Below are 54,529 nucleotides of genomic sequence, written 5' to 3'. Positions count from 1 at the left end.
TCGCTGCCGATCGAGGCCCCGTCGCTACTCGTCGGGGAGCTGGTCGGTGCTGGCCGGGATCTGTTCCACCTGTCCCGCGAGCGTCGCGGCGTCGCCGGCGACCGTGGAGGGCTCGACGCCCGCCTCGCTCGCGACCAGCCTGACGTGCGCGGCGAGCAGCGCGAGCGCCCGGAGGCCGGCCCCCTCGGGGTCGTCCTCGGTGCGCTGGGCGAACGTGGTGTCGACCTCGCCGTCGCGGACGACGCCGACGTGGACCGCGTCGATGTCCTCGCCGTCGAGGAGGTCGCGGGCGCTGGCGAGTTCTGCTTCGAAGTCGTCCCCCGTGGCGGTCCCGCCGTCGGAGGTGTCGCCGTCTGCGGGCGCGTCGCCGTCCGTGGAGATGTCGTCGCTCATACCACTCCCTCCGGCGAGCGGCGTGAAAAGCGCGGCGGGGACCGTCGGGGGGAAGTCGAGATGGAAAATTGAACGGAACCGCGGACGCGACGTTACTCCTCGGGACGGGGCCGCGCGATGAACAGCGCCTCTTCGAGGGTGAACGGGTCGTACACGGACTGGTGACAGACGCAGTACGTCCCGTCGGAGGCGTCGTACCGGGTGGACTCCTCTAGCACCTTGTAGCCGGGGATACAGCAGAAGTGGGTACAGACGTTGAGGTACGCCATGAACCCCTGATCGGTCGACGCCTGGAGCCACTCGTCGTTCTGGGCAGCCTCCTCGATCTCCGGCGAGCGGATGACGACCGCGTTGAGGTTGGTGTCGGCGTCCTCGGAGCGCCACGTGGTCAGCGCGGGCTTGCCAACGCCGTCGCTGCCGATCCCGTTGCCCCACTCCTCGTAGTCGTCGAAGTCGTCGACGTGGATGCGGTCGCCGCCCGAGTACGCCTCCGACTGCCAGTCGTACGGCGGGCCGCTCGCGGCGCGGAACAGGTTGTCAGACTCGAAGTCCGGCTGGACGTTCTCCTGGGACTCGACGCCGCAGTACTGGAACCACGCGCCGGAGTAGGTCTTGCCGCCGAGCTCCTGCTGGGCGACCTCGATCTCTTTTCCCTCCTGGGTGACGGTGGTCGTCTCGGGCCAGATACCCTCGATGTACCCGTCGTCGGTGACCTGAACCGGGATCTGCGGCAGGCCGCGCGGCGCGGGGCCGCCGGTGTGCGCGATGGTCGTCGCGACCGTCGACCCACCGCCGACGCCGCCGGCGGTCGTCAGGGTGTTCACGGTCGCCGACCCCATCGCGCCGACCCCGGCGAGGGCCGCGCCGCCGACGACGCCCTTCACGAAGCGTCGCCGCCCGGACTCAGACGGATACTTGTCGGACGCACTCATACTCGCTCCTGAGGTTGGATCGGTAAAAAGGGTGACGAACCCTCTACCAGGGCGGGAATCGGGTGCGTCGCCGGGTCGCGTCGGCGGTTCGGAACCGAGCGTCCACCGGACCGCCGGGCCGTGCTCGGGACCGCACCGCGAGAGCGGCGGAGACCCGGACGCGCGTAGTCGCCGAGGAACGTTCGTGAAGGAATTAATTCGGAACCGGGGCAAGCATTCGTCTAGCCCACGCATTTAACCGATCCCGTCCGAACTGTCTGTGGTATGAAGTTGCATAATCGGGACGTGCGGACAGACGTTCGAGAACTCGGGGCGCTGGTGGGAGACGTCCTGGCCGCGCAGGCGTCGACGGACGCGTACGAGACGGTCGAGACGCTTCGGAACGCGGCGATCGACTACCGGCGGGGCGACGCCGCGGACCGGGCGGCCCTCCATCAGGCGGTCGACGAACTCTCGACGACCCGCGAGGAGGTCGTCGCCCGCGCGTTCACGACGTACTTCGAACTCATCAACCTCGCCGAAGAGCGCGAGCGGGTCCGCGCCGTCCGGAATGCCGACGACGGGACCGCCCTCCACGACTCTTTCGACGCGACGATAGCCGAGTTCGCCGAAGCGGACGTCGACGCCGACGAGTTAGAGGCGCTGCTCGCCGACGTGCTCATCGAGCCGACGTTCACCGCCCACCCCACGGAGGCCCGGCGGTCGACGGTGAAGTCCAAGCTCCGCTCCATCGCGAACCACCTCGGCGAGTTGGACGAGCGCAACCTCACCGATCGCGAGCGGCGCGCGATCTGGCGTGACGTCACCGCCGAGGTCACCAGCCTGTGGGGGACCCGGCAGGTCCGCCAGCGCGCCCCCGAGCCGGAAGACGAGGCGCGCAACGTCCAGTGGTACCTCGAGAACACGCTGTTCGACGTCGTCGGCGACGCCTACGAGGAGTTCGAGGAGACCATCTCGAAGGAGTACGACGACGTCGACTGCCCCAAGCTCTTCGAGTTCCGCTCGTGGGCCGGCTCCGACCGCGACGGCAACCCCTTCGTCACCCCCGAGGTGACCGACGAGACGCTCGAACGCCAGCGCGAGGTCGCCGTCGAGAAGTACCGCGACCGGTGTAAGCGGCTCTCGGCCGTCCTGAGCCAGGACGGCGACCGGTACGCTGCCGGCGACGCGCTGGCGCGGTCCCTCGCGGCCGACGCCGAGCGGTTCCCGACCGTCGTCGAGGAGGCGCGCGAGCGCTACCCCGACGAGCCGTACCGCCAGAAGCTCCGGCTGATGCGCGAGCGACTCGACCGCGTCAACGACGTCCGCCCGGGCGAGTACCCCGACGGCGACGCCTTCCTCGACGACCTCGATGTCATCGCCGAGTCGCTGCGCGAGGACGACCAGGAGTCGGTGCTGGAGTCGTTCGTCGAGCCGTTCCGCCGGCAGGTCGACACGTTCGGCCTCACGCTGGCGTCGCTCGACCTGCGGGACCACCGCGAGAACCACACCGAGGCCGTCGCCGAGGCGGTCGCCGTCGAGGGCGTCGACTACGCCGGGATGGACGAGGACGAGCGCGTCGACTTCCTCACCGAGGCGATTCTCCAGGAAGATCCGGTCGTCGACGTCGACGAACCCGGCGACGTGTCGGAGACGACGGAGCGCGTGCTCCGCCGGTTCGCGTCGTTCGCGGGCTGGCAGGACGAGTACGGCCAGCAGGCGATAGACACCTACTGTATCTCGATGACCGAGGAGCCGAGCCACGTGCTCGAGGTGCTCTTCTTGACCGACCAGGTCGGCGTCGTCTCCTTACCCGACCACTGCGCGGTCGACGTCGTCCCGCTGCTCGAGACCGAGTCGGCGCTCAACGGGGCCGAGCGCATCCTCGGCACCCTCTTCGAGAACGAGGCCTACGCGGCCGCGCTGGAGGCCCGCGACGAGGTCCAGGAGGTCATGCTCGGCTACTCCGACTCCAACAAGGAGAACGGGTTCCTCGCCGCGAACTGGGACCTCTACGAGAACCAGCGCCGGATCGCCCGGTTCTGCCGCGAGGAGGAGGTCACGCTGCGGCTGTTCCACGGCCGCGGCGGGTCCATCTCGCGCGGCGGCGGCCCAATGAACGAGGCGCTGACCGCGCTCCCGAACGAGACCGTCACCGGACAGGTCAAGTTCACCGAGCAGGGCGAGGCGATCGCCGAGAAGTACGCCAACCCGCGGATCGCCGAGCGCGAGCTGGAACAGATGCTCGACGCGCAGATCCGCGCCCGGAAGGAGGCGAACGAGGAGCCCGTGGAGGACGTGCCCGACCGCTGGGTCGAGGCGATGGAGATCATGGCGCCCGCCGCCCGGAAGACGTACCGGGACCTGCTGAACAGCGACGGGTTTGTCTCCTACTTCGAGCAGGCGACGCCGATCAGTGTCGTCGAGGACCTCAACCTCGGCTCGCGGCCCGCCTCCCGGTCCGGCGAGCGCAGCGTCGAGGACCTACGAGCGATCCCGTGGGTGTTCTCGTGGACGCAGACGCGGCTCATCCTCCCCGGCTGGTACGCGATCGCCTCCGGCATCGACGCCTACCTCGACGAGGTCGGCGAGGAGGCGGGGATGGAGACGCTCCGCGAGATGTTCGACGAGTGGCCCTTCTTCCGGACCACGCTCGACAACGCCTCGCTGGCGCTCGCGCGCACGGAGCCCGAGATCGCCGCCGAGTACGCCGACCTCGCGGACGACGAGCTCCGCGAGCGCTTCTTCCCCGAACTCGTCGGCGAGTACGAGCGCGGCCGCGAGCTGGTCTTGTCGATCAGCGGCCGCGACCAGCTGCTCCGCCGCGAGTGGCTCGAGGAGAGCCTCGACCGGCGGAACCCCTACGTCGACCCACTGAACCTGCTCCAGGCGAACCTGCTTGGGCGCACCCATCGGACCGACGAGGAAGAGCGGACCCTGCGGCTCACAGTCAACGGCATCGCCGCCGGGATGAAGAACACCGGATAGCCCGGTCCGGTCCCCCGCTCGCGCGCCGTTCCCTCTCGGCGCCGGTCCGCGTCGCCGGCGGGCTACCAGACGATCTCGTCGCCGACCGCCACCGTCCCCGTCGCGACGATGCGGGCGTCGAGCCCGCCGCGGCCGTCGAGCGCGTCCGCCGCGTCCGACTCTCCGGCGAGATCGGCCATGTAGCCGCAGGGCTCGCAGTGGCCCGTCCCCTCGACGACGGCCTCGCCGACCCGGAACCGCTCGCCGACGAGCGCGGCGAGGTCGACCCCGCGCGTCGTGACGTTGCGGCGGTGCGCCCCCGCCTCGAGAGTCACGTCGAACTCCGCCGCCGCGGCTTCGAGCGCCTCCGCCTCGATCAGCGTGACGTCGCTCGGCTCCAAGTCCGACTGCTCGTTGTAGATCCCGTCCCCGTCGAAGTAGCGGTCGCCCCGGAGCCCGCGGTCCGCGACCGCCTCGACCGCCGTCCGCGACTCCGGGTCGCCGCCGGTCCCCGAGGCGACGTGAATCCGCTCGACCGTGCCGACGCGTGACTCCGTCATGCGCGACTCACGGCCGCATTCCGAGACGTGGGATCAAGAAGGTAGCGCCGGGTAGCGACCGGCGAGGCGAGTCCGAGGACGCGGAGGCGCCAGGTGGAGAGTCGATCGACCGGCATCCGAATTTCGTATAGCGGTATTAGATTTACGACGGACGCAACGGGGCGAAGTCGGGAGACGGAGCGGCCGCCAGCGAGACGCGTCAAGGCGGCGGAGAACGCGTCTCTACGGGGTTTAGACGGGCGAAACCGAGATAGAGCAGTCGCTGCGGGAGCGAAACGGACGAAAGCAGAGAGATCGGCTTACGCGTAGCGCTCGAGTTCCGGGCGGTCGAGGTCCTCGAAGACCTCGGTCGCGACCTCGGAGAGGAACGCCTCGCCCTCGTCGGAGAGGCGGCGGCCCTCGCCGGAAGCGGTCGTGACGAGACCTTCCTCTTCGAGTGACTGGAGCGACGAGCGGATGAGCTTACGGGAGCCGCCCTCGTGCTCGCCGGGGCGGACGACGTAGCGGTTCGAGCCGCGCTTCTTCGACCCGTACTCGGTCGCGAGCCGTTCGATGCCGATCGGCTCGTTCTGTGCGACCTTCCGCAGGAGGCTCGCGGAACGGACGTACCAAAAGTCGTCCTGCTCCGGCGGGAGCTCTTTGCCAGCGCCGGTCTTGGTGAACTCGACCCAGTCGGGCTCGTCGATCCGGTCTTCGAGTCGCGCGGCGACGGCCTCGATGAGGTCGTCGGCCGGCACGTCGTAGATGGTTACCATTAGGTCTCGATTCACGCCAGCGTCGTTTAAAACCATCGTATCGCGTACGGGCCGTGTGAGCCGTTTTCACGGGGTTGCGGGCCGCTGCGGGCGTCTCGCGGATCGAAGAACGTCGAACGGCGGGGGCGGCGTTACTCGGCGTACTCGTACTGCCGCTCGTTCATCCGGCCCCAGCCGGTGAAGACGAACTCCCCGTCGGGCTGGGTGAACTCCTCGACCTCCCGGCCGAGGTCGGCGTCGTACTCGTGGACGTCGTGGACGTCCTCGTACTCCTCCCACGAGAGGTCGTAGCGCGCGTCGAGCTGCGCGTCGATGTCTAGCGCCTCGACTTCGGCCTGCCACCCCTCGCGGACCGTCTCGGCGTGGATCTCGGCCTGCGCGCCGGAGCCGTAGGAGGCGACGAGCAGCGTCTCGTTGACGAGGTCGCGGTCGCGGGTCAGGGCGTCGCGGAGCGCGCTCACCCGGGCGATGTGGACAGAGCTGGTGTACCAGTTACCGACCTCTCGGGAGAGCCCGAGCGTCGGTTCGACGGCCGTGTCGTACCACGTCTGGTACTGCTCGGTCGTCTTCAGGTCGTCCATGTACCCGCGGATCGCCTCCTCGTACCCCTCGCGGTCGTCGTACTCGTCCTCGCGGGGCTGGCGACCGATCTCGCCGGCCAGCGACTCCTCGTGAGCCGTGTCGCGGATGACGTGCCGGTAGGCGAGGAGCGCCGCTTTCCGGACCATCCCGGGGAACGGCGTGTGGAACGGGGCGTACGCGAAGTCCTCCAGTTCGATGTCGTCGGTGACGGACTCGTAGTCCTCCAAGGCCTCCCGCATCCGGGAGAGGTACACCTGGACCGAGCGCTTCCCGTCGACGCTGGGGAACTGCTGGTTCGGCTTGAGGAAGTCCGTCTCGTCTTTCGATCCGTACCCCTGGTCGGTCGAGAGCTCGACGACCGAGGGGTTCTCGTCGATCAGCATCGCCACCGCGCCGGCCCCCTGCGTCGCCTCGCCGGGATCACCGCGGGCGTACAGCGCCGTGTCGGTGGTGATGACGATCGCGGGGCGGTCGCGGTTCCGACCCGCGCGGATCCAGTTGTACGCGTCGTCTATCGCCTGCGTGCCGGCGAGGCAGGCGAACTTGCGCTCGCCCTTGTTCGCGTGGGTGAAGTCGCCGTCGTACACCTGTTCGAGGCAGCCGGCGATGTACGTCGACACCGGCTTCGAGTGGTCGAACGCCGACTCCGTGGCGACGTCGATCCGCCCGACGTCCGCGGGTTCGAGCCCTTTCCGGTCCATCAGCCCCTTGGCGGCGTTCGCACCCATCGTGACGATGTCCTCGTACACGTCGGGGAACGAGGAGTTGTTGAGCCCGAGCCCCTTCGTGTACTTCTCGGGGTCGTCGCCCTGCTCAGGCGCGAACGTGCCCGGCAGGTCGAGTTTGAGCTTCCCGGTCCAGATCTCGATGCCGTCGATCCCGACTGCGGTCATACACGGTCGTTCACGAGACTGGCATATGGCTTTGTCGATGAGTATTACGTCGATCGTGGTAGATGTGTGGAGGACTATCCGGTACTGCCGCGAGCGGGCGTTCCGATGACATCGACGCCGTTGGGCGAGTAGTCGAACGTCGCACCGCTACCACTGCGGAGGAACTCGGCGTCCTGAACGAAGAGTTCCTCGTTGCCACCATTGAGCGAACCAGTTAGGCCACCGCCGCTGGCGACCCGGAGAGAGGCGCGGTCAAGTATCATATTGCCGTTAGATTCGAGAGTGATCGATTCACTGTTTACCTGCGTCGCATCAAGCGTGGATCCCGCGAGGTCAACGAGGCCACCATTACCCGTGATCGATATTGAACCTCCGCTGAGGAACTCCGATTCACCGACCTGAACTTCCGTTCCCGCAGTGAGAGAGATCGAGTTAGAGTTGACTCGTGTGGTATCGAAGAGAGCGTTACTTCCGCTTATTTGTCCTGATGAGCTTTCGAGCGAGATTGTTCCACCAGATTCGATCTCCGCGTCGCCGACAGAGAGGTCTGAATTCGAGACGACACTGACGCCGGCACCGTTGAGCGTAGTCGTGTCGATCACAGAGCCGTCGAGGTCGGTCTGTCCCTGTGAACTCAACTGAACGGATGCGGATGCTCTCAGCGTCCCGTCAGTGAGGTCGAGGTTACCACCATCCAAGCTGATCCCGTTCCCGTTAGTGGGAGTGGTGTCAAGCGTACCAGAGACGCGTATCTGCCCTGATGATGTGAAGCCTACTTGTCCGTTTTGCGCGGACAGCGTCACGCCGGAATCGACGGTAATCGAGTCGGCTTGTATATCGTATGACGCCTCCGAAACGTCACGAGCGACCACTAGATTCACGGATCGGTCGAAGCTCTGAAGATCCGGTCCCTCGTACGTCGTCTCACCAGTATCGTAGGCCCCGTTGTTGTTTGCATCGTCATAGGCGACTTTTCCTGCTGGAAGGCTATCAGCGCCACCCCCACCGTCTCCCCCACCGCCGGCCCCGCCGCCACCGAGCGCCCCATCGACGTTCTGCGTCGGATCTTCGGGCGCTTTCTGAACACCGACGGTATCCACGGTCAGGTTGGTAGCGGTCGTTTCGAGCGTCAGGTTATGGACGCCGTCGCCGTTCGCGTCGCCCGTGACGCCCCCGTAGGTGTCCGCTGGAATATCAGTCTCGTTCCAGTACTCATCACCACTCAGTCGGGTGGGGACAGTGACGTTGAGATCGCCTTCCGGAATCGAGCCAGTGATGCTCTCGGCCGGGCGGAGTTCGAGAGTCACTCCGCCTGTCCCACTTCGGCGGAACTCGTTTTGAAGCGCGACCACCCGGACTTCCCCGCTATCGGTAACCAGTTCCTGACCCTCGATCACTGCGATACCGCCGCCGTCGTCCCTAGCATCGAGATAGAGCGCAGAAGCATCGTACCACGTCGGCGATCGGTCGATCTCGTTGTAGCCCGGGCGATACTGGAGGAACCGCGTCGGAATCGTCACCGTGTCGCTCCCGTTGGATATCGTGATCGGATACGATTCTGTCGTGCGTATCTCCCCGGCTGGTGCTGGCGGATTGATCGTGAAGAGTCTGGTCGAGTAGCTGGTGCCCAGCCGAACCGTCTGATACTGTGTTCGGTCGATACTCCCCGCCTGTAGGATCCCCGCCCTGAGTTCGACGAGGTCGTTGCGAGCCTCCTCGAAGTGCTGGAACTCGACCTGTGCGTTCTGTTGCGGCACGATCTGTACCTGATACAGCGAGAGGGCTAGAATAAGAAATCCGAACAGGATCACCGTCCCGACCACGACCGACTGGCCCCGACGGTCGCGACTGAAGCGCATTGTCCGGTGTCGACGCCGAGCGGGTATAAAATCCTCCGTCGGTCTCTCAGTCGCGATACTTGGACGACGGCGACGGCGGAGTCCGGGGTCAGCCGCCCGTCGCCCGCCGCTCCGTGAGCCACGCCGACGCGACGGCAACGACGCCGGCGAGCCCGCCAAGTAACACCGCCTGCGTCCAGTTGAAGCCGAGCACCGTCCCCGCGGCGGTCGTGACGAGCAGGAACGCGACCACGAGCGCACCGAGCGTCGATCCGAGGTCTGCCGAGGCGTCAGCGTTAGTCATGGCCGAACGTCGCGGCCTCGGGCGATAAAACGGACCGATTCGGCGGAGCCGTCGCTCCCGTTAGACGGCGGGCCGCGTCGACTCGACCGCCGCTGTAAATCGTATGACGCGATATCAAATCCAACTCGGGACGCTACCCCGGCCCGTCGACCGGTCCGTTTTTGCGCGCGGCGGGTGTTGCCGCGCGTATGGCGAAACAGCCGCACCTGCTGGTCGAGGAGGGCGACGTACACGAGACCGCGATCATCCCCGGCGACCCCGGCCGCGTCGACCGGATCGCCGACCTGTGCGACGACAGCGAGGTCGTCGCGCAGAACCGCGAGTACAAGCTCGTCAACGCGACCTACGACGGGGTCGACCTCACCATCTGCTCGACCGGCATCGGCTGCCCGTCAGCCGCCATCGCCGTCGAGGAGCTCTCACGGGTCGGCGTCGAGACGTTCGTCCGCTGTGGCACCTGCGGGGCGCTCCAGCCGGAGATGGAGGTCGGCGACATGGTCGTCGCGACCGGCGCGGCCAAGGAGGAGGGGACGAGCAAGCGGTACGAGTCCGCCAACTACCCGGCCGTCCCTGACTACGACGTGCTGACGGGGCTCGTCGACGCGGCCGAGGCGAACGACGAAGAGATCCACGTCGGCCCGATCGTCTCGGACGACGCGTTCTACAACGAGAGCGACGAGTACGTCGAGAACTGGAACGACGCGAACCTGCTCGCGATCGAGATGGAGGCCGCGACCGTCTTCTCGCTCGCGCGGCGCAAGGGGCTCGCCGCGGGCGCGATCTGTACCGTCGACGGCAACCTCGTCGCGGGGACGCAGAAGGGCGCGGACTCCGACGACGAACTGCCGGAGAAAGCGAAAGACAACGTCGAGCGCGCGATTCGAATCACGCTGAACGCGGTCACGTCGCTGTAAGCGGCCGGTCCGTTTTCCGTCCTACTCCTCCGCGCGGAACTCGACGAGCGTCAGGTCGCGGTCGAGCGCGCACGTCTCGTGCGGGGGCTCGCCGAGCACCTGATCGATGACGCGCTCGTCGTCGAAGTCGGCTCCGTCTGGGACGCAGTAGCCGTGGCTCGGACACTCGGTGTGCGGGCAGGGGCCGGCGAGCGACGCCTTGCTCCCGGCGTAGGCGCGTTTCGACGGGACGTTCGCGGGGACCGACGCGGGCTCGACCTCGACCGCGCGGACTCCCTCGTCGTGGACGGCGCAGTCGAGCGTCTGGGCGTTCTCGCGGATCCCGGTCACCCGGTAGCGAGTGCCCTCGGAGAGGTTGAGGCACTGGCCCCGGTAGGGACACCCCTCGCAGTCGGCCGATTCCCCCTGGTAGACGAACTCGCGGCCCACGTCCGCGAGCCGCGTCCCAATGAGCGTGACCGTGGTCATGCCCGGAGCGACGCGCCGAGCGTCCGTAAGCCTCCCGCCTCCGCGGGCGTCGGCGGGTCGCCCCCGGAACGGGTGGCGGCGGCCGCGCGGAGGACAAGACACATCCCCGCGCCTCGGCAACCACGAGCGGAGATGATCGGGGGAGTCGCGCGCGAACTGCGCGTCGAGGCCGAGCGGACGAACGAGCGCCGCGTCCTCGTGCTGGCGGGCGACCGCGACCGGGGCATCGACGGCGCGTACGACGCGGTCGCAGCGCTCGGCGTCGACAACGAGTCGGTCTCGCTCGTCTCGACCCGGGAGGGGTTCCGGTTCGAGGAACTTCGCCCGCGGAGCGCCGACGAGCTGCTCGGACGCACCCGGGAAGCGGTGGTCCTCGACTGCCACGAGCGGTTCGTCCCCAACGCGCTCGGTCGAGCGGTCGGCGCGGTCGACGGCGGCGGGCTCCTGGTCCTCCTGACGCCCCCGCTCGACGACTGGCCGGCCGTCCGCGACCGCTTCGACGACTCGCTCGCCGTGCCCCCGTACGGCGTCGACGACGTGACGGGGCGCTTCCGCGAGCGCCTCGTCGAAACGCTCCGGACGCACCCCGGCGTCGCGGTGGCGACGCTCGGCAACGACCCGGAGGGCGACGCCGTGGTCCGGGACGGCCTGACGGGCGCGGCACCCGCTGACGACGGAAACCGCGCGGAGGCGGTCGACACCGTCGGTCCGCGGGGCGCGCCGCCGGGTGCGACGTTCCCCGCGGCCGCGTACGACGCCTGCCTCACGGCAGACCAGTCGCGAGCCCTGCGGGCGTTCGAAGAGCTCTCCGAGCCTGACTCCGCCGTCGTGGTCGAGTCCGACCGGGGGCGCGGGAAGTCGAGCGCGGCCGGGCTGGCGGCGGGCGCGCTCGCGCTGGGGGGCGACGACGTGCTCGTCACCGCGCCCGCGTTCCGGAACGCCGCCGAGGTGTTCACGCGCGCTCGGGAGCTGATCGCGGCGGAGGCGGGCAGCGACCCGGACGGGCGCGACCTCCGAACGCCGGCCGGTGGTCGCGTCCGGTTCCTGTCGCCCGCGGCGGCGGCAGCGGAGGCGGGCGATGCGGACGCCGTGATCGTCGACGAGGCGGCGGCGCTCCCGGTGCGCGTGCTGGAGGGGTTCCTCGACGCGCCCGCGGTCGCGTTCTGTACGACGGTCCACGGCTACGAGGGGGCGGGCCGCGGGTTCGCGGTCCGGTTCCGGGAGCGGCTGCTCGACTCGCGGTTCGCGGTTCGGGACGTGCGGCTCGACGAGCCGATCCGGTACGCGCGGAACGACCCGGTGGAGGCGTGGGCGTCGCGGGCACTCCTGCTGGACGCCCGGCCCGCGGTCGACGCCGCGGTCGCGGACGCGTCGGTCGACGACGCGTCGTACCGCGTACTCGATCCGGATGACCTGCTCGCGGACGAGACGCTGCTCGGCGAGGCGTTCGGGCTGCTCGTCGCCGCGCACTACCGGACCGAGCCGAACGACCTCGCGCGGCTGCTCGACGCACCAAACCTCGTCGCGCGGGCGCTCGTCGCGGACGACCGGGTCGTCGCGGTGGCGCTCCTCGCGCGGGAGGGCGGGCTCGACAACGAGACGCGGCGGGAGATGTATGAGGGCGAGCGCGTCCGCGGTAACATGGTGCCGGACGTGCTCACCAGCCAGCTCCGCGACGAGGACGCCGCCGCGCCGCGCGGCCTGCGCACGGTCCGGATCGCGACCCACCACGCGCTCCGGGACGCTAAGTTCGGTTCGCGACTTCTCGACGAGATACACGCGGAGTTCGGCGGGGAGATCGACTACTTCTCGGTCGGCTACGGCGCGACGCTGCGCCTGCTCCGCTTCTGGAAGCGCGCGGGATACCGGATCGTCCACCTCTCGACGAGCCGCAACGACGCCTCGGGCGAGCACTCCGCGATCATGCTGCGCCCGGAGACCGCGGCCGGGCGCGACCTGCTCGCCCGCCACGCGGTCGCGTTTCGGGACCGCGAGCGCGACGGGCTCTCCGACGCGCACCGCGACGTCGACCCGGACGTGATCCGCGGCGCGCTGGGCGCGTGTTCCGCGCCCGTCCCGGTCGATCTCGCCGAGACCGAGTGGCGCTCCGTCGTCGGGGCGTCGGTCGGCCCGGGGATGTACGACAGCGCGCCCGGCGCGTTCCGCGACCTCGCGCTCGCGGCGCTGATCGAGGGGACCGATCTCGGCGACCGGGCGGAGCGCCTGCTCGTTCGGAAGGTCCTCCAAGGCCGGCCGTGGGAGGAGGTCGCCGACGACCTCGGCTTCGTCTCGACGAGCGCGTGTATGCGCGCGCTCGGCGACGCCTACGTCCCGCTCGTGGGGCGGTACGGGACCGACTTCGCGCTCGCGGAGCGGGAGCGGTTCACCGGCGAGTGAGCCGATCGACGACGACTACTTGTTCACAGATCCGCGGTGGCGCGTGCCGCCGAACGCCCGCAGGGCGTGAGGAGCACGCGCGAGGTCGCCGGCGCGTAGCGCCGGCTGCCAGAGGGACCTCTGGTCCCTCGCTGGACGCGGTGAGCGCTCGGAGAGCGCGAACCGCGAGGCTGGGGAGGCGTGAGGTGCCGTGCCGTGTGGGGCGGGGCTCGAAGGGGCAGTCGCGAGGCCGCCGGAGGGGACGCAAGCACCACAGGGAGCGAACGCGGTGAGCGACCGAGGAGCACAGCGAGCGTCCGGCGGCCTCGCGGCTGGGGCTTCGGAGGGGTTCACAGTCGATCCAATGTGAATCAACCAGAACACGGGAACTCGGTCGACAGAGACCATACGGCCTCGAAAACGACCACGTACAGCCGATTATAACCGGTTTTCGCGCCCGGGGTCGACGTCGATCGCGTCGACCGGGCAGACGTCGACGCAGAGCATACAGTCGATACACTGGTCCTCGTCGGCGGGGTTCGCCTTCCGCTCGGACTCGGAGTGGCCGGGGGTGTCGGTCCACTCAAACACGTCGACCGGACAGTCCTCCAGACACGCGCCGTCGGCGAGACAGATGTCGAAGTCGACCGCGACGTGGGTGCCGCGGATCCCCTGCTTCTCCGGCGGCTCGACGGGACCCCAGACGGCGACGCCGTCCTCCTCGCCGACCCGCTCGCGGTTCACTTCGAAGTTCGAGTCGATGGCCATCGTTGCCCCCGCTTCGCCGGTCGCGGGTTTAAACTCCCCGACGAACGGATTCGGCCGGGCGGGCGAGGACCCGCCCACCGGACCGAGCACGGTTCGCTGAACCGACCTACGGGTGCGCGTAGTACGCCAGCAGGTCCTCGGAGCCGTTCGGGCCGTCCGCCTCGTCTGTCGCCGCCGGGTCGAACCCGTCGATGCGGGCGAAGCCGACGCGCACGAACTGGACGACCGCGTCGGGGTCGACGTCGGCGAGCGCGGGCTCGGCGACCCCTCGCACGTCGCCGTCGACGGTCCGGAGGAGCGTGTCGAGCCCCTCCGCGGCCGGGACCCAGTGGACCACGTCCACGTCGCCCTCGCGCACGACATCGATGTCGGCGTCGACGAAGGCCAGCTCGTCGCCCTCGTACCGGACGCAGCCGTACCCCTTGAGCCAGACGCGCTCGCCCTCGCTCGGGAGGTCGGGGGACTCGACGAGGACCCGCCCGGCGGGGACCTCACGGTCGCCGCGGTCCTCGTGGTCAGGGTGGAGCGGCGGGTGGCCGGCCTCGGGCGCGGGCGCGTCGCCGTCGACGACCGGGAGCTCCACGGCGGGCGCGTCGTCGCGGTCGCGCACGAGGAAGTAGCGGTTCGCCGCGTCGTCGACGAGGTCGCGGTTGTTCGCGTAGACGGCGGACATCGCGAGGTCGACGTCGGAGGTGGACATCCCCAGCTCCGTCATCGAGTCGACGAGCGCCCGTCCTTGAATGCCGCGGCGGCGCATCGACTGGATGGTCGGCGCGCGCGGGTCGTCCCAGCCCGTCAGCTCGCCGGCCTCGATGAGTCCCTTGATCGTTGAGGTGGACAGTTTCACGTCGTACTCGTCGACCTGGACGTGACCCCAGTGGAGCACTTCGGGATACTCCCAGTCGAAGTAGTCGTAGACGAACCGCTGGCGCTTCGCGGAGTCCTGGAGGTCGATGCCGCGGATGATGTGGGTGACGCCCGTGAGGTGGTCGTCGACGCCGGACTGGAAGTCGAGCATGGGCCAGCAGCGGTAGTCGGCCGCCGCCTCGCGCGGGTGGGGCGTGTCGATCATCCGGAAGGCGACCCAGTCGCGCAGCGCGGGGTTCTTGTACCCGATGTCGGTGCGGACGCGGAGGACCATCTCGCCGGCCGAGTAGTCGCCCTCGACCATCGCCGCGAACTCCTCGCGGACCGTCTCGACCTCCTTGTCGCGGTGCGGGCACGGCTCGCCCGCGTTCTTCAGCTCGGAGAACTCGTCGCCGGAACACGAGCAGGTGTACGCGCCGCCGGCGTCGATCAGCTCGCGGGCGTGGTCGTAGTACGTCTCCAGCCGGTCCGACGCGCGGAGCACGCGGTCGGGCTCGAAGCCGAGGTACTCGATGTCCTCGAGGATGGCGTCGTACGCGTCCAGGTCGGGTCGTTTCGTCTCCGGGTCGGTGTCGTCGAACCGGCAGACGAACTCGCCGTCGTAGCGCTCCTTGTACGTCCCGATGACGGCGGGCATCCGCGCGTGGCCGACGTGCCACGGGCCGTTGGGGTTCGGCGCGGCGCGCATCACGACCTCCCCGTCCTCGGCGTTCGGGAGGTCGGGGAGGACGTGCTCGTCCGCCTCGTCGTCGGCTTCCAGCTCCGCGAGCTTGTCGGGGGCGAGCTCGCCGAGCCGCTCCCGGCGGGCCGCCTCGTCCATCTCGCCGACCTCCTCGACGACCGGCGCGAGGACGCCCGGAATCTCGTCGCCGTGCGGGCGGAACTCTGGGTTCTCGCCCATGATCGGGCCCATGATCGCGCCCACGTCCGGGTCGCTACCGTGCTTGAGCGCGTTGAACAGCGCCGCGACCTCGCCGGCCGCCGCGACGCGCTCGCGGAGTTCGTCGTCCATACCGCTGGCTTGTCGGGGTCGGGTCAAAAACGCCGCGAAACGGCGGGGAGGGGCGGATCCCGGAGGCGTCGGACCGGCGACGCGCCGCGACGACCCAGAAGAGCGGGTAGGGGCACCTAACACCAGCGGTCGGACGGGCTTAAACGGCCCAGACCGTTCACGGCGATATCGGCCCGAGACGGCCGTGAACGGTCGAGACGCTTTTTAACTCCCGGGTCGGAATTGTTGGATCTATCGTCACAGCGCCGCGTTATCGCTCCCGAGCGAACGAGTTCGGTTCGTCGCCTTGATGGTCGCCGGGGGCGTGGAGCGGGTATGAGCGACGCGTCGGTGGTCGTCGAGAGGAAGTCGGGGGGATCGCGGTGGTAGGACCCATCTCCGAGAGGGAGCGGGACGCCGGGAACCGGAAGGTCAAGCTCGTCCTGCTCGCCATCGTCACGGCCTCGCCGCCGCTTATCGCCCTCCAGTTGGACCCGTCGCCGGTCGAGCTGCTGGCCGCGGCCGGGGTCGGGTTCTGTCTCGGCCTCGTGGTCGTGTGGTACCTCGGCCGGCTCGCGGGGGAGTTCGCCGGCAGCCAGGTGCGATCCCGTCGCCGCTGAGTCGATCGGTCGGTCCCCTGCGAAGAACCGCTAGTCGGCCCCGGTCTCCGCGCCCCGGACCGACTCGACGAGCTCGCCCGCCCGGTCGCCCGCGACGGCGCGGGAGCTCGACAGCGGCGAGATGCTCACTTCGCCCTCGACCGCGGCGCGTCGGTCCGAGCCCGGATCGTCCTGGACGTCGCCGCGGAGGAACTCCCGCCAGAAGCGGTCGCGGAGCTCCATCCCCATCTCGCCGCGGCGCTCGCCGAACTCCCATCCCTCGGGGACGTTCTCGTCGTCCGGTCCCTCCTCGCCCGGCCGGAACTCGATGACGTCGAAGCCGCGGGCCGGCTCGGTCAGCCGGTAGGTGGGGTCCGCCGCCGCCTCGTCGTCCGCGGCCGGGACGTTGACGTTGAGCACGTCCGCGCCGAACGGGAGCCGTCCGTCGTCCGTCCGACCGAGGAGGTCGGCGACGACCTCCCCGGCGACCGCGAAGTCGCCGTTGTCGAGCGTCGGCGGCACGGGGAGGTTCCCGCGGTCGTACAGAGAGACGGCGATGGCGGGCGTCCCGAGGAACGACGCCTCCATGGCGGCCCCGACCGTGCCGGACTGCCCGAGGATGTGCGCGCCGATGTTCGGCCCGTGGTTACAGCCGGAGACGACCACGTCGGGGTCGAGCCCGAGCGCCACGTCCGCGACCGCGACGCAGTCCGCGGGGGTCCCCTCCACCGCGTAGCCGCGGTCCGTCTCGGTGTAGTCGACCGTCGTCTCCCACCACGAGCGCGCGCCGCCCACGCCGGACTGGTTCGTCGCGGGCGCGACGACGGTCACGTCGTGGTCGCGGGAGAGAGCGTCCGCGAGGGCCCGGAGCCCGACGGCGTCGATCCCGTCGTCGTTGGTGAGCAGGATCTCGGTTGTCATGCCTCACGGTGCGAGGTGACAGGAGAAAACGTCGCCGGTACGGATCGACGGGGGAAGTCCGGACGGGGAGAGAGAAGCGAGCGGGAGCCGAGCGTCACAGACGCCGGCCGGGTGGTACTCCGAGTGGTCAGTTGGAGGGAGCGGCGGTGCGGGGACCGCGGGACGCCGGGTCAGTCGGCCGCCACTCGACGCGACGAGGTCGCCAGGTCGAGCACCTCGTCGAAGAAGCCGAGCGAGTCGTGCGGGCCGGGGTTCGCCTCGGGGTGGTACTGGCGGGTGATCACGTCCAGCTCCTCGCTGTCGAGCCCCTCGACGGTGTCGTCGTTGACGTTCACCTGCGTCACCTCGAGCGGGCCGGTGTCGTCGACCGTGTAGCCGTGGTTCTGGGTTGTCATCACGACCTTGTCGGTGCGGAGGTCCTTCACCGGCTGGTTGACGCCGCGGTGGCCGAACGCCATCTTCTCGGTCGAGCCGCCGAGCGCGCTGGTGATCACCTGCTGGCCGAGGCAGATGCCGGCCATCGGCAGCTCGCCGGCGAACTCGTCGACGACCGCCTGGGCCGCGACGAAGTTCTCCGGGTCGCCCGGGCCGTTCGAGACGAAGAGCACGTCCGGGTCGACGGCGGCCACGTCCTCGGCGGTCGCGTCGTACGGGAGGACGTGGACGTCCGCGCCGCGGTCGGTGAGCGAGGAGATGATCGAGCCCTTCGCGCCGCAGTCGAGCAGGGCCACGTCGACGTCGCCGCCGCCGCCCTCGTGGACGGTCGGCTCGGTCACGGACACCTGCGCGCCGATGTCGACGTGGTCGCTCATCGGCTTACACGCCTCCATCTCTTCGACCGCGTCCTCGGGGGTCGCGTCCGGCCCGGCGGCGATCCCGCAGGCCATCGCGCCCTCCTCGCGGACGGTAGTGACGATCTCGCGGGTGTCGACGTGGTCGACGGCCGGGACGCCTCCCTCGGCGAGCCAGTCGGCGACGTCGTCGGTCAGCTCGCGGGCGACCGCCGCGCGGGGCTGGACCGACTCGGACTCGAATCGCTCGGTTCGGACGCCGTAGTTCCCGATGAGGGGGTACGAGAAGGTGAGGATCTGCTCGGCGTAGGAGGGGTCGGTGAGCGACTCCTCATAGCCGGTGTACGCGGTCGTGAACACCAGTTCGCCGCGGGTCCGCCCCGGCGCACGAGCGCGCGCTTCGAGCACGCGACCGTCGGCCAGCGCGATGTAGGCGTCCGACATTACGAGAAACGTACGCGCAAAGGTTAATAAATGCGTCGTTCGAAGGTTCGTTACGATATTCGTAACGGGTAAGGCGACGGACCGAGACGGATCGGTATGGACGACCTCGACCGACGCATCCTCTCGATCCTGCGACGGGACGCGCGGACCCCGTACACGGAGATCGCGGACCGGGTGGGGACCTCCGAGGGGACCGTGCGCAACCGCGTCGACCGGATGACAGACGAGGGCGTGATCGAGCGGTTCACCGTCACGACCCGCACCGGCAACGTGAAGGCGATGATCGAGATCTCGGTGGAGATGAACGTCAACACCGACGCGGTCGGCCAGCGGATGGTAGAGTGGGAGGAGGTCGACTTCGTCTGGCAGGTATCGGGCGAGGAGGACGTCGTCCTCGTCGTCGACGCGGTCGACACGCGCGCGGTCAACGAACTGATCACGCAGGCCCGCGAGATGGACGAGGTCAAGTCGACGAAGACGCGGCTCATCCTCGACGAGCGGCTGGGGTGAGCCGGAGGAAACGGCCGGCCGCGACCGATTCTCGGGCGTTGTCCGAGCGGTTCCGGGCGCGCGGTCGGCCGCGGCGATCGACCCGGTTACCGATCGATCAGAAGGCCCTTTACTAACTAGTTAGTAAGTCCAGAGAAGTAATGGGATCGGAGACGAAGTCAGCGATCATCGACGCGACGAACTCGGTGCTCTGTGAACACGGGTACGCCGGCCTCACCGTACAGAAGATCGCCGACGAGGCGTCGATGACGACCGCGGCGATCCACTACCACTTCGACACGAAGGCGGAGCTGCTGGACGCGTTCCTCGACGACCTGATCGAGCGGTTCGAGTCGAAGCTCACGTTCGAGCCGACAGATCCGCGGGACCGGCTCGCGGCGTTCCTCGATCAGGTGTTCACGCCGTCGAACCCCGACGCCGACGGCTTCCCCGTGGCGATGATGGAGCTGAAGGCCCAGGCGCCGTTCCAAGAGCTCTTCCGGAAGCGGTTCCGCGAACTCGACGGCGTCGTGCGCGAGGTCGTCGGGGAGATCGTCGCCGACGGCATCGACGACGGACACTTCGCCGAGACTGATCCGGACGAAGTCGCCAGGCACGTCGCGACGACGATCAACGGCGCACACGCGCGGCACGTGGCGCTCGGCGAGCCGCTCGACGAGACGCGTCGGGTGCTTGAGAACGCGCTGGAACGACAGCTCGGCTGGCGGCCGGAGTCGGGGGTAGCCGCGTGAGCTTCTTCAAGGGCCAAGAGGAGCTCAACCTGACGGAGGGCGGCATCGTCAAGCCGCTCCTGTACCTCTCGCTCCCGATCGTCGTGACGAACCTGATGCAGACCGCCTACAACCTGGCGGACACGTTCTGGCTCGGCCAGTACTCGACGGAGGCGCTGGCTGCCATCTCCTTCGCGTTCCCGATGGTGTTCCTGCTCATCTCGCTCGGGCTCGGGCTCTCGGTCGCCGGGAGCGTCCTCGTCGCACAGCACACGGGGGCCGAGGAGACGAAGAAGGCGGAGTACGCGGCCTCGCAGACGGTCTCGTTCGCGATCATCGCCTCGGTCGTCTTCGGGACGATCGGCTACCCGTTCGTCGAGGATTTCCTCGCGTTCCTCGGCGCCTCGCCCGAGGTCCTCCCCGGTGCGACGGCGTACATGCAAGTGGTCGCGCTGGGGCTGCCGTTCATGTTCGGCTTCTTCGTGTTCATCTCGCTGATGCGGGGCGCGGGCGACACCATCACGCCGATGCTCGTCATGTTCGGGACGGTCGTCGTCAACGTGATCCTCGACCCGTTCCTGATCAACGGCTGGGCGATCGGTCCGGTCGCGTTCCCGGAGCTGGGCATCCAGGGGGCCGCCATCGCCACGATCTTCTCGCGAGCGCTGGCGATGGCCGTCGGCCTCTACATCATGCTGTCGGGGTCGCGAGGGATCCAGATCAACGTCGCCGACATGAAGCCCGACCTCCAGTACCTCCGGAAGATCCTCCGGATCGGCGTGCCGGCGTCGATCGAGGGGACCGGGCGGGCGCTCTCGATCAACGCCCTGCTGATCGTGGTGGGGCTGTTCTCGACGTCGGTCGTCGCCGCCTTCGGCATTGGCACGCGCGTGTTCTCCGTCATCTTCCTCCCCGCAATCGCCGTCGCGCGCGGCGTCGAAACGATGACCGGGCAGAACGTCGGGGCCGGCAAGTACGACCGCGCACAGGAGGCGAACTACGTCGCCGCGAAGGGGCTGTTCGGAGTGCTCGGCGTCGTCGGCGTCGCCATCTTCTTCGTCCCGACGCCGATCGTCTCGGTCTTCACCGACGACCCAGCCGTGCTCGACGTCGGCGCGCAGTTCCTGCGGTACGTCGCGCTGTCGTTCGGCTTCATCGGGATCCAGCGGGCGTTCACCGGCGGCTTCCGCGGTGCCGGGAAGACGATGATCGCCGCCGCCGTCTCCATCACCGCGCTCGCCGTCGTCCGGCTGCCCGTTTCGTACGTGGCTTCGCGGGGCGTCCTCCCGACGGACCTGTGGTTCCTCGGACAGCCCGACGTCCGGGGCATCTGGATCGCGTTCTTCGCCTCGAACGTCATCGGAGCGGTCGTCGCGTGGCTGTGGTTCCGGCGCGGCACCTGGCGCGACGGCGACGTGCGCGGCACGTCGAGCCCGAGCGGCCCCGAACCGGACGACCCGGAGCCCACCGTCGGAGACGATTGAGCGCGTTCGGCCGTCGTTCGTCGCCCCCCGCTCCGGGTCTCACGGGCGCTACTCCTGCGCGACGCTCGTCTGCATCCCCGCCGTGTTGAACGCGCTCCCCGCGGTCTCGTCGCCGAGGACGATCACGCCCGCGCCGGACCCCGTGACCGTCTCGAACTCGGCTATCGCCCGGTCCGCCGCAGCCTGCGCGTCGAGGCCGTCGTCGAGGAAGTCGACGGCGCGCCGCGAGAGCGTGACGCGCGCGATGTCCTCGCCCGCTCCCGTCGCGCTCGCGCCGCCGGCCTCGGTACAGAAGAACCCGGACCCGACCTGCGGCACGTCGCCGACGCGCCCGGCGAGCGCGAACGACCGACCGCCCGTGGAGGTCACCGCGGCGAACGACTCGCCGTCGGTCGCGACCGCGCCGACCGTGTCGTGGTCGGGGGCGTCGCCTTTTTCGCGGTCATCGTCGTCTGAACTTCTCGAATCCCCGCCCGCCTGATCGTCGCCGGAGCCGAAGCGCGAGGCGAGCCAGTCGAGGTGCTCGCGGGGACCGCCCCGCGGCGGGTCCTCCGCGTCGTAGCGCTCGCGCGTCTCGTCGGTGAGGAGGTCGACGCCGGTCTCGACGCCGAACTCCGCCGCGAGGTCGACCGCGTGGTCCCCCGAGACGAAGACGTGCGGCGTCTCCTCGCAGACGACGCGGGCGACGCTCGCCGCGTGTTCGACGCCGGGCATCGAGCACGCGGCACCGACCGCGCGGTCGGACGTCATCACGCCGGCGTCGGTGCGGACGACGCCGTCCGACTGGACCGCGCCGCCGACGCCCGCGTTGAACCGGGGGTCCGACTCGAGGACGCCGACCGCGGCCGCCACCGCGTCGAGCGGGGTCGCGGCGTCGGCGCCGCGCCCGGCCGCCTCGTCGAGGACCGCCTGTCTGGGCTCCGGCTCGTCTGGGGCGCCGCCGGCCCCACCGTGGACGATAACTCGCATACCGGAGACACCCGCGGGGGCCACATAAGCGCCCGGGAGGCGCCGCCGCAAGACATATTCCCGCCGCTGGGCGACTCCGTAGCAACGTGACGACCGCCGAGCCCACCGGCCCCGCTCCGCGCCTCCGCGCCGCGCTCCGCCGTCGCGTCGGGGTCGACCCGCGCGCGCTGGCCGCGTTCCGCGTCGCGCTCGGCGTCGTGCTCCTCGTCGACCTCGCACTCCGCGCCCGGAACCTCGTCGCCTTCTACGCGGACGCCGGGGTCCTCCCGCGGGCGACGCTGGCGGCGGCGTACCCCCTCGCCGCGCGGTTCTCGCTCCACGCCCTCGCCGGCGGGCCGCGGGCCCTCGCGGCGCTGTTCCTCGCTGCCGCGCTCGCCGCCGTCGCGCTCGCGGTCGGCTACCGGACGCGCCTCGCGGCCGCGGTCTCGCTGGTCCTGCTCGCGTCGCTTCAGGCGCGCAACCCGTTCGTCCTCAACGCCGGCGACACGCTCCTCCTCCAGCTGCTCGCCGCCGGACTGCTGTGCCCGCTCGGCGCGCGCTGGTCGGTGGACGCAGTCCGGCGTCGAGCCGCGGACGCAGCGGATTCGACGGGGGACGCCGCGGCCGACCGCGTCGCCGGCCCCGCCACGGTGCTCCTCCTGGCGCTCGTCGTCGTGGTGTACCTCTCGAACGCGGTCGTGAAGCTCCGCGGGACCGCGTGGCCCGCCGGCGAGGCGGTCGGGCGCGTCTTCCGGCTCACCTACCTCCACGGCCCGCTCGGCGGGCTCGTCCCCGAGTGGCCGGCGCTGCTCTCGGCGGCCACGTACGGCTGGCTCGCGCTGGTCGTCGCCTCGCCGCTGCTCGTCGCGGCGGCGGGCCGGGTCCGGGCGGCGCTCGCGGGGACGCTCCTCGCGGCGCACCTCTCGATGGCGTTCGCGCTCCAGATCGGCGTCTTCTCGCTCGTCTCCGCGACCGCGCTGCTCCCCGTCTTCCCCCCGTTCGTCTGGGACCGGATCGAGCGCGCAATCGACTCGCGTGCTCCGGAGAGCGGCGCGGCGGCGGGCGAGCGGCTGCGGACCCTCGCCGCCCGCCGGGGCGCGCCCGCGAGCAGGTCGAACGGCGAGGTGGCGCTCGGGGCCGTCCGCGAGCGCGTCGCGGGCGCAGTTCCGGTCGTCGCCGTGGTCCTCCTCGTCGCGCTCGTCGCGTGGAACGGGATGGCGCTCGGGTTCGTCGAGACGCCGGAGCCGGTCGCGTCGGTGGCCAACCCGACGGAGGGCGGCTGGGACATGTTCGCGCCGAATCCGCCGTCGACCGACGCGCTCGTCGCGGCGACCGCGACGACCGCCGACGGTGGCCGGATCGACGCCCTGTACGGCGACCGCGTCGCGCTCGACCGCCCGCCGTCGGACGCCCGCGCGTACCCCACCGCGCGCTGGCGGAAGTTCCTGACGCTGCTCGCGGAGGACCCCGACCCGGACCGGGTCGAGCCGGTGCTCGCGCACCTCTGCGACCGCGCGGCGCGGTTCGCGGACGGCGAGGCCCGCCCGATCCGGTCCGTCACGGTGTCGACCGTCGACGTCGACGTCGCGGACGGAGAGACGCGAGTCGACGAACTCGGGACGCGGTCGTGTCGGGCGGCGTGAACGGGGCCGCGGGCGGCGTCCGGGTTCGCGAGCGGGACCGCCGGAGTCGATCGCGAGCGTTTATTTTCGGCTCACCCGATACGTACCCTGTGACCGCTTCGGAACCGTCCGCGTCCGCGACGCCGGTCTCGGTCCTCCTGCCGACCGTCCGCTGGACCGACGCCTGCGACGAGGTGGCCGGACAGCTCCGCGGCCCCGAGGCGTTCGGCGGCGGGGCGGGGGAGACCGACGAACTGCTCGTGATCTGCGACTCTGCGGACGACCCGGTGGCGGACCGACGCGGGGACCTGCCGGCCCGAACCCGGATCGTGATCGCCGGCGAGCCGGAGGGGTGTTCGGGGAAGGCGAACGCCGTCGCGACCGGGATGGAGGCGGCCGCGAACGACCGGATCGCTTGGACCGACGACGACTTTCACCACCCGCCCGACTGGCTGGCGACGCTCGACGCCGACTACGACCGGCAGGGACCCACCACGGAGGTCCCGGTGTTCGTCGGGCTCGACCCGCTGGCGCGCCTGTTCGAGCCCGCGTACGTGATCGGCGGGACGCTCGCGGTGGCCGCGGCCGGCGTCGCGTGGGGCGGGGCCGTGATCTTCGAGCGCGACGACCTCCGCGGCGGGGAGGCGGCGTTCCGCCGGGACCTCCGGCGGACGGTCAGCGACGACGGGACGCTCAGCGACCACGTCGACGTCGCGTCGGTCGACCGGACCCGGCACGTCCGGGCCGGTGGGTCGCTCCGGGGATCGCTGGAGCGGTTCGTCCGCTTCCTGACGATCACGCGGTACCACGACCCCGCGGCGACCGCGTTCAATGTTTGTCTCGGCGTCGCGATGGCGGCCCTCTGTCTGTTCGCCCCGGTCGCGGGCGTGACCCTCGTCACCGCCCTCGCGGGGGCCGCGTACGCCCAGTTCGGGATCCGTCGGGCGACGTTCCTCCTCGCCGCGCCGGGCGTGCTGATCGCCCCGCCGCTGCTGGCGTACGCGCTCGCCCGGCGGACCTTCGTCTGGGGCGGCCGCCGCTACCGCTGGCGGTCGCTTTTCGACGTCGAGGTCGAGCCGGTCTGACCACGGGACGCCGCGGGGAGACGCCGAGCGCGGCGGCGGCGAGAACCGGCAAAGGCTGCGAGCGCGACGCTCACGCCGAAAACGGCAACCACTTTAGGGGGCCACGGAAATCCTCGAACGTTCATGAGCTACGATAAAGTCGACGTCCCCGACGACGGCGAAGCGATCACGCTCGCCGACAAGGAGACCGGCGAGCTGAACGTGCCGTCGAACCCCATCATTCCGATCATCCACGGCGACGGAATCGGCACCGACGTCGGACCGGCCGCACAGCAGGTGCTCGACGCCGCAGCCGAGGCGACGGGCCGCTCCATCTCGTGGATGCGCGTCTACGCGGGCGCCAGCGCCCGCGAGAAGTACGACGAGAACCTCCCCGAGGACACCGTCTCGGCCATCCGCGACCACCGCGTCGCGATCAAGGGCCCGCTGACGACCCCCGTCGGCGCCGGCTTCCGCTCGCTGAACGTCGCCCTCCGCAAGACGCTCGACCTGTTCGCGAACGTCCGCCCCACCTACCACCTCGAGGGCGTCCCGTCCCCCGTCAAGAGCCCCGAAGAGATGGACATGGTCACGTTCCGCGAGAACACCGAGGACGTCTACGCCGGCGTCGAGTGGGAGGCCGGTACCGAGGGCGCGGAGCAGGTACGCGACTTCCTCGAGGACGACATGGACATCGCGGACGTCATCCACGACGGCCCGGTCGGCATCGGCGTCAAGCCCATCTCCGAGTTCGGCTCGAAGCGCCTCATCCGCGAGGCAGTCGACTACGCGCTCGCGAACGACCGTGACTCGGTCACGCTCGTCCACAAGGGGAACATCATGAAGTTCACCGAGGGCGCGTTCCGTGACTGGGGCTACGAGGTCGCCGAGGAGGAGTACGGCGACGACGTCATCACCGAGGACCAGCTCTGGGAGGAGCACGACGGCGAGCAGCCCGAGGGCACCCTCGTCGTCAAGGACCGCATCGCGGATAACATGCTCCAGCAGCTGCTGACCCGCACCGACGAGTACTCCGTCATCGCGACGATGAACCTCAACGGCGACTACATGTCCGACGCCGCCGGCGCGCAGATCGGCGGCCTCGGCATCGCGCCCGGCATCAACCGCGGCCACGGCCGCTGTCTCGCCGAGCCGGTCCACGGCTCCGCGCCCAAGTACGCGGGCGAGGACAAGGTGAACCCCACCGCGATGATCCTCTCGGGCCGCGAGATGCTCGACTACCTCGGCTGGGGCGACGCCGCGGACCTCGTGCGCGACGCCGTCGAGGAGACCATCGCCTCCGCCAAGGTCACCTACGACCTCCACCGGCAGATCGAGGGCGGCGAGAAGCTCGCGACGAGCGAGTTCGCCGACGCCGTCGTCGAGAAGATCGACGAGCTGGCGTAACGGCCGACGTCACGCGTCGCGGTCGACGACTTCTCTCTCGCTTTTTCCGACGCGCGACGAGCGACCGGTCCGCCCCGGCCGCCCGCGGAGGCGAGGATACAAATCCGGGCGTCGCCTTGCGCCGGTATGGTAACCTTCCTCGCCGGGGGGACGGGCACGCCGAAGCTCCTCGACGGCGCGGCCCGGGTGTTCGATTCGGCCGAGACCGCGGTCGTCGCCAACACGGGCGACGACGTCGAGCTCGGCGGCCACCTCGTCTGCCCGGACGTCGACACCGTGCTGTTCGCGGGCGGCGGCGTCCTCGACCGCGAGACCTGGTGGGGGATCGACGGCGACACGACCGCGACCCACGAGGAGCTCTCTCGCCTCGCGGCCGCGGCGGGCGACGCGATCGAGGGCGAGCCGGGCGCGCCGCGCTACTTGGGCGACGACGCCCAGACCGCGGGCCGCGAGATCGCCCGGTGGCGGCGGTTTTCCGCGGTCGGCGAGTTCATGGAGATCGGCGACCGCGACCGGGCGGTCCACCTCACGCGCACGAGCCTGCTCGACGAGGGGAAGACGCTCACCGAAGCGATCCGGATCCTCGCGGCGGCGTTCGACCTCGACGTCGACCTCCTCCCGATGTCCGACGATCCGGTCTCGACGCTGGTCCACACCGAGGCCGGCGAGACGCTCCACTTTCAGGAGTACTGGGTCGCGCGCCGCGGCGAGCCGCCGGTGGCCGACGTGGAGTTCCGGGGGGCCGCCGACGCCGAGCCGACCGACGCGGTGTTGGACGCGCTCGCGGAGCCCGTCGTCGTCGGGCCCTCGAACCCCGTGACGAGCCTCGGTCCGATGCTGGCGCTCCCCGGCTTCGAGCGGGCGCTCCGGGAGACGCCCGTGGTCGCCGTCTCGCCGTTCGTCGGCGACGAGGTGTTCTCCGGCCCGGCCGCGGAGCTGATGGCAGGCGTCGGCCGCGAGCCCTCGACAGCGGGCGTGGCGGCGGCGTACCCGTTCGCGGACGCGTTCGTCCTCGACGACGCGGACCCGACCGCGCTGGACCGGCACGTCGAGCGCACCGACACGCGGATCGACGACGCGGACGACGCCGAGCGCGTCGCCCGAGCCTGCGAACGGGCGCTGGACACCGTCGAGTCCGACGCGCCGGACGTGGGGCCGCCGCGGGAGGGGGCGGAGTGATCCGAGAGCCGTTCCTCGTCGCCGCGAGCCTCAGCGGGGCCGCCGACGCCGAGTGGGCCCGTGCCGCGGCCGAACACGTCGACGTGGCGCTCCTCGGGGGCGTGGCGCTCGACCCGGCGAGCCGGGCGGCCGCGCGGGACCTCGTCGCGCGCGGGCGATCGGAGTTCCTCCCGGCCGATCCGCTCGCGTTCGTCGCCGCCCAGCTCGACGCCCTCGCCGACGCGCCGGTCCGACCTGGCGTCAACGTCCGGAGCGCGACCACGGAGCCGATCCGGGACGTCGCGCGGATCTGCGCCGACCGCGGCGCAGTCTGCGAGGTCAACGCCCACTGCCGGCAGCCGGAGCTTCGCGCGGTGGGCTGCGGCGAGTCGCTGCTGGCCGACTCGGACCGGCTCGCGCGGTCGGTCGCCGCCGCGAGCGGGGCGGGCGCGACGACGAGCGTGAAGGTCCGCGCAGAGGTGCCCGGCGTCGATCTGCGGGCCGTCGCGGAGACCGTCGCAGCGGCCGGCGCGGACTGGCTCCACGTCGACGCGATGGACTCTGAGGCGGTGGTCGCCGACGTCGCGGCGGCGGTCGACGGCGCGGCGGAGAGCGGCGACGGCGGCGCGCTCGCCGACCTGACGGTCGTCGCCAACAACGGCGTCCGCGGCCGCGAGACCGTCGCCGAGTACGGGGCCCACGGGGCCGACGCGGTGAGCGTGGGGCGGCCGACGGAGGACCCGCCGGTCCTCGCGCGCGTCGCGGACGCGGTGGCGGAGTGGCGGGCGGGGACGCTGCGGAGCCGCGCCGGCGAAACGGGTTCCGAACCGGGGGTACGACCGTGACTGGCGACGAGCCACCGCTGGGGAACGCGACGCCGCCAGTGGAGGGAAAGGCGGCGACGGACCCCATTGACGACGCGACGCTCGCCCTCCTGCTGGAGGTCGCGGGCACGCCGAAGCCAGGGAACGTGGACCGTCGACGGGACCTCGAGGACCTGCGGTTCGAGGCGTTCCTCGGCGGGGCCGTCGGCGCGCGGCCGGGACTCGAACTGGCCGCCGGAGTGGCGGGAGAGACGGAAGCGGACGGCCACCCCGGCGTCGGCGACGCGTTCGAGCGGGCGGTCGAGGGGATGGCCGCGCGCGCCGGCACGAACACGCAGTTCGGCTGTCTGCTCCTCCTCGTCCCGCTGGTTCGGGCGGTCGCGGACCCCGATCGGGAGCTCTCGCCGGCCGGCGTCGACGCGGTATGTCGGGGGACGACCGTCGACGACGCCGTCGCGTTCTACCGGGCGTTCGAGGCCGTCGACGTCGCGGTCGACGACCCCCCGGAGGGCGCGGCCGACCTCGACGTGCGTCGCGGGAGCGCCGCCGAGCCGGCCCTCCGCGAGCGCGGGGCGACGCTGCGAGACGTGCTGGCGCTGTCCGCGGAACCGACCGGTCCGGACGACGACGGGAGTTCGGACCGGGTTCCCGACCGCAACGCCGCCGAGTGGACCGAGGGGTTCCCGCGGACGTTCCGAGGGGCAGAGTGGATCCTGACCGACGAGGGGCCGCTCGCGGACCGGGCCGCGCGGGCGTTCCTCGGGCTGCTCGCCGCGGAGCCCGACACGCTCGTCGCGTCGACGCGGGGCGTCGAGACGGCTCGCGAGGCGAGCGAACGGGCGAGAGCGGTCCTGACGCCCGACGGCGGCGATCCGACCGGACCGGTCGGCGACATCGACGCGGTCGACGCCGAGACCGTCCACGCCGCCGACCTCGGCGCCGCGGAGTCGCTGGCGGCGGCGTTCGTCGACGAGGGGATCAACCCCGGCACGACCGCCGACCTCACCTGCGCGGCGCTGTTCGTCGCGCTGCGGCGCGGCGCGGAGGTGGCTCCGTGACCGCGGACCGCTCCGACGACGAAGGCGTGGACGGGGCCGACGACGACGCCGAGGAGCGGACCGACGACGGGGCCGCGGACCGACCCGGAAGCGAGACCGGGGAACGGACCGACCCGGCAGGCGTCGCGCCCGACGGCTGGCCGGTGCCGCTACGGGGCGTCACCGAATCGGTCGTCGCGACGCTCGGGCCGAACGACCGGTGGAACGTCGCCGCGCTGGGGATCCACGCGCCGGCCGACCCGGACGGGGCGGTCACGGCGCGGACGTACGGCCGCACTCGCACGTGGCGGAACTTCGCCGAGCGCGGGGGCGGCGTGGTCCAGTTCACCGTCGACCCGCGGACGTTCGTCGACGCGGCGCTGACGGTCCGGGAGGAAGACGACCCGGTGCTCCCGAGCGCTGACGCGTGGGTCGAGGTGCGAGCCGAGGCGGTTTCGGCCGAGACGGAGGGCGACACCACGATCCGGACGTGGGAGCTGGAGCCGGTCGAGTCGGCGGTGGTGACCGAGCGCGTGCCGACGGTGAACCGCGGGTTCGGCGCGGTCGTCGACGCCACGGTGGCCGCCTCGCGGCTCGACGTGCCGACGTTCGATACCGGGGAGCTGCTCGATCGGCTGCGCTACTTCGCCGACGTGGTGGAGCGCTGCGGCGGCCCGGCCGAGCGGGAGGCGTTCGCCCGGATCGACGAGGCCACCGGGTGGCGAGAGCGCGCGGACGAGCCGTGACTGACGCGGACGCGACCGACTGAGATCCGCCGCGTCTCCGGTTCGCGGCCGCTCGCGGCGGAACGAACCCTTTTAGTTCGGGCCGCCGGTATCGCTCGGTATGGCTATCAAACCCAAGTACATCAAGCAGCTCGGGAACCTCCTGCTGGAGCAGTATCCCGACTCGTTCAACACGGACTTCGAGACGAACAAGGAGAGCGTCACGGCGCTGACGACCGTCGAGTCGAAGGGCGTCCGCAACCGGATCGCCGGCTACGTCACGCAGAAGAAGTCGCAGGCGGCACAGCACGCGTAAGCGGGTTCGATTTCTCTGACGGCTTGTTCGCGCGACGGGGAGCCGCGGCCCTCGTCGGCGCTACGGACGATCCACGCCGCGAGGGCCGGCCCCGGGAGTTTATCCCCGAAGCCGCGGCCACCCCGACTCGATGGACGCGCTCGTCCGGCCGGTTACCGACCCGACGTTCGCGGCGGGCGCGCTCGCGTTCCTGCTCGGCGGCGTCGCCCTCGGGACCGCGAGCGGACTCGTCCCCGGGCTCCACGCCAACAACTTCGCGCTGCTCCTCGCCGGGTTCGCCCCGTCGGTGCCGGCCGACCCGCTGTTCGTCGGCGTCGCGATGCTCGGCGCGGGCGTGGTCCACTCCTTCCTTGACATCGTCCCCGCACTCGCGCTCGGCGTACCCGACGCCGCGACCGCGGTTGCGGCCCTGCCGGGACACCGGTTGGTGATCGCGGGCCGCGGTCGAGAGGCGGTCCGCCTCTCGGCAGTGGGATCCGGGCTGGCAGTCGCGCTCGCGGTGCCGCTGGCGGTCCCAATCACGTGGCTGATGACGCGGTGGTACCCGGCGATCCGGGCGCACCTGCCGCTGCTGCTCGGGGCCGTCGTCGCGCTGCTCGTCCTCACCGAATCGTCGCGGCGGGCCGCGCTCGGGGGGCTGTTCGCCGTCCTCGCGAGCGCCGCGCTCGGGCTCGCGACGCTCGACGCGGATCCCGCGGCACCCCTGTCGACCGGGGGTGTCCTCGCGCCGCTGTTCGCCGGGCTGTTCGGCGTACCGGTCCTCGTCGAGGCGCTCGGCGGCGACGGCGTCCCGCCGCAGGCCGACGCCCGGATCGCGATGCGGGCGCGCGACCTCGGGACGAGCGCCACCGCCGGGTCGCTCGCCGGCGCGGTGGTCGGATACGTGCCGGGCGTGTCGGCCGCCATCGCCGCCGTCGCCGCGATGCCCGCGGTGCCGCGCGAGTCCGCCGACCGCGGGTTCGTCGTCGCGACGAGCGGCGCGAACACGGCGAATACTATTTTTGCGCTGTTCGCGCTGGTCGCGCTCGGAACGCCGCGGACGGGCGTGACCGTCGCGATCGACCGGGCCGGGGTCCCGTTCGCGCTGCCGATGCTGCTCGTCGCGGCGGCGACCGCCGCGTGCTTCGGCTTCGCCCTCGTCGTCCGCGTCGGCGACCCATACCTCCGGGTAGTCGGGAACGCCGACTACACCCGGCTCTCGATCGGAGTCCTGGCGCTCCTCGCGCTGCTCTCGTACGCGTTCGCCGGCCTCTACGGCGTCGGCGTCCTCCTCGCCGCCGGCGCGTTGGGCCTCGTGCCGCCGCGGGTCGGCGCGCGGCGCGTCCACCTGATGGGCGTGCTGATCGGGCCGCTGATCGTCGGGTGAGCCGCGGGTCTGGCTGCTCCGCCCGCCTGCCGCGAGCGGACGAGGCGTTCGGGTCCCGGGCGGCGAGCGGCACGGTACCGGCCCGCACGACCCGTTCCGGCGAAAAGAACAACGGTTAAAAGTCGCCGCCGGTAGGTACGCATATGAGCCAGAGCGACTCTCAAGCGACCCCGCAGTGCGTCTCCTGTGGGATTCAGGTGTCCGGCATGAACGCCGCACAGTTCTCCTGTCCGGACTGCGGTGCCACGATCTACCGGTGCTCGAAGTGCCGGAAGCAGAGCAACCTCTACGAGTGCCACGACTGCGGGTTCCGGGGGCCGTAAGATGGGCGACGTCGCTGCCAAGATCAAGGTCATGCCGAACAGCCCCGAGGTCGACCTCGACGAGCTCCAGGACCGCCTCGAGGAGGCGCTCCCCGAGGGCGCGAAGATCCGCGGGTTCGAGCGCGACGACGTCGCGTTCGGGCTCGTCGCGCTCCTGCCGACCGTCATCGTCCCCGACGGCGCGGGCGGCACGGAGGCCGTCGAGGAGTCCTTCTCGCAGGTCGACGACGTCGAGTCGGTCAACGTCGAGAACGTCGGCCGCCTGTAAGGCCGTACTCGCCGGTCGCCGCGGGAGCGACGTCGGCGGTCCGGATTTTGCGGTTTCGTTTCACTCGGAGAGCGACTGTTCTATCGGTCGCGACGATCGACCGATCTATCGTCCCGACTCGTAGAACTCCTCGCGGTAGACGCGCCCGAAGGCGTTGCGTCGGAGGGTGCTGGCCGCCGCGTCCGGCTCGTCCTGGTACGTCGCCGCGATCACGGTGTCGGCGAACGGGACCGGGTGCCAGACGACGTTGTCGACGTCGTCGGAGCCGATGCGGACGACGGCGTCCTCGTCGAACTCGCTGTCGGCGAGCCACGCGTCGAACTCGTCGCCCTCGCCGACGTGGACCGCGAGCAGCTCGGCGAACGTCGCGTCGCGGGCCGTCCGGATCACCTCGGGGGTGACGCGCTCGTCGTACTCGTCGGCGCCGAACGACATCGCCTTCGTCGCCTCGCGGACGACGACCTGCGCGACCGGGCCGACCTCCTCGTAGCGTTCGAGCGCGTCGGCGCGCGTCTCGGGGGCGAACGTGCCTCTGGTCTCCATGCGCCCTGCTTGGCCGGGGGCGGGCAAGGGCGTTCCGCTACGCGTCGCGGTCGGCGTCGTCGGTCGCGGCGTCGCCACCGTCGTCCGACTCGTCGGCCGCGGAGCCCCCGTCCTCGTCCGCGTCGTCCGCAGCGCCCTGCCGCGTCAGCTCGCGCGCCTCGCGGAGGGCCTCGGCGACGGTCGGGTCGTCGACCGATTCGGGGTCGGGGACGCCGGCGTCGCGGGACGCGGCCGGGTCGACGCCGTGGTCGTGGCCGGACCCGTGGCCGTGATCGTGGCCGGGTGCGTGGTCGTGGTCGCGATTGGACGCCCCCGCGTCACCCCCCGAGCCCATCCCGACGTCCGGGCGACCGCGGGGCACGGTGTCTTCGAACACCTCCTCGTACTCCGCGTCGTCGGCGTGCGGCGTCACTTCGGCCGCGAGCCCCGCCGGCTCCCGCTCGCTCCAGTCGGCGACGCGATCGTCGAGCCACGCCTCGTGGTCGCCGCCGTGGAGCATCGCCGTGAACGCGAGGTGGTGCGCGAGGTGTTCGCCGTCGCGCTGCGGGGTGTCGCAGACGGGGCACGCGTATCCCATGTCGGTCACGGGTTCGTGGGTGAGCCGTAAAGCCGCGTCGAAGGGGGAGCGACCCGGGCCGGACGGCGACCGCTCGCGTCCTCGGCCGGGGTCGTCGCGCGTCCTGACGCCACTATAACAGCAACTTTATCACTCGCACGAGGCGAATTTCGGATAAGACTACTCCGTTAGGAGGTCCAACAGTGACTGAAGCCAACACACAACCGGAGGTGAACATCGGTCTCGTCGGTCACGTCGACCACGGGAAGACGACGCTGGTACAGGCGTTGTCCGGCTCGTGGACCGACCAGCACAGCGAGGAGATGAAACGCGGCATCTCGATTCGGCTGGGGTACGCGGACGCGACGTTCCGGCGCTGCCCCGGCGTCGACGAGCCCGAGTGTTACACCGTCGACGAGGAGTGCGAGGACGGCTCCGAGAGCGAGCCGATTCGAACGGTGTCGTTCGTCGACGCCCCGGGCCACGAGACGCTGATGGCGACGATGCTCTCGGGCGCGTCGATCATGGACGGGGCGGTCCTGGTCGTGAGCGCGACCGAGGACGTTCCGCAGGCCCAGACGGAAGAGCACCTGATGGCGCTCGATCTCATCGGGATCGAGAACATCGTCATCGCGCAGAACAAGGTCGATCTGGTCGGCCGCGACCGCGCCGTCGACAACTACGAGCAGATCCAGGAGTTCGTCGAGGGGACCGTCGCGGAGGACGCGCCGATCGTCCCCGTCTCGGCCCAACAGGAGGTCAACCTCGACCTGCTCATCGACGCGATCGAGTCCGAGATCCCGACGCCGGACCGCGACCCTGGCGAGAGCGCCCGGATGTACGCGGCCCGCTCGTTCGACATCAACCGTCCCGGCGCGACCGCCGAGGACCTCAAGGGCGGCGTCGTCGGCGGCTCGCTCGTCAGCGGCGAGCTGTCCGTCGGCGACGGACTGGAGATCCGGCCGGGCCGCGAGGTCGACGAGGAGGGCCAGACCGAGTGGCGCCCCCTCGAGACGACCGTCCGGTCGCTCCAAGCGGGCAACCGCGACGTCGACACCGCCCACCCGGGCGGCCTGCTCGGCGTCGGCACCGGGCTCGACCCGAGCTTGACGAAGGGCGACGCCCTCGCCGGGCAGGTCGCCGGCAAGCCGGGGACGCTCCCGCCGACGCGCGAGGAGTTCGAGATGGAGGTCGACCTGCTCGAGCGCGTCGTCGGCAAGGAGGACGACGAGAGCGGCGAGAGCGACATCGAGGAGATCAGCACCGGCGAGCCCCTGATGCTCACGGTCGGCACCGCGACGACGGTCGGCGCGGTGACGAGCGCGCGCGACGGGGAGTGCGAGGTGAGCCTCAAGCGGCCCGTCTGCGCCGAGGAGGGCGCGCAGATCGCGATCAACCGGCGCGTCGGCGCGCGCTGGCGGCTCATCGGCGTCGGGACGCTCACGTAACGTGGCCGACGACGCCCCCGCGGGCGGTCCCGACGCGACGCCCGCGGACGGCGACCGCGCGGCGGGGCTCGAGGGAAGCGGCGTTCCCGTCGTCGCGCTCGACGCGAGCGCGCTGATGGCGCCGGTCGAGGCGGATCTGCGGCTGTTCGAGGAGTTGGATCGACTCCTCGACGGTTACGAGACCGTCGTGCCGGCGGCGGTACGCGGAGAGCTCGACGGGCTCCAGCGCGGGAACGGCGCGGAGGCGACCGCGGCGAGCGTCGGCGCGGACCTCGCGGATCGGGCGGAGACGGTGGAGACGGACGAATCGTACGCCGACGACGCGCTCGTCGCCCTGTCCGCGGCCGGCCGGGTCGACGCCGTCGTCACCAACGACGGACCCCTCGCGAACCGGGTGCTGGCGGCGGACGTACCAGTAATCGGTTTAAGAGGTCGGAACACACTGGCGATAACGGAACCCTAGCGGCCGCGGACAACCAACAACATGTACAAACGAGTTCGACTCAAGGACACGGTCGAGGTCCCGCCGAAGCACCTGGCGGACGTCACCGACGAGCGGGTGAAGGCCCTGCTCCAAGACAAGCTGGAAGGACGGATGGACGAAGATGTCGGCAGCGTCGTGAGCGTCATCGAGGTTCACGACATCGGCGAGGGGGCGGTGTTACACAACCGGCCCGGCGTCTACTACGAGGCGGAGTTCGACGCGCTCACCTACGACCCCGACATGCAGGAGGTCGCCGACGGCACCGTCGTCGAGACGGTCGAGTTCGGCGCCTTCGTCGGGATCGGACCGGTAGACGGGCTGCTCCACGTCTCGCAGATCACCGACGAGTACCTCACGTTCGACGGCGCGAACCAGCAGCTCGCCTCGTCGGACTCCGACAAGACGCTCGGCGTCGACGACGCCGTCCGCGTCCGCGTCGTCACCAAGAGCATCGACGAGCGCAACCCCCGGGACTCGAAGATCGGGCTCACGGCGAAACAGCCCGGCCTCGGGAAGCACGACTGGCTCGAAGGCCAGCGGAAACACCGCGAACAGACCGGTGAGGAGGCCGACTGATGGCCGAGGACCGCCTGGCGTGCCGGGAGTGCCACCACGTCAACGACCCGGACGCTCAGACCTGCGCGCTCTGCGGGTCGTCGTCGCTGACGGAGGACTGGGCGGGCTACGTCATCATCAGCAAGCCCGAGGACAGCGATATCGCCGAGGAGATGAACGTCTCCGAGGCGGGCGCGTACGCGCTCAAGGTCCGATAGCCGCCAGCGCGGACGCCCGACAAGGATGACCGACCCGCTTCTCACCCTCCCCGAATCGCTGCGCGACGCGTTCAAGGAGCCGCTGGGACCGGTGACGACCGACGCCGAGGCGCTGTTGGAGGCCGCCGAAGAGACACGCGAGCGGCGCGGATCGTCGGACGAGGGGCCCCCGCGGCTGGTCGCGGTCGGAGACGTCGTGACCTACCACCTCCGGGAGGCCGGCCGCGTCCCGGACGTGGCGCTGGTCGACGGGAAGACGGAGCGCGAGGCGGTCCGCGAGGAGATCGAGACCGCGCTCGCGGCGACGGAAGAGCGGCGGATCGCGGTCGAGAATCCGGCCGCGGCGCTGTCGGCGGCGCTGCTCGACGCGCTCGCGGAGGCGCTCGCGGCGGCCGAGCCGGTAACAGTCGAGGTGACCGGCGAGGAGGACCTCGCTGCGCTGCCGGCGATGCTCGCAGCCCCGCTCGGGTCGACCGTCGTCTACGGGCAGCCCGGCGAGGGGATGGTCCGCGTCGCGGTCACGCCCGAGGCCCGCCGACGGGCGCGGGAACTGTTCGAGGGGCTGACGGGCGACACCGCGGCCGCCTACGACGCGCTCGGCGTCGAGCCGAGTGAGAGCGACGAGGGCGACCCGGACGGGACGGATCCGGCGTAACGGCCGCCCGAGCGACGCGGTCCGCGACCGGCATCACTCGCCGTCAACCGCGACGACGGTCGCCGTGAGGACCGCGAGACCGGCGATCAGTCCAGCCGCCGTCGCCAGCAGGGGCGTCGTCGGAATCGCCCCCATAGAGAGGTACGGCTCGACGCCGTTGCGGCGGAGCGCTTCGAGGGCCTCGACGCCCCAGTGGCCGCTCGCCAACAGGACCAAGCCGAGGCCGACGCCGAGTCCCCCGGTGACGAAACCGATCCCGGTCAGCGCATCTTCGAGGGCGAGGAACGTCCAGACTTGGTCGTCGCTGGGCTCGGGACCGCGCGCGAGCCGGCGCTGGAGCGCGACGAGTCCGAGGCCGGCTCCGCCGGCGGCGACCGTCCCCGCCAACACGACCGCCACGACGCCGAGGTGGGCGGCGAGCGGCGGCCCGGCGAAGTTCGCCTCGCGGACGGCCGGGGGGAGAGTCGCGACGAGCGGGCCCGTCAACGCGCCGAAGAGAGCCAGCGTCCCGCAGATCCGGGCTTTCCGGATCGGGGACATCGGGACGACGATGTTCGCCGCTCGAACGAGTTCGTACCGGGACCGGTCAGTGGGGTCGAATCGGGTGTCGTCTGACATCCGCGTGGTAACAGGACCCACGGCCCGGAGGCCCGAAACCCTGACGCCGAACAGTGTGGCTCCTCGGCGGTCGGCGCGGAGTTCGGCGGCGACACCCCCGCTTCGAAATCCTTTTACAGCTTTCGAGGGGATATACGCCCAACTGAACCATGGACATCGATATCATCTCCGAAGAGGAGAACCCGATGCTGCACCGCACGGACATCCGTTTCGAGACGACCCACGAGGAGGCCACGCCCTCGCGACTGTCGGTCCGCGACTCGCTAGCGGCCAAGCTCGACAAGGACTCCGAAGAGGTCGTCGTCCACGAGCTCGATACGAAGTTCGGCATGCGCAAGACGATCGGCTACGCGAAGGTATACGACTCCGCGGCCGACGCGCTGGAGGTCGAGCAGGACCACATGCTCGAGCGCAACAAGATCGGCGGCGACGAGGCGGACGCCGAGGAAGCGTAACCCCGCCGGATGCGCGTTCTCGGCATCGAGGGTACCGCGTGGTGCGCGAGCGCCGCGCTGTACGACGCCGAGACCGACTCAGTTCTCATTGAATCCGATCCCTACGAGCCGGACAGCGGCGGCATTCACCCGCGCGAGGCCGCCGAGCACATGTCGGAGGCGATCCCGGATGTCGTCGACCAGGTGTTGACCGCGGCCCAGGACCGGCACGGGCCGGACGCGGTCGACGCGGTCGCCTTCTCGCGCGGCCCTGGGCTGGGGCCCTGCCTCAGGATCGTCGGGACCGCCGCGCGGTCGCTCGCCGGCACGCTCGACGTCCCGCTCGTCGGCGTCAACCACATGGTGGCGCACCTCGAGATCGGTCGCCACCAATCCGGCTTCGACAACCCCGTCTGTCTGAACGCTTCCGGCGCGAACGCGCACCTGCTCGGCTACCACGACGGGCGGTACCGCGTCCTCGGCGAGACGATGGACGCCGGGGTGGGCAACGCCATAGACAAGTTCACGCGGCACGTCGGGTGGAGCCACCCCGGCGGGCCGAAGGTGGAGGCGGCGGCCGCGGAGTTCGCAGCGGCCGCGGGCGAGACCGACATCGAGGAGGGTTCGTCCCGAGGGGCCGCCGAAGCCGACCTCCTCGATCTCCCCTACGTCGTCAAGGGGATGGACTTCTCTTTCTCCGGGATCAGCTCGGCGGCCAACGACGCCGCGGACGAGGGGGTCCCAGTCGGGGAGATCTGCTTTTCGCTCCAGGAGCACGTGTTTGCGATGCTGACGGAGGTCTCCGAGCGCGCGCTGTCGCTGACCGGCGCGGACGAGCTCGTGTTGGGCGGCGGCGTCGCGCAGAACGACCGCCTCAGGGAGATGCTGGCCGCGATGTGCGAGGCCCGCGGCGCCGCGTTCCACGCGCCGGAGCCGCGGTTCCTCCGCGACAACGCCGGGATGATCGCCGTGTTGGGCGCGAAGATGGCCGCCGCCGGGGACACCGTCGCCATCGCGGAGTCCGCGGTCGACCCGAACTTCCGACCGGACCAGGTGCCGGTGATGTGGCGCACGGGCGAGTCAGTCGCGCGGCGGGGCGAACCGGAGCGTCCGGCGACCGACACGGACGCGGACCGTCGCGGCGCGGAGGCGACCGTCGAGATCACCGGGGCCCGCGGCGACCGTCGAGTGATCAAGCGGCGGGTGTCGAATTCGTACCGACACCCCGAGCTCGACCGGACGCTCAGGCGCGACCGGACCGTCGCGGAGGCCCGGCTGACAAGCGAGGCGCGGCGCGCCGGCGTTCCGACGCCGCTCGTGTATGACGTCGACCTCGCGAGCGCGACGCTGACGCTCCAACACGTCGGAGACCGCGATCTCGCGGCCGCCCTCGACAAGCGGTCGGCCGAGGCGGTCGGCCGCCACCTCGCGCGGCTCCACGGCGCGGGGGTCGTCCACGGTGATCCGACGACGCGGAACGTGCGGGTCGCGCTCGGTGGCGAGGGCGCTGAAGCCGACGAGGGAGCGGGCGCGCCGCCGGAGACGTACCTCATCGACTTCGGCCTCGGCTACCACACGGGGCACGTCGAGGACCACGCGATGGACCTCCACGTGTTCGAGGGGTCGATCCGGGCGACCGCGGCGGACCCCGGCCCGCTGGTGGCGGCGTTCGAGGTGGGGTACGACGCGGTCGGCGACGGGGACGTCCTCGACCGCCTCCGCGACGTGGCGGACCGCGGCCGTTACCGCTGACGGTCCGGCCGGCTTGCCGACGGCCGCCGCACCCCCCGACGCGATCGGCCGGCCGCGTCGCCACGATTTATGTTGTCGGCCGACAGATGGGCTCGTATGGCAGACAAGCCGTCTTCGGGAGAGGTTCTCGGGATCCCGTACAACTTCGAGCGGCCGAGCCTCGGTCGGCTGCTCTCGTCGTACTGGCAGCCCGGCAAGGGGATGCTCGTCGAGAAGCCGTTCGGCATCGGCTACACGCTGAACCTCGCTAACTGGCGGTCGTGGATCGTGCTCGCGGTGGCCGGCGGGCTCTACTACCAGCAGCAGCAGTCCGCCGGGGGCGACCTGTCCGCCGGGGATGAGGCCGACGAGGCCGACGACGGGCCGGACGAAGTGATCGTCGACGACGACTGAGGCGCCGACCGGGGGCTCGCCGCGGTCGCGCGGCCGTCGGTTCTCATCGCTGATTCCGCATCAGGTTCATTTAAGTAGGAGAAGGGAGAAATAACGATGATGAAAGTCCAGTTCGAGTGCTCGTGTTCGGAGGAGATCTCCGAGTTCACCCGCGGCGAGACGAGCCGAGGAGTCCACGTCGAATGCGGGAACTGCGGCGCGGTGTACGCCGTGACGATCACCGAGCTGGATTAGCGGGCGGCGACGCGGACTCGAACCGGAGCCGGACCGTCGTGCCGTCGTTGGTCGCGTCGAACCTGACGGTGCCGCCCTGTGTCTCGCACATCCACTTGACGAGCCACAGCCCGATGCTGCTCGCGTGCGAGAGCGGCGTCTCCTCTTCGGCCTGTAACACCGCGCGCTCGTCCGGCGGGATCCCCGGTCCGTTGTCGGTCACCTCAAGACAGGTGGTGGTCCCGTTCTCGCGGATCGTCGCCTCCACGCGCCGCGTCTCGCCGTCGTTGTGGGTGATCGCGTTCTCGAACACCTCACCGATGGGGAACTCGACGGAGTCGTCGGCGCGGATCCACGCCTCCGGAGGGGTTTCCACCGTGACGGCGGCCCCGCCGGCGTCGACAGCGTCGATCGCCTCGTGGACCGCGTCGACGAGGTCGACGCGACCGTCGGGCCGCTCGGGCGACGCGTCCTCGATCACGCGGAGCTTCTCGCTTATGGCGACGATGTCGTCGGTCGTCTCGCGGACGGTCTCTAAGCACTCCCGGCTCCGATCGTCCTCGACGCGGTCGGCCAGCAGGTCGGTGTACCCCTGGATCACGTTGAGGTCGTTCCGAACGTTGTGGCGGAACACGCGACTCAACACCTGGAGCTGCTGGTTGGTGGTCTCGAGGTCCCGCCGCGCGGTCTCCGCCTCGCGGCGGTGGTGCGTGACCGCACCGTAGAGGATCCCCCCGGATCCGACCACGATCAGCCAGTCGCCGACAAGACGCGTCGGCGCGACTCTACCTGTGGACGCGAGGGCGAAGTTGACCGCGACCGCGGAGAGCGCTCCGAGACAGATGTACACCGCCGTGACGGCGGCGGCCGACCGCCCGTAGAGTAGTTCCGAAATATATTTCATTTATATTTAGTTTTCTCTTGAAAGAATTTTCTCTGTATACGATACGTCGGCGGCCGACGGCTTAAATTTTGACCGGCAGGTAAGCGTTGTTACCACGAGGCACAGTCGGCGCAGACGAGCGCGTCCCCGTCGTGCCAGCGGCGCTCGGTCGGCGTTCCGCAGCGGTCGCACGCCGCGCCGTCGGCGTGCCATGTCGAGGTGGCGACCGCGGGCTCGACGCCGTCCGGGTCGACCGAGTCAGTCTGCGCGTCGTCGGGATCCGCCTCCCCGCCGGCCGACTCCGACTTCCCGTCGTCCGTGTCGGTCTCGTCGTCATCCGTGTTGGTCTCGCTGGCGTGCGATTCCGCCGTGTCCGCCGCCGCGAAGTCGTCGAGCGAGCGGTCCTCCGGCATCTACGCCTCCCGCCGGAGCCGGTCGACGACGTAGTCCTGCTCCAGTTCGCCGAGGAACTCGCCGAGTCGCGGCCCCTGCGTGTCGTCGAAGAAGAGGCGGTAGCCCGCCGCGAAGAAGTCGCTCACCTCAACGTCGTGGTCGCGGGCGGTCTCGTACATGGCCTCCTGTATCTCCTCGCCGTCGTGACCGGCCGCGACGAACGCCGCGAGGTCGTCGAGCGCGGCCACGACATCCTCGTCGAACTCGACCGCGGGGAGGTCGGTCTGGAGCCGGTAGTCGTACTCGTTGCCCGTCCGCTTGGCCCAGTTCCGCGCCTGCTCCACGCGGGCGAGCGCGGCGTCGACGGCGTCGGCGTCGGCGTCGTCCGGAATGTGGCCCTCGTCGCGGGCGAGGCGCTCGCGGAAGTCGGGATCGTCGACCATTCCGAGCACCGCTGCGAACGTGTACGGGAGCCGGATCGGCTTCTCCGTCGGCGGGTCGTCGGGCCGACCGACGACGAACGGGTAGGCGCGCTCGGCGAAGGCGGTGAGGTCCGGGTCGTCGACCTCGCCGAAGTAGGCGCGCTCGAACCGGTCGAACCGGTCGACCAGCTGGTCGAGCCGCTCGACGTCGAGGTCGCGGGCCTTCTTCGGGTGGAGCGCAAAAAAGTAGCGCAACACCTCGGGCTCGATCAGCTCCAGCAGCTCCTGGACCGTGACGACGTTACCCTCGGAGGAGGAGAACGCGTCGCCGTTGAGCGTGAACCACTCGTACACCATCGGCACGGGCGGCTCCTCGTCGAAGACGTTCCGCGAAATGTCGACGCCGGAGGGCCACGATCCCTCGGCGTGGTCCTTGCCGAACGGCTCGAAGTCGACGCCGAGGACTCCCCACTGGGCGGGCCACTCCAGCCGCCACGGGAGCTTCCCCTCGCGGAACGTCGCGGTCCCCTCGTGGCCGCAGCCCTCGATGGTGTTGTCGCCGGCGTCCATGTCGGTACAGACGTAGTCGACGGTCTCGGCCGCCGGGTCGATCCCGGTCACCGTCTCGGTGACCTTGCCGCACTCCGCACAGACCGGGTTGAAGGGGACGTACTCGTCGTCGACCTTGTCCTGATACGGGGAGAGCACCTCGCGGACGCGCTCGACGTCGCCGAGGACCGTCCGGACCGCGTCGTCGAAGTCGCCGTCGGCGTACAGCTCGGTGTTCGAGAGCATCTCGACGGGGACGTCCAGGCGGTCGGCGTCGGCCTTCAGCAGGCCCGCGAAGTGGGCCGCGTACGATTCGGCCTCGCCGAACGGGTCCGGAATCGCGGTGTACGGCTTCCCGAGGTTGCGGCCGAGCGCGCCCGCGTCGACCTCGCCGAGCCCGACGATCTCCCCGTCCGCGTTCGCCAGCTTACGCGGGACCTTCCGCAGCGGGTCCTTATCGTCGGAGGTGAACACCTGCCGGACCTCGTGGCCGCGGTCGCGGAGCACCTCGGCGACGAAGTAGCCGCGCATGATCTCGTTGAAGTTGCCGAGGTGCGCCACTCCGGACGGCGAGACGCCGCCCTTGATCACGATCGGTTCGTCGGGGTCGCGGGCCTCGACCTCGTCGGCGACGACGTCGGCCCAGAAGGCGTGGAAGGTCTCGGCGGACTCCTCGGCCGCGTCCTCGCCGTCGACGGCGGACCCCGCCGAGAGGATATGCGGCGAGTCGTCCGGGGCCGCGTTCGGGGCGTCGGCGTCCGGGTCGGCCGTCTCGTCTACGGCGTCGTCCGCGCTCATCGTCCCTCCGTCCAGCGGTTCGGTTCGTCGCCGTCGAGGGGAACGACGTCCGTCCCCGTGTGGTCGCCGCGCAGCACGGCGTCGACGACGGCGCTCGGGTCGGTCCCGTCGAGGACGATCGACCGCAGTCCGGCCCGGTCGATCAGCTTCGCAGCGAGGAGGTCGACCGGGGCGGACGCGCCCGCGTCGCGGCTCATCGGGAGGACGACCTCGACGAGGTCGGCCGGCGAGAGCTCCGCGAACTGGGCCGCGTCAGGGTCGCCGTTGGGGTCGGCGTCGTACACGCCGTCGGCGCTGGTGGCGTACACGAGGAGGTCGGCGTCGACGGACTCCGCGAACGCCGCGGCCACGGCGTCGGTCGTCTGTCCCGGCGTGACGCCGCCCATCACCGACACCTCGTCGCGGCGGAGGGCCGCCGCCGCCTCCTCGGTGTCGGTCGCGGGCGCGAGGCTCGCGCGCTCGCCGAGCGCGGCGATCAGCAGCCGGGCGTTGAGCCGAGTGGTCCCGATCCCGAGCCGGTCGAGTTCAACCTCGTTGGCCCCGATCTTGCGCGCAGTCTCGATGTACTCGCGGGCGACACCGCCCCCGCCGACGACGACCCCGACCTCGCAGCCGTCGGCGGCCAGCCGTTCGATCGCCTCGGCGTACGCGGCCACGCGCTCAGGGTCGAGGTCCGGCGCGAGCACGCTCCCGCCGACAGAAACGACGACTCTCATTGCCGAGGAGTACCCCTGTCGCGGTCTTAAGGATTGTCAAGCCCGGACGCGGCGCGGCGGGGACGGGACGCCGATCTGGCCCGCGGCCCGACCGGGAAACGCCTAAGCCGGTCGCGGCCCGCTCTCGGGTATGCGACCGATATCGATCGTCGGCGACGGGGCGTCGAGGCTGGCCCGGCGGCTCGCGGACCGTCTCGACGGGCGGGTCGCCGTCGTGGAGCGCAACGACGGCTCGGACCCGGTCCCCGGAGACGAGCCGAGGGGGAGTGACTGGGCCGCCGACGGAGGGGTCGTCGGTTCGGCGCAGCGCCACGACGGCGACACCGAGATCGCGTTCGACGCCGACGGGAACTGGACCGGCCGGGGGAACGTCGACGGGTTCGACGACCTCCTCGACGGGGTCGCGCCGGACCACGACTATCTGATCGCGGTCGACACGTCACGGCTGCGCGTGCCCGCGATCCTCCTCGGTCCGGACCGGGACCCGGAGGACGTACCGGGGACGGTCCTCGCGACCGCGGACGCCCCCGACGCGGTCGACCTCGACGCGCTCGTCGCCGACCTCGACGGCGCGGAGCCGTGGGTCACCCGCGAGACGCTGGTGCGCCGCGTCGAGGCGTCGGCGGACGCGGAGCGGTCGGGCGCGATAGCCACGTTCACCGGACGGGTTCGCGCCCGCGACGCTCCGCACGACGACCGGACGACGCACCTCGCGTTCGAGAAGTACGAGGGGGTCGCCGAGGAGCGGATGGAGGCGATCGCCGGGGAGCTCGAGACGCGCGACGGGGTCTTCGACGTGCGGATGTACCACCGTACCGGCGTGATCGAGGCGGGCGAGGACATCGTCTTCGTCGTGGTGCTCGCCGGGCACCGTCGGGAGGCGTTCCGGACGGTCGAAGACGGGATCGACCGGCTGAAGAACGAGGTACCGATATTCAAGAAGGAGGCGACGGAGTCGGAGACGTTCTGGGTCCACCGGCGAGACTGAGCGGCGTGGCGGGCCGGAGCGACCGTCGGATCGCGCCGGCGCACGGATCGCAAGGCGACTGCGGAGGGGTCGCGCAATACACGCGCAGCCGTTCCGGACCCGGTTTCGCGGCGTATTTTGCTGCTAAACGGCGCTCGGATGGGCGTCAGCAGGGTGGAGTCCCGACCGACAGTCAGAGCGGTAAAACGACCGCAGAACAGATTATAAAATGTCTACGGGTTTCTGAAACTTTTATAAAGAGTCCGTCAGACACGTTTTAGCCCGACCGATTCGGTGAAACGCCCTGAACGTCACCCAACGGTCTCACGTTTATAACACCCCCCGGGAGCAAGCGTGAGGTACACAATGAGCGCGACTGCGAACCCCTCCACGAACGCGAGCGCGAACGATGACCGCAGCAAGGAAGAGCGGCTGAAGCAGTACCTGCTCGACCGCGCACAAGACGGCGAGATGTACTTCAAAGGAAAGTTCATCTCCGAGGATGTCGACCTCTCGCCGAAGGAGATCGGCGCGCTGATGGTGAAGCTCCGCGACTCCGCGACGGAGCTCACCGTCGAGAAGTGGTCGTACACGGGCGCGACCACGTGGCGCGTCGAGCCCGCCTGAACCCCCCAAGCTCCGCCGAGAACCGCTTGCGGCACCGTCCCCGGCACAACACCACCGCACTTCGCCCGCGGTCCGGTCCCCGTCCGCGCTTTTCGCGACTCCTGACCACGCCCGAACGGACCGACGGGTCCGTCGGTAGCGGCTCCCGTACCCGCCGACGCGGGGTTTATACTCGCCGACCAGCTACGACGTGACGATGCCAGAACACGAGGACGCGGCGACGGCCGGAGACGGCGCGCCGCGTCCGGAGCCGCTCCGAACGTTCTTTCGGATCGACGAGGTCCGCCGCGAGGACGGTCGCGTGCGATACCACGGCGAGTCGTACGTCCCGGAGCGGACGCTGTTGCGGAAGCTGACCCCGCACTTCAGGGAGGCCGGCTACGAGGTCGACGTCGAGATCGTCGACGGCGGTCACGTGGTCGTCGCGACCCCGTTCGACCGCGGCCGAGACGGGATTCCGTGGGTGAATGTCGCCATGTTCGCCGCCACCGTGCTGTCGACGCTGTTCGTCGGCGCGTACGGCTGGTACTACGTCCCGCTCGCGGAGATCCAGTCGAACCCGCTGACGCTGCTCCAGGCGTGGCCGTTCACCGCAGCCGTCCTCGGGGTTCTGATGACCCACGAGCTCGGCCACTACGCCGCCGGCCGCTACCACGGCGTCCCCGTCTCGCTGCCGTACGTCATCCCCTTCATCTTCCCGTTCGGGACGCTCGGGGCGATTATCCGCATCCGCGGGCGGATGCCTTCCCGGAAGGTGCTCTTCGACATCGGCGCGGCCGGACCGATCGCGGGGCTCGTCGCGACGGTCGTCGTGACCGCGATCGGCCTCTCGCTCGACCCGATCCGGGTGCCGGCGGAGCTCGCGAACGCGTCGGGAGCCATGATCCGATTCAACAACCCGCCGCTGTTGGACCTCATCGCCGGCTTCCTCGGGCAGCCGACGAGCTACGGCGACCCGCGGCTCACCGCGCATCCCGTCGTGATCGGCGGGTGGGTAGGGATGTTCTTCACCCTCCTGAACCTCCTCCCGGTGGGCCAGCTCGACGGCGGCCACATGGTCCGGGCGATGCTCGGGCCGCGCCAGGAGACGGTGGCGGCGATCGTCCCCGGCGCGCTGTTCACCATCGCCGCCTACCTCTACTTCTGGCGGGGGCTCGGACTGAACGAGTCCGTCGGCCTGTGGGCGTTCTGGGGCGTGTTCGCGACGGTGATCGCGTACAATGGCCCGGCAGACCCGACGGACGAGGGAGGCCTGGGGCTGGCTCGGGTCGCGGTCGGCGTGCTCACGTTCGCCGTAGGCGCGCTCTGTTTCCTCCTGGTCCCGATCCAGGTCATCGGTGCGTGACGCCGCGATGACCCGGTCGTTGCCGCGGCTGCGCGCGCGGGTCGAACGGCTCGGCTTCCGGGCGCTGTACCGGCTCGCCGATCTTACCTACGCGTTCGGCGTCGCGACGCCGAAGCGGACGGTCGCGGGGACGTACTGGAGCTACGAGCCGACGAACCCTCACGGCGACGACGCCGGGCTCGCGGCGCTCGACCGCCTCCCGACCGACGCGGTGATCGTCGACGTGGGCGCGCACGTCGGCGAACACGCGGTGCCACTGGCCCGCGGGACCGATCGCCGCGTGGTCGCGTTCGAGCCGAATGGCGAGAGCGCGGACCGGCTGGCGCGGAACGTCTATCGGAACTGGCTCGGGGACCGGATCGACCGCAGGCGCGCCGGCCTCGGGGACGCGAACGAGACCCTCACTTTCTACCGGTCGACGTTCTCGAAGTGCTCCGCGTTCGACCGCGATCTGGCCACGCGGTGGGGCGCGAGCGTCGCGGGCACCGAGCGGGTGCCGATCCGGCGGCTCGACGACCTCGTGGAGGGGACCGACGGAGCTGTCGGGAGCGTGGCCGAGAAGCCGCGCGACGTCGACCCAGTGCCACCGCCGGACGCGATCAAGGTTGACGTCGAGGGGCACGAGGCCGCGGTGTTGCGGGGCGCGGCGGCGACGCTCGCCGCGCACCGGCCGCTGCTCGTTGTCGAGGTCCACGAAGCGGAGGGATCGGCGGAAGCTGAAGTGGCGGACGCCGGGCCCGTCGCCCTGCGCGAGTGGCTGGAAGCGCGGGACTACGCGGTCGAGGAGGCGGAAGACGTGTGGATCTGCCGGCCATTCGAAGCGCCTGACGCAGGGGAGTGAGTCAGTCGTCTCGCCGCTGTTTCATCCCCTGTCTGGTGAACTGGGGGGTTGCGCGGAGGCCGCGCTTCTTCCGGAACGACCGGTACAAGGCGATCGCGAGCGGCGCGGCCAGCGCGAGGACGACGAGCGCGAGCCGCCAGTTGTTCGCGAACGAGTAGAGGATCGTCGCCGAGAGGACGCCGACAGCGAGCAGCACCGAGTAGGCGATCCGCATCGCCAGCTTCTCTAGGACCTTGGTGTCGTCCTCCAGCACGACGTTGACCGTCAGGTCGTCGCGGTTGGCGCGGTCGAGGAACTCGTCGGCCTTCGGCGGGACCGTGAACAGCGCCTCCGTCGTCTCCTGGACCTGCCGGCCGGCGTCCTCGGCGAGGTCGCGGGCCGTCTGCTCGTAGTACCCCTCCTCGCGGAGGTAGTCGGTGGCCGTCGAGATGAAGTCGAACTCTGGGTCGAGAGTGACACAGACCCCCTCGACGACGGTGGCGACCCGGAGGACCAAGGCGAGGTTCGGCGGGAGCCGGAGCGGGAACTCGTAGATGGACGACTCCACCTGCTCGATGATCTGGTTCACCTGGTACTGCTCGACGTCCTCGCCCCGGACGTCGGCGATGGCGAGCTCCATCACGTTGCCCATCACCTCGCGGTCGGCCTCGGGCGAGAGCGTCCCCATCGAGATGAGCGTGTCGAGGATGTCGTCGATGTCCTGTCGCGCGACCGCGACGTAGAACTCGACGATCTTCTCTTGGACGAACGGGTCCACGCGCCCCGCCATCCCGAAGTCGTAGAAGATCACTGACCCGTCGTCGGCGACCGCGAGGTTCCCCGGGTGGGGGTCGGCGTGGAACACGCCGTCATCGATGATCATCTGGAGGTACACCTCCTGGAGGATCTCCGCGATCGCCGTCCGGTCACGGCCCGCCTCGTCGAGCGCGTCGATGTCGCTGATCTTCGTCCCCGGAACGTACTCCATCGTGAGCACTCGCGGTCCCGACACCGACTCATACGTCTCCGGGATCCGGATCCGGTCGTTGTCCACGAAGTTGCCGCGGATCTCCTCGAGCATCGTGCGCTCGCGGGCGTAGTCCATCTCCTCGCGGATCGTCTTGGCGAACTCGTCGGCGAGATTCTCCAGCGAGAACGCCCGCCCCGCGCCGGTGAACCGCTTGACCAGCGGGATCGACCAGCGGATCGTGCGCAGGTCGGCCTCCACGAGCGACTCGATCCCGGGCCGGCGAACCTTCACCGCGACCGAGTCGCCCTCGTAGGTGGCGGTGTACACCTGCCCGAGGCTCGCGCCGCTTATCGGGTCGCGGTCGAAGTCGTCGAACGTCTCGTCGACCGGACCGAACTCGTCTTCGAGGACGACCTTCGACTCCTCCCACGGGGCCGGGGGCACGTCGTCTTGGAGCCCCTCCAGCACCTCGATGTACGCGGGCGGCAGGATGTCCGGCCGCGTCGAGAGGATCTGCCCGAGCTTGATGAACGTCGGCCCGAGCGTGAGCAGGATGTCGAGCAGGACGGCGGCGCGCTCGCGCTGGGTCTCCGTGTCGACCTCGCGGCTCCCGCCGAACAGGAAGTACCGCCGCCTGTCACGCCAGTAGGCGAGGATCAGCGGCGAGAATTGCCGCAGAACGACGACGAACCGCCAGTAGGCGCGAAGGTTGACCAGCGTGACCACCCGTCAGGCGTCGCCCTCGTCGTCCGCGCCGTCGACGGGGATGCTCTTGGAGACGTCGCGCGCCCGCTTGGGGAGCGAGATCTCGAGGACGCCGCGGTCGATCTCGGCGTCGGCCCCCGCGCCGTCGGCGTCGCTCGGGAGGGGGAGCTCCGCGTCGAGGAACAGCGGGCGGTCCTCGCGGACGTACTCGAACCCGTCGGGGACGGCCTTCTCGCGGCGTCCCTCGATGTCGATGCGGCCGTCCTCGACGAGCACCTCGGTGGTCTCGGCGGTCGCGCCCGGGAGGTCGACGACGAGCACGTACCCGTCGTCCGACTCAAGTAAGTCCGCAAATACCGCGTCCGGGAGGTCCCGGAGCGCGTCGCGTAACGCTGACATAGCGGTGGGTACGGCCGCCGCGGCGAAAAACCTGTGGAAAGGACCGATCGGACCGCGGGACCGGAAGCGGACGCCGCCGGCGGCGCGGTCGCTCAGTCGTCGCCGATCTCGAGGTCGAGCTTTCCGAGGTCCTCCCCCTTCGACTCGCCGGGAAGGATGTCGCCGAGCCCCGCGCCGAACGCGGCCGCGGCCCAGACGACCGCGATCCGTCCGACCCGTTCGAGCGCGGTGGGGTCCCCCTCGTGGAGCCGTCCCCAGAACAGCAGCATGACCGACGCGGTCGTAAGCGAGACGAGGAGGACGCCCGCGTACCGACGGGGGATGACGCCGAAGATCGGGTGGCGGATCGCGATCTGCCGGAAGTCGGCGTAGTAGAGGAGTCCGGCGGTCGCGAGGAAGACGAACCCGAGGTGGCCGATCAGGAGGACCGGGACGCCCGCGACGGTCGTCGCCGCGAACCAGGCCGCGATCTCGAAGACGCCCCCCTCGACGAGCAGCGGGAGCGCGAACAGCACCGCGCCGACGAACGACTCGGCGAGGTCACGGGTGGTGTACTTCGTGATCCGCTCCGCGAGCGCGCCGGTCCCGGGCATCCGCTCGACGAGCGAGATCGTCTGTCGCACCTTCTCGCGCTCGTGGCCCTCGTCGACCGTGTCGCGCAGGGCGTCGAGCTTGGCGAGCAGGTCGTCGACGTCCGGGTCGGCGGGGGGCGGCGCGGCGGCCGGCTCTCCGGACTTGTCCGCCCGGCGCGTCTCCCCGTCGTCGCTGTCGACCATGTGCCCCCGGGACGCGCGAGCGACCTAAAGCTCGCGACGGGCGGGGCCTCCCCGCGGTCGGCGGACCCGCCGACCGGAGGCGACGGCGGCCTACAACCGGGAGAGGAACGCCGAGAGCGTTTCGTTGAAATCGGCCGGCGCTTCGAGCATGGCGAGGTGCGCGCAGTCGGGGAGTTCGGCGTACTCTCCCGCCGGTATCTCGTCCGCGAGGTACTCGTGGTACGCGGGCGGCGTGAGCTCGTCGTGCGCGCCGACGAGCGCGAGCGCTGGGGCCCCGACCGCGTCGAGCCGGTCGCGGACGTCGAACCGGTGGCAAGTAAGGAAGTCGCGTTCAGTGAGCGCTCGCCCGCACGCGCGCATCGACGCCTCGGAGAGCTCGACGTACTCTGGGGGCGCGTCGTGGAAGAGTCGGTCCGGCTCGTGGAGCATCGACACGGCCCGCTTGAACTCGTCGGCGAGCGCCTCGCGGAGGGGCTCGGCCACCGCGAGCTTCGCGCCCGTGCCAGCGAGGACGAGACCCTCGGGCGCAAAGTCGCGCTCCAGGGCGACCCACAGCGCGACCGCGCCCCCGAGGGAGTTACCGCAGAGCACGCTCGCGCCCGTCCGCTCCGCGACGGCGATCACGTCGTCCGCGTACGCGTCGAGGGTCTCGGGGCCGGGCGGCGTCGCGACGTCGTCGCTGTCGCCGTGCCCGGAAAGGTCGACGGCGACGCCGGGAAACCGGTCGGCCAGCCGCGCCTGCGACTTCCAGACGTCCTTCGTGCCGCCGCTGCCGTGGACGAAACAGACCGTCGGTCCGTCGCCGCCGCGGTCGAAGCGGCGGTACGCCGTCGCGCGGCCGTCGTGGGTGACCCGTTCCATGCCTCGGGCGTTCGTCGTCGAGCGGTATAAACGCCGGAGGGAGCGGCCGCGCAGACCGGCCGGTCGGACCGGGCGGTCGGCCGACTCGGCGGCGGTCGATAAGGGGCGGATACCCCCGAACCGCTACACTACCGTTACGAATTGATATTACTCACGTCCTGCGATTTTGAGCGACGGTTTTATATATTCTCGCGACTAACTCGTAGTTAGGATGAATCACATACAGACCCGATCGACCGGCGACGGCGCGCTGCTGCGTCGGTACGAGTACGACGACGGCTGGACCGTCGCCGCCGACCTCGGCGTCGACGACGAGACGGTCACCGTCGACACCGTCGGCGGGACGGCGATCGTCGTCGTGGAGGGACCGGACGGGCCGGTCGAGTCGGAGTTCGAGCTGCCCGGGACGGCCGCTGACGCGACGGTGAACAACGGCGTGCTCACCGTGGAGGGCGAGCGATGAAGCTCACCGTCAAGCCGCTGAAACAGAAGGACGCCGGTCGCCGCCTCGCGGCGATCGACCGCGTCGCGGCCGACGAGCTCGGACTTTCCGGCGGGGATATCGTCCGCGTCGAGAGCGCCGACGGGGCAGCGATCGCCCGCGTCTGGCCCGGCTACCCCGAGGACGACGGGACCGGCGTGATCCGCATCGACGGCCGCCTGCGCCAGGAGGCCGACGTGGGGATCGACGACCGCGTCACCGTCGAGGACGTCGACGTCTCGCGGGCGGACGCGGTGACGATCGCCTTCCCCAGCCAGCTGCGGGTGCGGGGGCAGATCGCCCCGTTCATCCGCGACAAGCTCTCCGGCCAGCCCGTGACCGAGGGGCAGACGATCCGGACCTCGCTCGGCTTCGGGCTGATGGGCGGTCAGTCGCAGGCGGTCCCGATGAAGATCGCCGAGACGAGCCCCGGCGGCACGGTCGTCATCACCGACGAGACGGAGATCAGCATCTCGGAGATCTCCGCCGAGGAGATCGCCGACCGCGGCGACGCCGCGGGCGGGACCGGCGAGGGCCCCGACGTCACCTACGAGGACATCGGCGGACTCGACGACGAGCTCGAGCAGGTCCGCGAGATGATCGAGCTGCCGATGCGCCACCCGGAGCTGTTCAAGCGCCTCGGCATCGACCCGCCGAAGGGCGTCCTGCTCCACGGCCCGCCGGGCACGGGGAAGACGCTGATCGCGAAGGCGGTCGCCAACGAGATCGACGCGAACTTCCACACGATCTCCGGCCCGGAGATCATGTCGAAGTACTACGGCGAGAGCGAAGAGCAGCTCCGCGAAGTGTTCGAGGAGGCGTCCGAGGAGTCGCCGTCGATCATCTTCATGGACGAGCTGGACTCCATCGCGCCCAAGCGCGAGGAGGCCGGCGGCGACGTGGAGCGCCGCGTCGTGGCACAGCTGCTCTCGCTGATGGACGGGCTCGAAGAGCGCGGCGAGGTCGTCGTCATCGGGGCGACGAACCGCGTCGACGCCATCGACCAGGCGCTCCGACGGGGCGGCCGCTTCGACCGCGAGATCGAGGTCGGCGTCCCCGACCGCGGTGGCCGCAAGGAGATCCTCCAGGTCCACACGCGGAACATGCCGCTGACCGACGGGATCGACCTAGACGAGTACGCCGAGAACACGCACGGCTTCGTCGGGGCCGACCTCGAGTCGCTGGCGAAGGAATCCGCGATGCACGCGCTGCGGCGCATCCGGCCGGAGATCGATCTCGAATCTGACGAGATCGACGCCGACGTGCTGAACAGCATCCAGGTGACCGAGTCGGACTTCAAGGAGGCGATCAAGGGGATCGAACCCTCCGCGCTGCGGGAGGTGTTCGTGGAGGTCCCCGACACCACCTGGGAGGACGTCGGCGGCCTCGGCGACACGAAAGAGCGGCTCCGCGAGACGATCCAGTGGCCGCTGGAGTATCCCGAGGTGTTCGAGGAGCTCGACATGCAGGCCGCGAAGGGCGTCCTGATGTACGGCCCGCCGGGCACGGGGAAGACCATGCTCGCGAAGGCCGTCGCCAACGAGAGCGAGTCGAACTTCATCTCGATCAAGGGGCCCGAGCTGCTGAACAAGTACGTGGGCGAGTCCGAGAAGGGCGTCCGCGAGGTGTTCAGCAAGGCCCGCGAGAACGCGCCGACGATCGTGTTCTTCGACGAGATCGACTCGATCGCGACCGAGCGTGGGAAGAACTCCGGCGACTCCGGCGTCGGCGAGCGCGTCGTCTCCCAGCTGCTGACCGAGCTCGACGGGCTCGAATCGCTGGAGGACGTCGTCGTCATCGCGACGACGAACCGCCCCGACCTCATCGACTCGGCGCTGCTCCGCCCCGGCCGCTTGGACCGGCACGTCCACGTGCCCGTCCCCGACGAGACGGCGCGCCGCCGGATCTTCGAGGTCCACACGCGAAACAAGCCGCTGGCGGACGACGTCGACCTCGACGCGCTCGCCCGCAAGACCGATGGGTACGTGGGGGCCGACATCGAGGCGGTCGCCCGCGAGGCGTCGATGAACGCCTCCCGGGAGTTCATCGGCAGCGTCACGCGCGAGGAGGTCGGCGAGTCCGTCGGCAACGTCCGCGTGACCATGGCCCACTTCGAGGACGCGCTGAGCGAGGTGAACCCGAGCGTGACGCCCGAGACGCGCGAGCGCTACCAAGAGATCGAGAAGCAGTTCAAGCGGTCGGAGGTCGACCGCGACGAGGCCGAGCCGGGCGCGGCGTTCCAGTAAGTCGGGCGCGCGACCCGAACCTGCGGCCGGCCCGCGGCGATTTTTTAGACGAGTCCCAGCGTCGACAGCAGGTAGAACGCGGCGACGACGACGATGCCGATTGTGACGAGCCGCCACGCGAGCTTCAACACGAACTTGCCGACGACGATGACGAGCGCGACGGCGACCAGCGCGACCAGCAGCTGCCCGACTTGGCTGCCGAGCAGCGCGGCCTGCGCCGGTGCGACGAGCCCCGCGAGCGCGAGCGACGATGCGGTCATGTCCGGCCTCACGGCGACGCCGGGCATAAGCTTGTGGGACGAGCCCAAATTCTAGTATCGATTCTGATAGGTAACGGGAAACGGGCGCGGCGAGCCCGATCGGAGAGCCGCCAGTGAACGGCCGGCGCGGCGGCGGCGCGTAGTCTCAACGCCGGAACACCGAAGAGCCAACCCCCCCTTCTGTTCCGGTGGGGAACCGCTCACATCAAGCGATTTTTTCCTTCGGAATTCAGTTTCACTCCGGTCTGCCTATGCTTATGTGGCCACAGCCCCTTCCTTGCCGACGTACCGGATTCAGCGTCAGACGCGCCGGGCGGACGTTACATACCGAATCTGAC

General features: G+C 70.5%; 58 protein-coding genes. 33 read left to right on the top strand and 25 right to left on the bottom strand.

The features are described 5' to 3' along the window. Nucleotides 1-24: 24 nt before the first annotated feature. Together ABNG04_RS01465 and ABNG04_RS01460 are read right to left on the bottom strand one after the other, a co-directional pair. Complete coding sequence (locus tag ABNG04_RS01465) at nucleotides 25-393, bottom strand: DUF8113 family protein (RefSeq protein WP_371159413.1); 369 nt, start codon at nucleotides 391-393, stop codon at nucleotides 25-27. 92 nt (nucleotides 394-485) lie between these two features. Then, the gene (locus ABNG04_RS01460) at nucleotides 486-1,325 is read right to left on the bottom strand and encodes a ubiquinol-cytochrome c reductase iron-sulfur subunit (protein WP_371159411.1); all 840 of its coding nucleotides are present in this window, start codon (nucleotides 1,323-1,325) and stop codon (nucleotides 486-488) included. Nucleotides 1,326-1,589: 264 nt separating this feature from the next. Here ABNG04_RS01460 and ppc point away from each other — a divergent pair, with 264 nt between their 5' ends. Further along, nucleotides 1,590-4,292: a phosphoenolpyruvate carboxylase gene (ppc, locus tag ABNG04_RS01455; RefSeq protein ID WP_371159409.1), complete on the top strand. Its 2,703-nt coding sequence runs from the start codon at nucleotides 1,590-1,592 to the stop codon at nucleotides 4,290-4,292. Nucleotides 4,293-4,354: 62 nt separating this feature from the next. Here ppc and ABNG04_RS01450 read toward each other — a convergent pair whose 3' ends face one another. The 5 genes from ABNG04_RS01450 to ABNG04_RS01430 form a co-directional block, all read right to left on the bottom strand. Beyond that, nucleotides 4,355-4,831: an MOSC domain-containing protein gene (locus ABNG04_RS01450; RefSeq protein ID WP_371159407.1), complete on the bottom strand. Its 477-nt coding sequence runs from the start codon at nucleotides 4,829-4,831 to the stop codon at nucleotides 4,355-4,357. Nucleotides 4,832-5,130: 299 nt separating this feature from the next. Next, a complete protein-coding gene (locus tag ABNG04_RS01445; protein WP_371159405.1) occupies nucleotides 5,131-5,586 on the bottom strand; it encodes a 30S ribosomal protein S19e in 456 nt (151 codons plus the stop codon). Nucleotides 5,587-5,717: 131 nt separating this feature from the next. Further along, the gene (gene hmgB, locus ABNG04_RS01440; RefSeq protein ID WP_371159403.1) at nucleotides 5,718-7,061 is read right to left on the bottom strand and encodes a hydroxymethylglutaryl-CoA synthase; all 1,344 of its coding nucleotides are present in this window, start codon (nucleotides 7,059-7,061) and stop codon (nucleotides 5,718-5,720) included. A 74-nt stretch (nucleotides 7,062-7,135) separates the two neighbouring features. Next, entirely contained in the window at nucleotides 7,136-8,920 is a 1,785-nt protein-coding gene (locus tag ABNG04_RS01435) for an autotransporter outer membrane beta-barrel domain-containing protein (protein WP_371159401.1), read from the bottom strand. Between the two features lie 88 nt (nucleotides 8,921-9,008). Beyond that, nucleotides 9,009-9,203, bottom strand: a complete 195-nt coding sequence (locus ABNG04_RS01430; RefSeq protein ID WP_371159399.1) for a hypothetical protein — start codon at nucleotides 9,201-9,203, stop codon at nucleotides 9,009-9,011. A 188-nt stretch (nucleotides 9,204-9,391) separates the two neighbouring features. Between ABNG04_RS01430 and ABNG04_RS01425 the strand changes: the two genes are divergently transcribed. After that, nucleotides 9,392-10,117, top strand: coding sequence for a guanosine phosphorylase (locus ABNG04_RS01425; RefSeq protein ID WP_371159397.1), 726 nt, complete (start codon nucleotides 9,392-9,394; stop codon nucleotides 10,115-10,117). 21 nt (nucleotides 10,118-10,138) lie between these two features. Here ABNG04_RS01425 and ABNG04_RS01420 read toward each other — a convergent pair whose 3' ends face one another. Beyond that, the gene (locus tag ABNG04_RS01420; RefSeq protein WP_371159395.1) at nucleotides 10,139-10,585 is read right to left on the bottom strand and encodes a UPF0179 family protein; all 447 of its coding nucleotides are present in this window, start codon (nucleotides 10,583-10,585) and stop codon (nucleotides 10,139-10,141) included. A gap of 132 nt (nucleotides 10,586-10,717) precedes the next feature. On the opposite strand from ABNG04_RS01420, the gene tmcA reads away from it, so the two are divergent. Beyond that, nucleotides 10,718-12,982 carry a tRNA(Met) cytidine acetyltransferase TmcA gene (tmcA, locus tag ABNG04_RS01415; protein WP_371159393.1) on the top strand — a complete coding sequence of 755 codons (2,265 nt, stop codon included), beginning with the start codon at nucleotides 10,718-10,720 and terminating at the stop codon, nucleotides 12,980-12,982. Between the two features lie 417 nt (nucleotides 12,983-13,399). Here the strand turns inward: tmcA and ABNG04_RS01410 are convergent, their stop codons facing one another. Both ABNG04_RS01410 and ABNG04_RS01405 read right to left on the bottom strand, forming a co-directional pair. Beyond that, complete coding sequence (locus ABNG04_RS01410) at nucleotides 13,400-13,729, bottom strand: 4Fe-4S dicluster domain-containing protein (protein ID WP_371159391.1); 330 nt, start codon at nucleotides 13,727-13,729, stop codon at nucleotides 13,400-13,402. A 106-nt stretch (nucleotides 13,730-13,835) separates the two neighbouring features. Beyond that, nucleotides 13,836-15,608: a glutamate--tRNA ligase gene (locus tag ABNG04_RS01405; protein ID WP_371159389.1), complete on the bottom strand. Its 1,773-nt coding sequence runs from the start codon at nucleotides 15,606-15,608 to the stop codon at nucleotides 13,836-13,838. 362 nt (nucleotides 15,609-15,970) lie between these two features. On the opposite strand from ABNG04_RS01405, the gene ABNG04_RS01400 reads away from it, so the two are divergent. After that, the gene (locus ABNG04_RS01400; RefSeq protein WP_371159387.1) at nucleotides 15,971-16,207 is read left to right on the top strand and encodes a DUF8527 family protein; all 237 of its coding nucleotides are present in this window, start codon (nucleotides 15,971-15,973) and stop codon (nucleotides 16,205-16,207) included. Between the two features lie 30 nt (nucleotides 16,208-16,237). Here the strand turns inward: ABNG04_RS01400 and surE are convergent, their stop codons facing one another. Together surE and carA are read right to left on the bottom strand one after the other, a co-directional pair. Then, nucleotides 16,238-17,107, bottom strand: coding sequence for a 5'/3'-nucleotidase SurE (gene surE, locus ABNG04_RS01395; protein ID WP_371159385.1), 870 nt, complete (start codon nucleotides 17,105-17,107; stop codon nucleotides 16,238-16,240). A 170-nt stretch (nucleotides 17,108-17,277) separates the two neighbouring features. Next, nucleotides 17,278-18,342 (bottom strand): glutamine-hydrolyzing carbamoyl-phosphate synthase small subunit, encoded by a 1,065-nt coding sequence (gene carA / locus ABNG04_RS01390; protein ID WP_371159382.1) that lies wholly within the window; start codon nucleotides 18,340-18,342, stop codon nucleotides 17,278-17,280. A gap of 96 nt (nucleotides 18,343-18,438) precedes the next feature. On the opposite strand from carA, the gene ABNG04_RS01385 reads away from it, so the two are divergent. The 3 genes from ABNG04_RS01385 (at nucleotide 18,439) to ABNG04_RS01375 (ending at nucleotide 21,046) form a co-directional block, all read left to right on the top strand. Beyond that, entirely contained in the window at nucleotides 18,439-18,852 is a 414-nt protein-coding gene (locus tag ABNG04_RS01385) for an Lrp/AsnC family transcriptional regulator (RefSeq protein WP_006114390.1), read from the top strand. Between the two features lie 140 nt (nucleotides 18,853-18,992). Further along, nucleotides 18,993-19,583 (top strand): TetR/AcrR family transcriptional regulator, encoded by a 591-nt coding sequence (locus tag ABNG04_RS01380; RefSeq protein WP_371159380.1) that lies wholly within the window; start codon nucleotides 18,993-18,995, stop codon nucleotides 19,581-19,583. Beyond that, a complete protein-coding gene (locus tag ABNG04_RS01375) occupies nucleotides 19,580-21,046 on the top strand; it encodes an MATE family efflux transporter (protein ID WP_371159378.1) in 1,467 nt (488 codons plus the stop codon). Before ABNG04_RS01380 ends, ABNG04_RS01375 begins: the two co-directional genes overlap by 4 nt. 48 nt (nucleotides 21,047-21,094) lie before the next feature. Here ABNG04_RS01375 and ABNG04_RS01370 read toward each other — a convergent pair whose 3' ends face one another. Beyond that, nucleotides 21,095-22,015, bottom strand: coding sequence for an isoaspartyl peptidase/L-asparaginase (locus ABNG04_RS01370; protein ID WP_371159376.1), 921 nt, complete (start codon nucleotides 22,013-22,015; stop codon nucleotides 21,095-21,097). 86 nt (nucleotides 22,016-22,101) lie between these two features. On the opposite strand from ABNG04_RS01370, the gene ABNG04_RS01365 reads away from it, so the two are divergent. The 11 genes from ABNG04_RS01365 (at nucleotide 22,102) to ABNG04_RS01315 (ending at nucleotide 32,104) form a co-directional block, all read left to right on the top strand. Beyond that, a complete protein-coding gene (locus tag ABNG04_RS01365; RefSeq protein ID WP_371159374.1) occupies nucleotides 22,102-23,637 on the top strand; it encodes an HTTM domain-containing protein in 1,536 nt (511 codons plus the stop codon). 89 nt (nucleotides 23,638-23,726) lie between these two features. After that, a complete protein-coding gene (locus ABNG04_RS01360; protein WP_371159372.1) occupies nucleotides 23,727-24,701 on the top strand; it encodes a glycosyltransferase family 2 protein in 975 nt (324 codons plus the stop codon). 123 nt (nucleotides 24,702-24,824) lie between these two features. Beyond that, on the top strand, nucleotides 24,825-26,087 hold the full coding sequence (gene icd, locus ABNG04_RS01355; protein ID WP_371159370.1) for an isocitrate dehydrogenase (NADP(+)): 1,263 nt from the start codon (nucleotides 24,825-24,827) through the stop codon (nucleotides 26,085-26,087). 126 nt (nucleotides 26,088-26,213) lie between these two features. Beyond that, a complete protein-coding gene (gene cofD / locus ABNG04_RS01350) occupies nucleotides 26,214-27,266 on the top strand; it encodes a 2-phospho-L-lactate transferase (protein WP_371159368.1) in 1,053 nt (350 codons plus the stop codon). Then, nucleotides 27,263-28,090 (top strand): beta/alpha barrel domain-containing protein, encoded by an 828-nt coding sequence (locus tag ABNG04_RS01345; RefSeq protein ID WP_371159366.1) that lies wholly within the window; start codon nucleotides 27,263-27,265, stop codon nucleotides 28,088-28,090. Before cofD ends, ABNG04_RS01345 begins: the two co-directional genes overlap by 4 nt. Further along, the gene (locus ABNG04_RS01340) at nucleotides 28,087-29,127 is read left to right on the top strand and encodes a triphosphoribosyl-dephospho-CoA synthase (protein WP_371159365.1); all 1,041 of its coding nucleotides are present in this window, start codon (nucleotides 28,087-28,089) and stop codon (nucleotides 29,125-29,127) included. Before ABNG04_RS01345 ends, ABNG04_RS01340 begins: the two co-directional genes overlap by 4 nt. A 143-nt stretch (nucleotides 29,128-29,270) precedes the next feature. Beyond that, nucleotides 29,271-29,852 (top strand): DUF447 domain-containing protein, encoded by a 582-nt coding sequence (locus ABNG04_RS01335; protein ID WP_371160738.1) that lies wholly within the window; start codon nucleotides 29,271-29,273, stop codon nucleotides 29,850-29,852. A 100-nt stretch (nucleotides 29,853-29,952) separates the two neighbouring features. Beyond that, complete coding sequence (locus tag ABNG04_RS01330; RefSeq protein ID WP_008441200.1) at nucleotides 29,953-30,147, top strand: 30S ribosomal protein S17e; 195 nt, start codon at nucleotides 29,953-29,955, stop codon at nucleotides 30,145-30,147. Between the two features lie 130 nt (nucleotides 30,148-30,277). Next, a complete protein-coding gene (locus tag ABNG04_RS01325) occupies nucleotides 30,278-31,513 on the top strand; it encodes a tripartite tricarboxylate transporter permease (protein WP_371159363.1) in 1,236 nt (411 codons plus the stop codon). 143 nt (nucleotides 31,514-31,656) lie between these two features. After that, nucleotides 31,657-31,836: an HVO_2753 family zinc finger protein gene (locus tag ABNG04_RS01320; RefSeq protein ID WP_006114402.1), complete on the top strand. Its 180-nt coding sequence runs from the start codon at nucleotides 31,657-31,659 to the stop codon at nucleotides 31,834-31,836. 1 nt (nucleotide 31,837) lies between these two features. Beyond that, the gene (locus ABNG04_RS01315) at nucleotides 31,838-32,104 is read left to right on the top strand and encodes an elongation factor 1-beta (protein ID WP_297889751.1); all 267 of its coding nucleotides are present in this window, start codon (nucleotides 31,838-31,840) and stop codon (nucleotides 32,102-32,104) included. 105 nt (nucleotides 32,105-32,209) lie between these two features. Here ABNG04_RS01315 and ABNG04_RS01310 read toward each other — a convergent pair whose 3' ends face one another. Both ABNG04_RS01310 and ABNG04_RS01305 read right to left on the bottom strand, forming a co-directional pair. Beyond that, a complete protein-coding gene (locus tag ABNG04_RS01310; protein WP_297889748.1) occupies nucleotides 32,210-32,647 on the bottom strand; it encodes a DUF5809 family protein in 438 nt (145 codons plus the stop codon). 37 nt (nucleotides 32,648-32,684) lie between these two features. Beyond that, the gene (locus ABNG04_RS01305) at nucleotides 32,685-33,224 is read right to left on the bottom strand and encodes a DUF5810 domain-containing protein (protein WP_371159360.1); all 540 of its coding nucleotides are present in this window, start codon (nucleotides 33,222-33,224) and stop codon (nucleotides 32,685-32,687) included. Nucleotides 33,225-33,406: 182 nt separating this feature from the next. On the opposite strand from ABNG04_RS01305, the gene ABNG04_RS01300 reads away from it, so the two are divergent. Genes ABNG04_RS01300 through ABNG04_RS01280 form a run of 5 tightly spaced genes read left to right on the top strand, consistent with a single transcriptional unit; the run spans nucleotide 33,407 to nucleotide 36,563 of the window. Further along, a complete protein-coding gene (locus ABNG04_RS01300) occupies nucleotides 33,407-34,651 on the top strand; it encodes a translation initiation factor IF-2 subunit gamma (protein ID WP_371159358.1) in 1,245 nt (414 codons plus the stop codon). 1 nt (nucleotide 34,652) lies between these two features. After that, nucleotides 34,653-35,114, top strand: a complete 462-nt coding sequence (locus tag ABNG04_RS01295; protein ID WP_371159356.1) for a type II toxin-antitoxin system VapC family toxin — start codon at nucleotides 34,653-34,655, stop codon at nucleotides 35,112-35,114. Between the two features lie 21 nt (nucleotides 35,115-35,135). Next, a complete protein-coding gene (locus ABNG04_RS01290) occupies nucleotides 35,136-35,711 on the top strand; it encodes a DNA-directed RNA polymerase (RefSeq protein ID WP_006114408.1) in 576 nt (191 codons plus the stop codon). Continuing rightward, a complete protein-coding gene (spt4, locus tag ABNG04_RS01285; RefSeq protein WP_371159354.1) occupies nucleotides 35,711-35,908 on the top strand; it encodes a transcription elongation factor subunit Spt4 in 198 nt (65 codons plus the stop codon). The genes ABNG04_RS01290 and spt4 overlap by 1 nt, the downstream gene beginning before the upstream one ends. Before the next feature lie 25 nt (nucleotides 35,909-35,933). Beyond that, nucleotides 35,934-36,563, top strand: coding sequence for a GTP-dependent dephospho-CoA kinase family protein (locus tag ABNG04_RS01280; RefSeq protein WP_371159352.1), 630 nt, complete (start codon nucleotides 35,934-35,936; stop codon nucleotides 36,561-36,563). A gap of 33 nt (nucleotides 36,564-36,596) precedes the next feature. Here the strand turns inward: ABNG04_RS01280 and ABNG04_RS01275 are convergent, their stop codons facing one another. Then, complete coding sequence (locus ABNG04_RS01275; protein ID WP_371159350.1) at nucleotides 36,597-37,181, bottom strand: hypothetical protein; 585 nt, start codon at nucleotides 37,179-37,181, stop codon at nucleotides 36,597-36,599. A 149-nt stretch (nucleotides 37,182-37,330) separates the two neighbouring features. On the opposite strand from ABNG04_RS01275, the gene ABNG04_RS01270 reads away from it, so the two are divergent. The 4 genes from ABNG04_RS01270 (at nucleotide 37,331) to ABNG04_RS01255 (ending at nucleotide 39,994) form a co-directional block, all read left to right on the top strand. Continuing rightward, nucleotides 37,331-37,636, top strand: coding sequence for a 30S ribosomal protein S24e (locus ABNG04_RS01270; RefSeq protein WP_371159348.1), 306 nt, complete (start codon nucleotides 37,331-37,333; stop codon nucleotides 37,634-37,636). 9 nt (nucleotides 37,637-37,645) lie between these two features. Continuing rightward, nucleotides 37,646-39,367, top strand: coding sequence for a bifunctional N(6)-L-threonylcarbamoyladenine synthase/serine/threonine protein kinase (locus ABNG04_RS01265; protein WP_371159346.1), 1,722 nt, complete (start codon nucleotides 37,646-37,648; stop codon nucleotides 39,365-39,367). 96 nt (nucleotides 39,368-39,463) lie between these two features. Next, a complete protein-coding gene (locus ABNG04_RS01260) occupies nucleotides 39,464-39,760 on the top strand; it encodes a DUF5808 domain-containing protein (protein ID WP_371159344.1) in 297 nt (98 codons plus the stop codon). Between the two features lie 99 nt (nucleotides 39,761-39,859). Beyond that, nucleotides 39,860-39,994, top strand: a complete 135-nt coding sequence (locus ABNG04_RS01255) for a hypothetical protein (RefSeq protein ID WP_006114415.1) — start codon at nucleotides 39,860-39,862, stop codon at nucleotides 39,992-39,994. On the opposite strand, the gene ABNG04_RS01250 is transcribed toward ABNG04_RS01255, so the two are convergent. From ABNG04_RS01250 to pyrH, 4 genes are all read right to left on the bottom strand, one after another. Continuing rightward, nucleotides 39,978-40,877, bottom strand: coding sequence for a sensor histidine kinase (locus ABNG04_RS01250; RefSeq protein WP_371159342.1), 900 nt, complete (start codon nucleotides 40,875-40,877; stop codon nucleotides 39,978-39,980). The two genes, ABNG04_RS01255 and ABNG04_RS01250, sit on opposite strands and share 17 nt — an antisense overlap. Nucleotides 40,878-40,966: 89 nt before the next feature. Continuing rightward, nucleotides 40,967-41,269: a DUF7573 domain-containing protein gene (locus ABNG04_RS01245; RefSeq protein WP_371159340.1), complete on the bottom strand. Its 303-nt coding sequence runs from the start codon at nucleotides 41,267-41,269 to the stop codon at nucleotides 40,967-40,969. Next, complete coding sequence (gene lysS / locus ABNG04_RS01240) at nucleotides 41,270-43,018, bottom strand: lysine--tRNA ligase (protein ID WP_371159338.1); 1,749 nt, start codon at nucleotides 43,016-43,018, stop codon at nucleotides 41,270-41,272. It abuts the gene before it with no gap. Then, nucleotides 43,015-43,734 (bottom strand): UMP kinase, encoded by a 720-nt coding sequence (gene pyrH / locus ABNG04_RS01235; protein ID WP_371159336.1) that lies wholly within the window; start codon nucleotides 43,732-43,734, stop codon nucleotides 43,015-43,017. Before pyrH ends, lysS begins: the two co-directional genes overlap by 4 nt. Nucleotides 43,735-43,864: 130 nt before the next feature. Between pyrH and ABNG04_RS01230 the strand changes: the two genes are divergently transcribed. The 4 genes from ABNG04_RS01230 to ABNG04_RS01215 all read left to right on the top strand — a co-directional run bounded on the left by ABNG04_RS01230 (nucleotide 43,865) and on the right by ABNG04_RS01215 (nucleotide 47,514). Next, nucleotides 43,865-44,722 carry a molybdopterin synthase gene (locus ABNG04_RS01230; RefSeq protein WP_371159334.1) on the top strand — a complete coding sequence of 286 codons (858 nt, stop codon included), beginning with the start codon at nucleotides 43,865-43,867 and terminating at the stop codon, nucleotides 44,720-44,722. A 345-nt stretch (nucleotides 44,723-45,067) separates the two neighbouring features. Continuing rightward, on the top strand, nucleotides 45,068-45,328 hold the full coding sequence (locus ABNG04_RS01225; RefSeq protein WP_004597322.1) for a DUF7123 family protein: 261 nt from the start codon (nucleotides 45,068-45,070) through the stop codon (nucleotides 45,326-45,328). 196 nt (nucleotides 45,329-45,524) lie between these two features. After that, a complete protein-coding gene (locus tag ABNG04_RS01220) occupies nucleotides 45,525-46,673 on the top strand; it encodes a site-2 protease family protein (protein ID WP_371159332.1) in 1,149 nt (382 codons plus the stop codon). A 7-nt stretch (nucleotides 46,674-46,680) separates the two neighbouring features. Then, nucleotides 46,681-47,514, top strand: coding sequence for an FkbM family methyltransferase (locus tag ABNG04_RS01215; protein WP_371159330.1), 834 nt, complete (start codon nucleotides 46,681-46,683; stop codon nucleotides 47,512-47,514). Between the two features lies 1 nt (nucleotide 47,515). Here the strand turns inward: ABNG04_RS01215 and ABNG04_RS01210 are convergent, their stop codons facing one another. The 4 genes from ABNG04_RS01210 to ABNG04_RS01195 form a co-directional block, all read right to left on the bottom strand. Next, nucleotides 47,516-49,189, bottom strand: a complete 1,674-nt coding sequence (locus ABNG04_RS01210) for an ABC1 kinase family protein (RefSeq protein ID WP_371159329.1) — start codon at nucleotides 49,187-49,189, stop codon at nucleotides 47,516-47,518. A 3-nt stretch (nucleotides 49,190-49,192) separates the two neighbouring features. Further along, nucleotides 49,193-49,567, bottom strand: coding sequence for an Hsp20/alpha crystallin family protein (locus tag ABNG04_RS01205; protein ID WP_371159327.1), 375 nt, complete (start codon nucleotides 49,565-49,567; stop codon nucleotides 49,193-49,195). A gap of 92 nt (nucleotides 49,568-49,659) precedes the next feature. Continuing rightward, on the bottom strand, nucleotides 49,660-50,343 hold the full coding sequence (locus ABNG04_RS01200) for a DUF2391 family protein (RefSeq protein WP_371159325.1): 684 nt from the start codon (nucleotides 50,341-50,343) through the stop codon (nucleotides 49,660-49,662). 90 nt (nucleotides 50,344-50,433) lie between these two features. Beyond that, a complete protein-coding gene (locus ABNG04_RS01195) occupies nucleotides 50,434-51,204 on the bottom strand; it encodes an alpha/beta fold hydrolase (protein WP_371159323.1) in 771 nt (256 codons plus the stop codon). A gap of 211 nt (nucleotides 51,205-51,415) precedes the next feature. On the opposite strand from ABNG04_RS01195, the gene ABNG04_RS01190 reads away from it, so the two are divergent. Together ABNG04_RS01190 and ABNG04_RS01185 are read left to right on the top strand one after the other, a co-directional pair. Continuing rightward, a complete protein-coding gene (locus tag ABNG04_RS01190; protein ID WP_297889137.1) occupies nucleotides 51,416-51,667 on the top strand; it encodes an Hsp20/alpha crystallin family protein in 252 nt (83 codons plus the stop codon). After that, nucleotides 51,664-53,931 carry a CDC48 family AAA ATPase gene (locus ABNG04_RS01185; protein WP_371159321.1) on the top strand — a complete coding sequence of 756 codons (2,268 nt, stop codon included), beginning with the start codon at nucleotides 51,664-51,666 and terminating at the stop codon, nucleotides 53,929-53,931. The genes ABNG04_RS01190 and ABNG04_RS01185 overlap by 4 nt, the downstream gene beginning before the upstream one ends. A 44-nt stretch (nucleotides 53,932-53,975) precedes the next feature. Here ABNG04_RS01185 and ABNG04_RS01180 read toward each other — a convergent pair whose 3' ends face one another. Beyond that, nucleotides 53,976-54,218: a DUF8029 family protein gene (locus tag ABNG04_RS01180; RefSeq protein ID WP_297889132.1), complete on the bottom strand. Its 243-nt coding sequence runs from the start codon at nucleotides 54,216-54,218 to the stop codon at nucleotides 53,976-53,978. Between the last annotated feature and the right edge of the window lie 311 nt (nucleotides 54,219-54,529).

It is taken from the genome of Halorubrum miltondacostae (genome assembly GCF_041379815.1).
Taxonomy (GTDB): domain Archaea; phylum Halobacteriota; class Halobacteria; order Halobacteriales; family Haloferacaceae; genus Halorubrum; species Halorubrum miltondacostae.
The sequence above is the reverse complement of the archived record's forward strand: the minus strand, read 5'-3'. Positions and strand labels throughout refer to the sequence as shown.

Coding starts and splice junctions, on each gene's coding strand:
- ABNG04_RS01230 (WP_371159334.1), top strand. CDS start 43,865: ATGCGACCGATATCGATCGTCGGCGACGGGGCGTCGAGGCTGGCCCGG.
- ABNG04_RS01245 (WP_371159340.1), bottom strand. CDS start 41,269: ATGCCGGAGGACCGCTCGCTCGACGACTTCGCGGCGGCGGACACGGCG.
- ABNG04_RS01260 (WP_371159344.1), top strand. CDS start 39,464: ATGGCAGACAAGCCGTCTTCGGGAGAGGTTCTCGGGATCCCGTACAAC.
- ABNG04_RS01465 (WP_371159413.1), bottom strand. CDS start 393: ATGAGCGACGACATCTCCACGGACGGCGACGCGCCCGCAGACGGCGAC.
- ABNG04_RS01185 (WP_371159321.1), top strand. CDS start 51,664: ATGAAGCTCACCGTCAAGCCGCTGAAACAGAAGGACGCCGGTCGCCGC.
- ABNG04_RS01305 (WP_371159360.1), bottom strand. CDS start 33,224: ATGGGATACGCGTGCCCCGTCTGCGACACCCCGCAGCGCGACGGCGAA.
- ABNG04_RS01280 (WP_371159352.1), top strand. CDS start 35,934: ATGACCGACCCGCTTCTCACCCTCCCCGAATCGCTGCGCGACGCGTTC.
- ABNG04_RS01215 (WP_371159330.1), top strand. CDS start 46,681: ATGACCCGGTCGTTGCCGCGGCTGCGCGCGCGGGTCGAACGGCTCGGC.
- ABNG04_RS01205 (WP_371159327.1), bottom strand. CDS start 49,567: ATGTCAGCGTTACGCGACGCGCTCCGGGACCTCCCGGACGCGGTATTT.
- surE (WP_371159385.1), bottom strand. CDS start 17,107: ATGACAACCGAGATCCTGCTCACCAACGACGACGGGATCGACGCCGTC.
- ABNG04_RS01275 (WP_371159350.1), bottom strand. CDS start 37,181: ATGTCAGACGACACCCGATTCGACCCCACTGACCGGTCCCGGTACGAA.
- ABNG04_RS01310 (WP_297889748.1), bottom strand. CDS start 32,647: ATGGAGACCAGAGGCACGTTCGCCCCCGAGACGCGCGCCGACGCGCTC.
- ABNG04_RS01250 (WP_371159342.1), bottom strand. CDS start 40,877: ATGAAATATATTTCGGAACTACTCTACGGGCGGTCGGCCGCCGCCGTC.
- ABNG04_RS01265 (WP_371159346.1), top strand. CDS start 37,646: ATGCGCGTTCTCGGCATCGAGGGTACCGCGTGGTGCGCGAGCGCCGCG.
- hmgB (WP_371159403.1), bottom strand. CDS start 7,061: ATGACCGCAGTCGGGATCGACGGCATCGAGATCTGGACCGGGAAGCTC.
- ABNG04_RS01445 (WP_371159405.1), bottom strand. CDS start 5,586: ATGGTAACCATCTACGACGTGCCGGCCGACGACCTCATCGAGGCCGTC.
- ABNG04_RS01290 (WP_006114408.1), top strand. CDS start 35,136: ATGTACAAACGAGTTCGACTCAAGGACACGGTCGAGGTCCCGCCGAAG.
- ABNG04_RS01420 (WP_371159395.1), bottom strand. CDS start 10,585: ATGACCACGGTCACGCTCATTGGGACGCGGCTCGCGGACGTGGGCCGC.
- spt4 (WP_371159354.1), top strand. CDS start 35,711: ATGGCCGAGGACCGCCTGGCGTGCCGGGAGTGCCACCACGTCAACGAC.
- ABNG04_RS01450 (WP_371159407.1), bottom strand. CDS start 4,831: ATGACGGAGTCACGCGTCGGCACGGTCGAGCGGATTCACGTCGCCTCG.
- ABNG04_RS01435 (WP_371159401.1), bottom strand. CDS start 8,920: ATGCGCTTCAGTCGCGACCGTCGGGGCCAGTCGGTCGTGGTCGGGACG.
- ABNG04_RS01225 (WP_004597322.1), top strand. CDS start 45,068: ATGAGCGCGACTGCGAACCCCTCCACGAACGCGAGCGCGAACGATGAC.
- icd (WP_371159370.1), top strand. CDS start 24,825: ATGAGCTACGATAAAGTCGACGTCCCCGACGACGGCGAAGCGATCACG.
- ABNG04_RS01270 (WP_371159348.1), top strand. CDS start 37,331: ATGGACATCGATATCATCTCCGAAGAGGAGAACCCGATGCTGCACCGC.
- ABNG04_RS01255 (WP_006114415.1), top strand. CDS start 39,860: ATGAAAGTCCAGTTCGAGTGCTCGTGTTCGGAGGAGATCTCCGAGTTC.
- ABNG04_RS01220 (WP_371159332.1), top strand. CDS start 45,525: ATGCCAGAACACGAGGACGCGGCGACGGCCGGAGACGGCGCGCCGCGT.
- ABNG04_RS01370 (WP_371159376.1), bottom strand. CDS start 22,015: ATGCGAGTTATCGTCCACGGTGGGGCCGGCGGCGCCCCAGACGAGCCG.
- cofD (WP_371159368.1), top strand. CDS start 26,214: ATGGTAACCTTCCTCGCCGGGGGGACGGGCACGCCGAAGCTCCTCGAC.
- ABNG04_RS01460 (WP_371159411.1), bottom strand. CDS start 1,325: ATGAGTGCGTCCGACAAGTATCCGTCTGAGTCCGGGCGGCGACGCTTC.
- ABNG04_RS01380 (WP_371159380.1), top strand. CDS start 18,993: ATGGGATCGGAGACGAAGTCAGCGATCATCGACGCGACGAACTCGGTG.
- ppc (WP_371159409.1), top strand. CDS start 1,590: ATGAAGTTGCATAATCGGGACGTGCGGACAGACGTTCGAGAACTCGGG.
- ABNG04_RS01195 (WP_371159323.1), bottom strand. CDS start 51,204: ATGGAACGGGTCACCCACGACGGCCGCGCGACGGCGTACCGCCGCTTC.
- ABNG04_RS01200 (WP_371159325.1), bottom strand. CDS start 50,343: ATGGTCGACAGCGACGACGGGGAGACGCGCCGGGCGGACAAGTCCGGA.
- pyrH (WP_371159336.1), bottom strand. CDS start 43,734: ATGAGAGTCGTCGTTTCTGTCGGCGGGAGCGTGCTCGCGCCGGACCTC.
- carA (WP_371159382.1), bottom strand. CDS start 18,342: ATGTCGGACGCCTACATCGCGCTGGCCGACGGTCGCGTGCTCGAAGCG.
- ABNG04_RS01330 (WP_008441200.1), top strand. CDS start 29,953: ATGGCTATCAAACCCAAGTACATCAAGCAGCTCGGGAACCTCCTGCTG.
- ABNG04_RS01410 (WP_371159391.1), bottom strand. CDS start 13,729: ATGGCCATCGACTCGAACTTCGAAGTGAACCGCGAGCGGGTCGGCGAG.
- ABNG04_RS01190 (WP_297889137.1), top strand. CDS start 51,416: ATGAATCACATACAGACCCGATCGACCGGCGACGGCGCGCTGCTGCGT.
- lysS (WP_371159338.1), bottom strand. CDS start 43,018: ATGAGCGCGGACGACGCCGTAGACGAGACGGCCGACCCGGACGCCGAC.
- ABNG04_RS01385 (WP_006114390.1), top strand. CDS start 18,439: ATGGACGACCTCGACCGACGCATCCTCTCGATCCTGCGACGGGACGCG.
- ABNG04_RS01430 (WP_371159399.1), bottom strand. CDS start 9,203: ATGACTAACGCTGACGCCTCGGCAGACCTCGGATCGACGCTCGGTGCG.
- ABNG04_RS01320 (WP_006114402.1), top strand. CDS start 31,657: ATGAGCCAGAGCGACTCTCAAGCGACCCCGCAGTGCGTCTCCTGTGGG.
- ABNG04_RS01325 (WP_371159363.1), top strand. CDS start 30,278: ATGGACGCGCTCGTCCGGCCGGTTACCGACCCGACGTTCGCGGCGGGC.
- ABNG04_RS01315 (WP_297889751.1), top strand. CDS start 31,838: ATGGGCGACGTCGCTGCCAAGATCAAGGTCATGCCGAACAGCCCCGAG.
- ABNG04_RS01180 (WP_297889132.1), bottom strand. CDS start 54,218: ATGCCCGGCGTCGCCGTGAGGCCGGACATGACCGCATCGTCGCTCGCG.
- tmcA (WP_371159393.1), top strand. CDS start 10,718: ATGATCGGGGGAGTCGCGCGCGAACTGCGCGTCGAGGCCGAGCGGACG.
- ABNG04_RS01405 (WP_371159389.1), bottom strand. CDS start 15,608: ATGGACGACGAACTCCGCGAGCGCGTCGCGGCGGCCGGCGAGGTCGCG.
- ABNG04_RS01425 (WP_371159397.1), top strand. CDS start 9,392: ATGGCGAAACAGCCGCACCTGCTGGTCGAGGAGGGCGACGTACACGAG.